Annotated in this window: 57 protein-coding genes, 3 pseudogenes and 1 riboswitch (2 of these 61 cut by a window edge); of the genes and pseudogenes, 30 read left to right on the top strand and 30 right to left on the bottom strand. The window is 62.5% G+C overall.

The window, feature by feature from the left end; all coding sequences use genetic code 11:
- On the bottom strand, positions 1-411 hold the 5' end (the start) of the coding sequence (locus tag B0G81_RS34995; protein ID WP_134141938.1) for a DUF1571 domain-containing protein. The gene continues 666 nt to the left of window position 1, outside the view; 411 of the gene's 1,077 nt are visible here — the first part of the coding sequence; its start codon is at positions 409-411; its stop codon lies beyond the left edge, outside the window.
- A gap of 172 nt (positions 412-583) precedes the next feature.
- Between B0G81_RS34995 and B0G81_RS35000 the strand changes: the two genes are divergently transcribed.
- Positions 584-1,321, top strand: coding sequence for a hypothetical protein (locus tag B0G81_RS35000; protein WP_134141940.1), 738 nt, complete (start codon positions 584-586; stop codon positions 1,319-1,321).
- Between the two features lie 180 nt (positions 1,322-1,501).
- Positions 1,502-1,688, top strand: a riboswitch (yybP-ykoY riboswitch).
- A gap of 5 nt (positions 1,689-1,693) precedes the next feature.
- Positions 1,694-2,284 carry a TMEM165/GDT1 family protein gene (locus tag B0G81_RS35005; RefSeq protein ID WP_106281264.1) on the top strand — a complete coding sequence of 197 codons (591 nt, stop codon included), beginning with the start codon at positions 1,694-1,696 and terminating at the stop codon, positions 2,282-2,284.
- 179 nt (positions 2,285-2,463) lie between these two features.
- Here the strand turns inward: B0G81_RS35005 and B0G81_RS35010 are convergent, their stop codons facing one another.
- The 5 genes and pseudogenes from B0G81_RS35010 to B0G81_RS35030 all read right to left on the bottom strand — a co-directional run bounded on the left by B0G81_RS35010 (position 2,464) and on the right by B0G81_RS35030 (position 5,462).
- Positions 2,464-2,937, bottom strand: coding sequence for a low affinity iron permease family protein (locus tag B0G81_RS35010; protein WP_106281266.1), 474 nt, complete (start codon positions 2,935-2,937; stop codon positions 2,464-2,466).
- 312 nt (positions 2,938-3,249) lie between these two features.
- Complete coding sequence (locus tag B0G81_RS35015) at positions 3,250-3,654, bottom strand: GFA family protein (protein ID WP_134141942.1); 405 nt, start codon at positions 3,652-3,654, stop codon at positions 3,250-3,252.
- Positions 3,655-3,831: 177 nt separating this feature from the next.
- Positions 3,832-4,251: a DUF1810 domain-containing protein gene (locus B0G81_RS35020; protein ID WP_134141944.1), complete on the bottom strand. Its 420-nt coding sequence runs from the start codon at positions 4,249-4,251 to the stop codon at positions 3,832-3,834.
- Positions 4,252-4,357: 106 nt separating this feature from the next.
- Positions 4,358-4,477, bottom strand: a pseudogene (locus tag B0G81_RS35025) (ABC transporter substrate-binding protein); the annotation flags it as partial.
- A gap of 49 nt (positions 4,478-4,526) precedes the next feature.
- Positions 4,527-5,462 (bottom strand): LysR family transcriptional regulator, encoded by a 936-nt coding sequence (locus B0G81_RS35030; RefSeq protein ID WP_134141946.1) that lies wholly within the window; start codon positions 5,460-5,462, stop codon positions 4,527-4,529.
- A 116-nt stretch (positions 5,463-5,578) separates the two neighbouring features.
- On the opposite strand from B0G81_RS35030, the gene B0G81_RS35035 reads away from it, so the two are divergent.
- Positions 5,579-6,436, top strand: a complete 858-nt coding sequence (locus B0G81_RS35035) for an oxidoreductase (protein WP_134141948.1) — start codon at positions 5,579-5,581, stop codon at positions 6,434-6,436.
- 19 nt (positions 6,437-6,455) lie between these two features.
- Here the strand turns inward: B0G81_RS35035 and B0G81_RS35040 are convergent.
- A pseudogene (locus B0G81_RS35040) lies at positions 6,456-7,314 on the bottom strand (LysR family transcriptional regulator).
- A 104-nt stretch (positions 7,315-7,418) separates the two neighbouring features.
- Here B0G81_RS35040 and B0G81_RS35045 point away from each other — a divergent pair.
- Positions 7,419-8,720 (top strand): aspartate aminotransferase family protein, encoded by a 1,302-nt coding sequence (locus tag B0G81_RS35045; RefSeq protein ID WP_134141950.1) that lies wholly within the window; start codon positions 7,419-7,421, stop codon positions 8,718-8,720.
- Between the two features lie 188 nt (positions 8,721-8,908).
- Here the strand turns inward: B0G81_RS35045 and B0G81_RS35050 are convergent, their stop codons facing one another.
- The 4 genes from B0G81_RS35050 to B0G81_RS35065 all read right to left on the bottom strand — a co-directional run bounded on the left by B0G81_RS35050 (position 8,909) and on the right by B0G81_RS35065 (position 11,095).
- A complete protein-coding gene (locus B0G81_RS35050; RefSeq protein ID WP_116117000.1) occupies positions 8,909-9,379 on the bottom strand; it encodes a universal stress protein in 471 nt (156 codons plus the stop codon).
- Positions 9,380-9,596: 217 nt separating this feature from the next.
- On the bottom strand, positions 9,597-9,806 hold the full coding sequence (locus B0G81_RS35055; protein ID WP_106281282.1) for a hypothetical protein: 210 nt from the start codon (positions 9,804-9,806) through the stop codon (positions 9,597-9,599).
- A gap of 62 nt (positions 9,807-9,868) precedes the next feature.
- On the bottom strand, positions 9,869-10,162 hold the full coding sequence (locus B0G81_RS35060) for a GYD domain-containing protein (RefSeq protein ID WP_106281284.1): 294 nt from the start codon (positions 10,160-10,162) through the stop codon (positions 9,869-9,871).
- 210 nt (positions 10,163-10,372) lie between these two features.
- Complete coding sequence (locus tag B0G81_RS35065; protein WP_243856692.1) at positions 10,373-11,095, bottom strand: septal ring lytic transglycosylase RlpA family protein; 723 nt, start codon at positions 11,093-11,095, stop codon at positions 10,373-10,375.
- Positions 11,096-11,254: 159 nt separating this feature from the next.
- Between B0G81_RS35065 and B0G81_RS35070 the strand changes: the two genes are divergently transcribed.
- The 4 genes from B0G81_RS35070 to B0G81_RS35085 all read left to right on the top strand — a co-directional run bounded on the left by B0G81_RS35070 (position 11,255) and on the right by B0G81_RS35085 (position 14,368).
- Entirely contained in the window at positions 11,255-12,217 is a 963-nt protein-coding gene (locus B0G81_RS35070) for an AraC family transcriptional regulator (RefSeq protein ID WP_134141952.1), read from the top strand.
- Positions 12,218-12,502: 285 nt separating this feature from the next.
- Positions 12,503-13,045 (top strand): peroxidase-related enzyme, encoded by a 543-nt coding sequence (locus tag B0G81_RS35075; protein WP_134141954.1) that lies wholly within the window; start codon positions 12,503-12,505, stop codon positions 13,043-13,045.
- A gap of 40 nt (positions 13,046-13,085) precedes the next feature.
- Positions 13,086-13,919 (top strand): isocitrate lyase/phosphoenolpyruvate mutase family protein, encoded by an 834-nt coding sequence (locus B0G81_RS35080; protein WP_134141958.1) that lies wholly within the window; start codon positions 13,086-13,088, stop codon positions 13,917-13,919.
- Positions 13,920-13,960: 41 nt separating this feature from the next.
- Positions 13,961-14,368 carry a RidA family protein gene (locus B0G81_RS35085; protein WP_134141963.1) on the top strand — a complete coding sequence of 136 codons (408 nt, stop codon included), beginning with the start codon at positions 13,961-13,963 and terminating at the stop codon, positions 14,366-14,368.
- Between the two features lie 121 nt (positions 14,369-14,489).
- Here the strand turns inward: B0G81_RS35085 and B0G81_RS35090 are convergent, their stop codons facing one another.
- Positions 14,490-15,452, bottom strand: a complete 963-nt coding sequence (locus B0G81_RS35090) for a Tim44-like domain-containing protein (RefSeq protein WP_134141968.1) — start codon at positions 15,450-15,452, stop codon at positions 14,490-14,492.
- Between the two features lie 87 nt (positions 15,453-15,539).
- Positions 15,540-16,031, bottom strand: coding sequence for a CBS domain-containing protein (locus B0G81_RS35095; RefSeq protein WP_134141973.1), 492 nt, complete (start codon positions 16,029-16,031; stop codon positions 15,540-15,542).
- 148 nt (positions 16,032-16,179) lie between these two features.
- On the opposite strand from B0G81_RS35095, the gene nhaR reads away from it, so the two are divergent.
- From nhaR to B0G81_RS35135, 8 genes are all read left to right on the top strand, one after another.
- Positions 16,180-17,076, top strand: coding sequence for a transcriptional activator NhaR (gene nhaR / locus B0G81_RS35100; RefSeq protein WP_106281298.1), 897 nt, complete (start codon positions 16,180-16,182; stop codon positions 17,074-17,076).
- 65 nt (positions 17,077-17,141) lie between these two features.
- Positions 17,142-17,543 carry a hypothetical protein gene (locus B0G81_RS35105; protein WP_134141976.1) on the top strand — a complete coding sequence of 134 codons (402 nt, stop codon included), beginning with the start codon at positions 17,142-17,144 and terminating at the stop codon, positions 17,541-17,543.
- Between the two features lie 593 nt (positions 17,544-18,136).
- The gene (locus B0G81_RS35110) at positions 18,137-20,455 is read left to right on the top strand and encodes a sigma-54 dependent transcriptional regulator (RefSeq protein ID WP_134141978.1); all 2,319 of its coding nucleotides are present in this window, start codon (positions 18,137-18,139) and stop codon (positions 20,453-20,455) included.
- On the top strand, positions 20,445-21,662 hold the full coding sequence (locus tag B0G81_RS35115) for a DUF917 domain-containing protein (RefSeq protein ID WP_134141980.1): 1,218 nt from the start codon (positions 20,445-20,447) through the stop codon (positions 21,660-21,662). Before B0G81_RS35110 ends, B0G81_RS35115 begins: the two co-directional genes overlap by 11 nt.
- Complete coding sequence (locus tag B0G81_RS35120) at positions 21,659-22,396, top strand: aspartate/glutamate racemase family protein (RefSeq protein ID WP_134141982.1); 738 nt, start codon at positions 21,659-21,661, stop codon at positions 22,394-22,396. The genes B0G81_RS35115 and B0G81_RS35120 overlap by 4 nt, the downstream gene beginning before the upstream one ends.
- A gap of 869 nt (positions 22,397-23,265) precedes the next feature.
- Positions 23,266-23,454 (top strand): hypothetical protein, encoded by a 189-nt coding sequence (locus B0G81_RS35125; RefSeq protein ID WP_106281306.1) that lies wholly within the window; start codon positions 23,266-23,268, stop codon positions 23,452-23,454.
- Between the two features lie 447 nt (positions 23,455-23,901).
- Positions 23,902-26,163, top strand: coding sequence for a catalase/peroxidase HPI (gene katG / locus B0G81_RS35130; protein ID WP_134141986.1), 2,262 nt, complete (start codon positions 23,902-23,904; stop codon positions 26,161-26,163).
- 249 nt (positions 26,164-26,412) lie between these two features.
- The gene (locus B0G81_RS35135; RefSeq protein WP_134141991.1) at positions 26,413-27,105 is read left to right on the top strand and encodes an NnrU family protein; all 693 of its coding nucleotides are present in this window, start codon (positions 26,413-26,415) and stop codon (positions 27,103-27,105) included.
- 36 nt (positions 27,106-27,141) lie between these two features.
- Here the strand turns inward: B0G81_RS35135 and B0G81_RS35140 are convergent, their stop codons facing one another.
- Positions 27,142-27,453 carry a hypothetical protein gene (locus tag B0G81_RS35140; protein ID WP_134141995.1) on the bottom strand — a complete coding sequence of 104 codons (312 nt, stop codon included), beginning with the start codon at positions 27,451-27,453 and terminating at the stop codon, positions 27,142-27,144.
- Between the two features lie 209 nt (positions 27,454-27,662).
- On the opposite strand from B0G81_RS35140, the gene B0G81_RS35145 reads away from it, so the two are divergent.
- Together B0G81_RS35145 and B0G81_RS35150 are read left to right on the top strand one after the other, a co-directional pair.
- Positions 27,663-27,902: a hypothetical protein gene (locus B0G81_RS35145; protein WP_116117015.1), complete on the top strand. Its 240-nt coding sequence runs from the start codon at positions 27,663-27,665 to the stop codon at positions 27,900-27,902.
- Positions 27,903-28,069: 167 nt separating this feature from the next.
- The gene (locus B0G81_RS35150; protein WP_243856694.1) at positions 28,070-28,537 is read left to right on the top strand and encodes an NUDIX domain-containing protein; all 468 of its coding nucleotides are present in this window, start codon (positions 28,070-28,072) and stop codon (positions 28,535-28,537) included.
- Between the two features lie 72 nt (positions 28,538-28,609).
- Here B0G81_RS35150 and B0G81_RS35155 read toward each other — a convergent pair whose 3' ends face one another.
- The 4 genes from B0G81_RS35155 to B0G81_RS35170 form a co-directional block, all read right to left on the bottom strand.
- On the bottom strand, positions 28,610-29,065 hold the full coding sequence (locus B0G81_RS35155) for a hypothetical protein (RefSeq protein ID WP_134143299.1): 456 nt from the start codon (positions 29,063-29,065) through the stop codon (positions 28,610-28,612).
- A gap of 335 nt (positions 29,066-29,400) precedes the next feature.
- On the bottom strand, positions 29,401-30,885 hold the full coding sequence (locus tag B0G81_RS35160; RefSeq protein WP_243856695.1) for a CHASE2 domain-containing protein: 1,485 nt from the start codon (positions 30,883-30,885) through the stop codon (positions 29,401-29,403).
- Positions 30,886-30,922: 37 nt separating this feature from the next.
- Entirely contained in the window at positions 30,923-31,486 is a 564-nt protein-coding gene (locus B0G81_RS35165; RefSeq protein WP_134141999.1) for an OmpA family protein, read from the bottom strand.
- A gap of 47 nt (positions 31,487-31,533) precedes the next feature.
- Positions 31,534-32,172 carry a FecR domain-containing protein gene (locus B0G81_RS35170; protein WP_243856697.1) on the bottom strand — a complete coding sequence of 213 codons (639 nt, stop codon included), beginning with the start codon at positions 32,170-32,172 and terminating at the stop codon, positions 31,534-31,536.
- Between the two features lie 149 nt (positions 32,173-32,321).
- On the opposite strand from B0G81_RS35170, the gene B0G81_RS35175 reads away from it, so the two are divergent.
- Positions 32,322-33,779, top strand: a complete 1,458-nt coding sequence (locus tag B0G81_RS35175; RefSeq protein WP_106281321.1) for a cytosine permease — start codon at positions 32,322-32,324, stop codon at positions 33,777-33,779.
- Positions 33,780-33,896: 117 nt separating this feature from the next.
- On the opposite strand, the gene B0G81_RS35180 is transcribed toward B0G81_RS35175, so the two are convergent.
- Together B0G81_RS35180 and B0G81_RS35185 are read right to left on the bottom strand one after the other, a co-directional pair.
- The gene (locus B0G81_RS35180; protein ID WP_116117021.1) at positions 33,897-35,267 is read right to left on the bottom strand and encodes an MFS transporter; all 1,371 of its coding nucleotides are present in this window, start codon (positions 35,265-35,267) and stop codon (positions 33,897-33,899) included.
- Between the two features lie 52 nt (positions 35,268-35,319).
- Complete coding sequence (locus tag B0G81_RS35185) at positions 35,320-36,570, bottom strand: amidohydrolase family protein (protein WP_134142001.1); 1,251 nt, start codon at positions 36,568-36,570, stop codon at positions 35,320-35,322.
- Between the two features lie 342 nt (positions 36,571-36,912).
- Here B0G81_RS35185 and B0G81_RS35190 point away from each other — a divergent pair, with 342 nt between their 5' ends.
- Genes B0G81_RS35190 through B0G81_RS35195 form a run of 3 tightly spaced genes read left to right on the top strand, consistent with a single transcriptional unit; the run spans position 36,913 to position 37,743 of the window.
- Positions 36,913-37,119 (top strand): hypothetical protein, encoded by a 207-nt coding sequence (locus tag B0G81_RS35190; RefSeq protein ID WP_106281325.1) that lies wholly within the window; start codon positions 36,913-36,915, stop codon positions 37,117-37,119.
- A gap of 40 nt (positions 37,120-37,159) precedes the next feature.
- Positions 37,160-37,318 carry a hypothetical protein gene (locus B0G81_RS43935; protein WP_158608150.1) on the top strand — a complete coding sequence of 53 codons (159 nt, stop codon included), beginning with the start codon at positions 37,160-37,162 and terminating at the stop codon, positions 37,316-37,318.
- Positions 37,319-37,335: 17 nt separating this feature from the next.
- Positions 37,336-37,743, top strand: a complete 408-nt coding sequence (locus B0G81_RS35195; protein WP_106281327.1) for a DUF2784 domain-containing protein — start codon at positions 37,336-37,338, stop codon at positions 37,741-37,743.
- Positions 37,744-37,777: 34 nt separating this feature from the next.
- Here the strand turns inward: B0G81_RS35195 and B0G81_RS35200 are convergent, their stop codons facing one another.
- Positions 37,778-38,281, bottom strand: a complete 504-nt coding sequence (locus tag B0G81_RS35200) for a DUF3455 domain-containing protein (RefSeq protein WP_134142003.1) — start codon at positions 38,279-38,281, stop codon at positions 37,778-37,780.
- Between the two features lie 387 nt (positions 38,282-38,668).
- Between B0G81_RS35200 and B0G81_RS35205 the strand changes: the two genes are divergently transcribed.
- Complete coding sequence (locus B0G81_RS35205) at positions 38,669-39,118, top strand: ester cyclase (protein WP_106281331.1); 450 nt, start codon at positions 38,669-38,671, stop codon at positions 39,116-39,118.
- 134 nt (positions 39,119-39,252) lie between these two features.
- Here the strand turns inward: B0G81_RS35205 and B0G81_RS35210 are convergent, their stop codons facing one another.
- The 6 genes from B0G81_RS35210 to B0G81_RS35235 form a co-directional block, all read right to left on the bottom strand.
- Positions 39,253-39,933, bottom strand: a complete 681-nt coding sequence (locus B0G81_RS35210; protein ID WP_134142005.1) for a hypothetical protein — start codon at positions 39,931-39,933, stop codon at positions 39,253-39,255.
- The gene (locus B0G81_RS35215) at positions 39,930-41,336 is read right to left on the bottom strand and encodes a selenium-binding protein SBP56-related protein (RefSeq protein ID WP_134142007.1); all 1,407 of its coding nucleotides are present in this window, start codon (positions 41,334-41,336) and stop codon (positions 39,930-39,932) included. Before B0G81_RS35215 ends, B0G81_RS35210 begins: the two co-directional genes overlap by 4 nt.
- A gap of 308 nt (positions 41,337-41,644) precedes the next feature.
- Positions 41,645-42,523: an ABC transporter permease gene (locus tag B0G81_RS35220; protein WP_134142009.1), complete on the bottom strand. Its 879-nt coding sequence runs from the start codon at positions 42,521-42,523 to the stop codon at positions 41,645-41,647.
- Entirely contained in the window at positions 42,520-43,350 is an 831-nt protein-coding gene (locus tag B0G81_RS35225) for an ABC transporter ATP-binding protein (protein ID WP_134142011.1), read from the bottom strand. The genes B0G81_RS35220 and B0G81_RS35225 overlap by 4 nt, the downstream gene beginning before the upstream one ends.
- 70 nt (positions 43,351-43,420) lie before the next feature.
- Positions 43,421-44,473, bottom strand: coding sequence for an ABC transporter substrate-binding protein (locus B0G81_RS35230; RefSeq protein ID WP_134142013.1), 1,053 nt, complete (start codon positions 44,471-44,473; stop codon positions 43,421-43,423).
- A gap of 47 nt (positions 44,474-44,520) precedes the next feature.
- Positions 44,521-44,901, bottom strand: a complete 381-nt coding sequence (locus B0G81_RS35235) for a TauD/TfdA family dioxygenase (protein ID WP_243856698.1) — start codon at positions 44,899-44,901, stop codon at positions 44,521-44,523.
- Between B0G81_RS35235 and B0G81_RS35240 the strand changes: the two are divergent.
- Together B0G81_RS35240 and B0G81_RS35245 are read left to right on the top strand one after the other, a co-directional pair.
- A pseudogene (locus B0G81_RS35240) lies at positions 44,827-45,012 on the top strand (TauD/TfdA family dioxygenase); the annotation flags it as partial. The gene B0G81_RS35235 and the pseudogene B0G81_RS35240 overlap by 75 nt on opposite strands.
- 102 nt (positions 45,013-45,114) lie before the next feature.
- Positions 45,115-46,668, top strand: coding sequence for a phospholipase D family protein (locus B0G81_RS35245; protein WP_134142015.1), 1,554 nt, complete (start codon positions 45,115-45,117; stop codon positions 46,666-46,668).
- 81 nt (positions 46,669-46,749) lie between these two features.
- On the opposite strand, the gene B0G81_RS35250 is transcribed toward B0G81_RS35245, so the two are convergent.
- The 3 genes from B0G81_RS35250 to B0G81_RS35260 form a co-directional block, all read right to left on the bottom strand.
- Positions 46,750-47,580, bottom strand: a complete 831-nt coding sequence (locus tag B0G81_RS35250; RefSeq protein WP_134142017.1) for a polysaccharide deacetylase family protein — start codon at positions 47,578-47,580, stop codon at positions 46,750-46,752.
- Entirely contained in the window at positions 47,577-48,692 is a 1,116-nt protein-coding gene (locus tag B0G81_RS35255; RefSeq protein WP_134142020.1) for a glycosyltransferase family 4 protein, read from the bottom strand. Before B0G81_RS35255 ends, B0G81_RS35250 begins: the two co-directional genes overlap by 4 nt.
- A 413-nt stretch (positions 48,693-49,105) precedes the next feature.
- Positions 49,106-49,723: a DJ-1/PfpI family protein gene (locus B0G81_RS35260; protein WP_134142022.1), complete on the bottom strand. Its 618-nt coding sequence runs from the start codon at positions 49,721-49,723 to the stop codon at positions 49,106-49,108.
- A gap of 163 nt (positions 49,724-49,886) precedes the next feature.
- On the opposite strand from B0G81_RS35260, the gene B0G81_RS35265 reads away from it, so the two are divergent.
- The 5 genes from B0G81_RS35265 to B0G81_RS35285 form a co-directional block, all read left to right on the top strand.
- The gene (locus B0G81_RS35265; RefSeq protein ID WP_134142024.1) at positions 49,887-51,221 is read left to right on the top strand and encodes a PLP-dependent aminotransferase family protein; all 1,335 of its coding nucleotides are present in this window, start codon (positions 49,887-49,889) and stop codon (positions 51,219-51,221) included.
- Positions 51,222-51,497: 276 nt separating this feature from the next.
- Positions 51,498-52,667, top strand: coding sequence for a porin (locus tag B0G81_RS35270; protein ID WP_134143301.1), 1,170 nt, complete (start codon positions 51,498-51,500; stop codon positions 52,665-52,667).
- Positions 52,668-53,040: 373 nt separating this feature from the next.
- Positions 53,041-54,060, top strand: a complete 1,020-nt coding sequence (locus B0G81_RS35275) for a LacI family DNA-binding transcriptional regulator (protein WP_181196542.1) — start codon at positions 53,041-53,043, stop codon at positions 54,058-54,060.
- 114 nt (positions 54,061-54,174) lie between these two features.
- On the top strand, positions 54,175-55,506 hold the full coding sequence (locus B0G81_RS35280) for an extracellular solute-binding protein (RefSeq protein WP_134142026.1): 1,332 nt from the start codon (positions 54,175-54,177) through the stop codon (positions 55,504-55,506).
- A gap of 66 nt (positions 55,507-55,572) precedes the next feature.
- Positions 55,573-55,722, top strand: partial view of a sugar ABC transporter permease gene (locus B0G81_RS35285; protein ID WP_106281371.1) — the start only. The gene runs 807 nt beyond the window's last position; 150 of the gene's 957 nt are visible here — the first part of the coding sequence; its start codon is at positions 55,573-55,575; its stop codon lies beyond the right edge, outside the window.

Consider the following 55,722-nt stretch of genomic DNA (forward strand, 5'->3'; position numbering starts at 1 on the left):
GTCCATCAAGGCAAGGATCTGATCGTCGGTCAAAGTCAGTATCGAGTGGTTTTCGATCCGCGTGCGTAGCGACGCCGCCTGTTCGCGAGCCGGGAGACAGCGGAACTCGTCGATGTCCGCATTCACGGTATGCGACGCGCCGGCATCCACACATCCCGCCGATGTGGCGGACGAAGCCGGCGCCGTCGGGCTGGCCGGTTGCGCAAACGCGCCCGTCGCGACAGCCAGGCAGGTCAATGCGAGCACGTACAGCAACAGCCGCGCGATTGCGGGGCATCTTGCAGCAGGCAGAATGCGCCCGCGTACCGGATGATCGGAAATGCCAGATCCGCAAAACGTCATGGTTCGATCCGTGCTGATTGACCGGCGGTTGAAGGGTTGCCCGAGCATGTTGCATGCGTCGATCGCCATGGGCCGCCCCGCCCTGATGCCGGACTCGAATGACCCGGCGTCGATAACCTGAATAAACGGCTCGCGGCGTCGCGCTATTCCAATCGTGTGACGTAAAGGGTTGCGCGAAAGATGGAATAGGCGGCGGCGCCGGATCGTTTAGACAGCATGTCCGAATCAATGGCAGACATCAATGAACATTCGACAGCAGCAAATCGTTCGGCCTGTCGGCGCAGCGCTGCTGACGGCATCCGTCGCGTGGCTCGCGGGTTGTGGAGGCGGAGGTGGTGGCAGCGGCGCCTCGATGGTTTCGATCGGCGGCACGGCGGCAACGGGTAAAGCGCTGGCGAACGCGACGATCAAGATCGACTGCGCGCGAGGCTCGATGTCGGTTGCAGCGGATGCGAACGGCAACTTTCACGCGACGCTCGGCGCCGTGATGCCATGCATGATCGCCGCGACTTCAGGCGTGACGATGCTGCATTCCGTTGCGTTCGCCGGCGGCACATACAACGTCACGCCGGAGACGGATCTGCTGGTGTCGTATCTGGCGGCGCAACTCGGCACGAATGAAAGCGGGCTGACAGCCGGCTTCCCAGTGAACTCACAGTTCCAACAGGTGCTGGCGAACCAGACCGACGTCCTGACTGCGCAGGCCGCGGTCGTTCAGAATCTGCGGCAGACGTACGGTGTGACGCTATCCACGCCCAATTTCCTGACCACCGCCTTCACTGCCGGTCAACCGGGCGAGGACAGCGATCTCGAAGCACTCCTCGCGCGCGGCGTCATCGACGCGAATGGCGAACCGGACACCGCCGCCGTCGCATTGATGACGTCGGCGGGCGCGGCACATCCGTTAATGACAGCGCCGAATAGCGGCACGGGCGGAGCCGGAGTCGGCGGCCTCGGAAGCATGGGCGGCATGATGTGAGATGCCGCTCGGCCGGGTAGTCATACTCAAGTCTCCGTTTAGCGCGTTGACCTTGCGCGAATTCAGACTTTTCGAGTCCGCCGATCTCGACGATACGCGCGAGCGCATCTCCGGTGTGATTTTCATGCAGCAATCGGAAAGTTGACGATTTGCCTTACTCGACCGAGACACTGTAGAATCGCCCCTCTCATTGGGGAGTAGCCGCCTCGACCGCAATGCTCGAGGGTGCCCGTCAACATACTTGGTGGTCGACAGACCGCCATGGCGCGCACAGCACTATGCCTGGCAAGACCGGTGACTCGCATTCCGACCTGACCGGGTCGCCGGAATGCGTGTCATCGCGTACTGACTGCGCGGCCCGGCCCACAACCTATGCAATCGTTCCTCGTTTCGACCAGCGTGGTCGGTCTAGCCGAAATCGGCGACAAGACCCAACTGTTGTCTTTGGTGCTGGCAGCCAGATATCGCAAACCCATTCCGATCATTCTCGGCGTCTTTGTCGCAACCCTCATCAATCATGCCGCGTCCGGCGCATTGGGCGCATGGCTTGCCAGCGTTCTGAGTCCCTCGATCCTGAACTGGGCAGTCGTCGCATCGTTTGCCGTCATGGCCGTCTGGATTCTGATTCCCGACAAACTCGACGGTGCCGAGGCGGTGTCGACCACGCATCCGATGGGCGTGTTCAGCACCACGGCGCTAACGTTCTTTCTCGCTGAAATGGGTGATAAGACGCAGGTTGTCACGATCGCTCTGGCCGCTCGATTTCACGAATTCTTCGGGGTGGTCGCCGGCACCACGCTGGGCATGATGCTGGCCAACGTGCCCGTCATCTACCTGGGTCATAAGTTCGCTGACCGCCTGCCGACCAAAGCGGTCCACATTCTGGCGGCCATCATCTTCGTCGTCCTGGGCGGCTTTGCTCTCAGGACGGCGCTGTATCCGCACGAGCACCCGCTGTTCTAGTTCGAAGGGTGGTTGATATGCGTGCGGCGCGCGTGCGACAAAGCGCGAGGGAGGCATCGCCGAAGTATCTCGGCGTGGCGTTTGCCTTCGAAAAAAACGGCGCCGCACGGTTCCGAACTTGGTAATGGCAAGCGTGCTTGTATCGGGCGATGGGTAGACAGTCAGTGCGTGGGTCGCACTCAGCGGCCCTTGTTCTGAGCATCGCCAGCGGACTGAGTCGACAAACGTAGGTAAGCTGCCGCAAGTCTTCGGATTTCTTCCTCGGACGCGTCCTCGATACCGATCAGATTGTTGTTCGCTGCCCGATGCGAGGACAGCAGTTCATTCAGCTTCAGATGCAACGCGACGCTGTCCTTGTTCTGGCTCTGCTGAATCAGAAATACCATCAGAAAGGTGATGATGGTGGTGCCGGTGTTGATGACCAGTTGCCATCCGTCCGAGTAGTGGAAGATGGGCCCTGTCACGACCCAGGCGACCACTGTCAGCACGGCAAGGCAGAACGCCGCGGGTGAGCCGGCCCATCGCGTGACGAGGCTTGCAAAACGGTCGAACACGCGCGTTAAGGGATGACGGCCGGCATAGGCGGGGCTCGACGTGTCTGGAACGGTGTCGAGTTCGTCAGTGGGCGAAGGCGCGCCAGGTTGTGTAGTCATGAGCGGCTCCAGAAGGTTGGCGTGTCTTCCCCCTCCGCAAACTTCATGCCGCTTTTGGTTGAATCGTTTGCGGCGATAGAGATGCCCGTCGGCATTAATCGCCTGGTTTCATCTGCACCCATGCGGATCGCGCTTTGGCAACCGACCTTGTAGTTCTTACCCGGCGACAGCAACTCGCAAATGCCCATAACGGCGGGATTACTTGACGCCTAATCAAAGCGAGCACACTGAGTTAGACACCCGCCGACGCCGACGACCGTAGCGTCCACGCCGCAAAACTATCACTCTGCCCTTATCGCTTTCGTGCGAGCGTCATGCTCTGCCTTCGCTATATTCGGCACGCACCCCCGCGGGCAGCCAAGGCTCTTTGTGGCAACACCAAAGCTCATAGCTCGGCTCATACAGGCCCACACGGTCAAAGGCTCCAAGCGGAAGATCCAGCTCGTCGCTGTCGTTGCTTTCCATGAAAGCGACTGACCCGCATGTCGCGCAGAAATGCCTTCGCGCCCCGGGCGAACTTTGCCATGCCTGCGTAGAACCGGACAACTCCACAGCGCCTCGCTCGAACATGGCGTATCCGCCAAACACGTTGCCATGTATTCGCCGACATGTCATGCAGTGACATATCGACACTCGCCGGGGGCGCGCCGTGACGCGAAACCGCACCGCGCCGCACGCACATCCGCCGGTTTGTTCGACTGATTCACTCTGCCTCATCACTACGCCCTCCTTCGGAGTCCGAGTGCCGCGCGCCATCCTTTACTTGTCGCTCTTCTCTGCTTCGGAATCTTCGCGCCCGATGTGCGCGCCTGGTTTGGACGTGCGGCTGAACGGTTTTCAATCGAGCAAACGATATGCCAGTCGCCGCTAGACCCGCCGCCTGGCAACCGCCTGCTAGACGCGCTCTAACGTCAGCGGATCGGGTTGGCCGTGGAAATATTTCCTGAGTGCTTCAGCAAAAGGTTCTTTGTCGATCGCCGCATGGTCGAACAGTGTCATCGACGAGTGAAACTTCAGGTAATCCGGATACCCGAAAATGTCCTCTATCGAACGGCCTTCGACAAGGTTGACGTACTGCGTCGTTTGCCTCAGGCGTTCACCCAGAACTGGATGGCGCAAGTAAGCATCGGCCTCGGCCAACGACGAAATCGCGAACCTTTGCGCCGTCGCACTCGTTCCAAGCCCCTCGATCTGTGGAAATACAAACCACATCCAATGGCTTCGCTTGCGCCCGTCGCGCAGTTCGGCACAGACCTGTGCATAGAGCGGATCCTGTGCGTCGATAAAGCGCTGAAGCTTGAAAGGGTCGTCCATTTCGCTCTCCGTTCACACTGAGTAGAACCCACGTGTCAATGTCGACGTCGCCAAGCTGCTGCTCGATTGAAACGCCCGCCACCGCCGCGCGTGGTCGCCGCGTTCACTAGCCATAAACGTCGAAGTCAAAATACTTCTTCGCAATCCCGTCGTCCGTGCCGTCCGCGCGCGTGTCGGCGATCACCTTGCCGATTTTATCCTTCGGATCGATGTCCTCGTTGCGCAAAACCGATTTCGGCGCCCCTGATCGCTCGCGTCGACACCGAAGCGCACGGTCAGCGGAGCGCGTGCAGTTCGGACGGCTCGAAATAGAAATTCGTGTTCCCCGCAAGGCGCGCGACCATGAAGTCGATAAATGTCCTCACTCGCAACGGCTGTTCGGTCCGATGGCGATAGTAGATATAGACCGCCTCGCGCTGCGTGACGTGTTGGGCCAGCAACGGAACCAGTTGGCCGTTTCTGATCGGCGCGGTGGCTGAAAAGCTGCCGAGCTGACCAATGGCGGATCCGGCGATCACGGCAGCCGTTTCGGCGTCGGTGTCGTTGACGCACAAAGTCGTTGCCATGTCGCGATAAACGATTTCATCCCCGATCAGGAATTCCCACGGGGCCTGCTTGCCTGTATTCGCGCGCCGGTATCCCGTGCAGCGGTGACCGTCGAGTTCGTCGATCGTGCGCGGCGCGCCATGGCGCTCAATATAAGCGGGTGACGCGCAGACGATCAACTGGATCGGCAAGAGCCGGCGCGCGATGCTGCCGCCGGACGGCGGAGACCCGCCACGAAAGCCCACATCGGCACGTTCGCCGATGAGGTCGGTGAAGCGGTCGTCGAATTGCACATCGAGCTGGACGTTTGGATGCAGTTCGGCGAATTCCAGAAAGTAAGGCCACAGCACTACGTGCCCCATTGCCCGTGGCGCGCTCACGCGCAGCGGCCCCGCAATCTCCGCTTTTGAGCGGCGCGCGTCGTCGAGTGCGGACGACAGGACCGCCAGCGCGGGCGTCACCGTGTCGAACAGGCCTTGCCCCTCCTCGGTGAGACTCAGCTTGCGCGTGGTCCGATGAAAGAGCCGCACGCCGAGCTCCTTCTCCAGTTGCATCACAGCGTGGCTCGCGGCCTGCGGGGAGATGCCCTGGTCCACGGCCGCCTTGCGCAGGCTGCCGAGCGTCGCCGCCCGGGTGAATATGGTGATCGCGCGAACTTCGTTCACCGGAGACCCCATTCGCAAATTAAAGTTGATTATCAGTCTAGCAATCTACGCCTAGTTCGTGCGAATCGATGCTCCTATGATCCGTTCACACCCACCCCGAACGCAGGAGAAACATCATGGTCGAGCTTACGAACAACAGCTTCAAGCGTGTCTGGTTCATCACGGGCGCGTCGCGCGGCTTCGGCGCGCTGATCGCCGAAGCGGCACTGGCTGACGGCAATGCGGTGGTTGCCGCCGGCCGCAATGTCGCGGCGATCGTCAAGCGCCTCGGCGACTCGCCGGCGCTGCTGCCCGTGGCGCTGGACGTCACGGACCAGGCGCAGGCGAAAGCCGCGGTTCAAACCGCGCTCGACACATTCGGCCGCATCGACGTTCTGATCAACAACGCGGGATTCGGCCTGCTCGGCGCGATCGAGGAGTCCACCGACGCGGACGTGCGCCGCATGTACGACACCAACGTGTTCGGGTTGCTGAGCGTCACGCGTGCCGTGCTGCCGGTGATGCGCTCGCAGCGCGCCGGGCACGTCGTCAATATGTCGTCGGTCGGCGGCTATCGGTCCGCCGCGGGCTTCGGTGCGTACTGTTCGACGAAGTTCGCGGTCGAAGGCCTGACCGAAGCGCTGTACGCCGAATTGAAACCGCTCGGCATTCACGCGACGGTCGTCGAACCGGGTTACTTCCGGACTGACTTTCTCGATGCGTCATCGCTCGTCGTCGCGCGCGAGGTCATTGCGGACTACGACGCGACATCGGGCCATGTGCGCCGCCTCGCAGCCGACATGAATCACAACCAGCCGGGCAATCCCGCGAAGCTCGCCGCGGCGATGCTCGAACTGGTCGATGCGCAAACGCCGCCACTGCGTCTGCCGCTCGGCACCGACACGCTGAAGGCCATCGCCGAGAAGAATGCTTATGTCGAGCAGGAAACTGCGACTTGGAAAGCGCTGGCGTCATCGACTGACTTCGGCGCTTGATGCCTGAAGGTCAGATCGATCACAGCAACGGCAGCGTCAGCCGGATGTGCTCCGCGAATGCCGTGACCAGATGGGCCGGACGCTTGCGCTCGAACTTCAGCGTAATGCCTATGGTGGGCAAAGGCGGCAGCGCGGGGTCGCCACTGAGTATGGAGAGATCCGGAGCGACGGCAGTCTGCGTGATGACGGCGACGGGCCTGCCCGGAGCGCACCAGCGCCGTGAGCCCGGCAAGACTGCTGCTCGCATACGCGATGCGGTACGCCCGGCCCGCGCGTTGCAGCGCTTCGCAGGCCGCCACATGGTCGAGCGTGTCCGGATCGGAAAGCGCCAGCGGCAACGGGTCGAAGCCCGCGCAATCCAGTCCCGGATAGCCGACCCAGACGAGCGGCACACGGCGAATGATGTCGTCGCTCGGGGCGCCTTCCGGCAACGAGATCATGGCAAGGTCCAGCGCACGCATCTCCAGTTGCTCGAGCAAGCGCGGCGTCGGTGCGCAAATCACCTCGACCAGTGCATGCGGATGCCGGCTCGAAAACTGACGCAGCAAATGCGGCAGGAAAACGGCGGCGTAGTCGTCCGGGCAACCGAAGCGGATCGTGCCCGACAGCCCCTTGCCGGACAGATCGGCCATCGCCTCGTCATGCAGCCGCAGAATGCGTTGGGCGTGGATCAGCAGGCGTTCGCCTGGATTCGTCAGCACGACCCCACGACCTGTGCGCTGGAACAACGGCTGATCGACGATTTCTTCGAGGCGCTTCATCTGCTGACTCAGCGCCGACTGGGTCCGGCCGATCCGGTTCGCCGCGCGACTGAGCGCCCGAACTTCGGCGACGACGGTAAAAGAACGCAGCAGATCGATTTCGAGTGAAAGGCTCAAGGTATTAGGCCCGCTTCTATCTTCGATAAGAACTATTCGATTCTATGAGACCAGAGCGCCATCTAGACTGCAAGTTATTCCCGCTAGCCGTCAAGGAGAAGCAAGTGTCGCGAAACAATGATGCAGATTTCTGGCGCAACGCCAAACAACACCTGATCCGCTATGGCGGCACCTTCGAGCCGATGATCATCGAGCGCGCCCAGGGCAGTTTCGTCTATGACGCGGACGGCCGCGCGATTCTGGATTTCACCTCCGGCCAGATGAGCGCGGTGTTGGGGCACAGTCATCCGGAAATCGTCTCGGTCATCAACGAATACGCGGGCAAGCTCGACCATCTCTTCAGCGGCATGCTGTCGCGGCCGGTGGTGGACCTCGCGACTCGCCTCGCCGACATCACGCCTGACGGACTCGACCGCGCGCTGTTGCTCAGTACGGGCGCGGAGTCGAACGAGGCCGCCATTCGCATGGCGAAGCTGGTCACGGGCAAATATGAAATCGTCGGGTTCGCGCAGTCATGGCACGGCATGACAGGAGCAGCGGCATCCGCCACGTACAGCGCCGGTCGCAAGGGCGTCGGTCCGGCCGCTGTCGGCTCGTTCGCGATCCCCGCACCGTTCCTGTACCGGCCGCGTTTCGAGCGCCATGGCGAATACGATTATCTGGCGGAACTGGACTATGCGTTCGATCTGATCGATCGTCAGTCCAGTGGCAATCTGGCCGCCTTCATCGCCGAGCCGATCCTCAGTTCCGGCGGGATCATCGAACTGCCGGAAGGCTACATGGCTGCGCTCAAGCGCAAGTGTGAAGAGCGCGGCATGCTGCTGATCCTCGATGAAGCGCAAACGGGCGTCGGCCGCACGGGCACGATGTTCGCCTGTCAACGCGATGGCGTCACGCCTGACATTCTCACGCTATCGAAGACACTGGGCGCCGGTCTGCCGCTCGCGGCCGTCGTGACATCCGCGCAGATCGAGGAGCGCGCCCATGAGTTGGGTTACCTGTTCTATACGACGCACGTATCCGATCCTCTTCCTGCCGCCGTCGGTTTGCGGGTGCTGGATGTGGTCGAGCGCGAGGGGCTGGTTGCGCGTGCGAATCTGATGGGCGCGCGACTCAAACGCGGCCTGCTGGATCTGATGGAACGCTTCGACTGCATCGGCGATATTCGCGGCCGGGGACTGTTGCTGGGAATGGAAATCGTCAAGGACCGCCGCACGAAGGAGCCGGCGGATGGGCTTGGTGCGAAGATCACGCGCGAGTGCATGAACCTGGGGCTGAGCATGAACATCGTGCAGTTGCCCGGCATGGGCGGCGTGTTCCGGATCGCCCCTCCGTTGACCGTTCACGAGGATGAGATCGACCTCGGCCTGGACCTGCTAGGGCGGGCAATCGAGCGTTCGCTGTAGGTCAGCGCCTTCTGGATCCGGTCGGATCCGGGCTCGAGGTCGCGGCCACCTCGTAGTAACGGCGGTCGGCTAAACCGCCGCTTCCCGATAGTTGCTGAACTTCGACATCTGCCCGATCCCCGGATTGAAGCAGTTGCAATTCACTCGCACCCTTCCGAGCCGACGCTCACACGCATCCGCCAGTCTGACTATCGCGGCGGATGCGCACCGCCCGGCGCCGGTTGCCGCACGACGAGAACCGGGATCGAACTGTGCGTCAGGACCTTCTGGGTTTCGCTGCCGAGCAAGAACGCCCTCATCCCGCTTCGACCGTGCGACGCCATGACAATGAGATCGCAGTTCTGTTGCGTCGCAACGCTGATAATCGCTTCGTAGGGATGGGCGCGACCTTCAGAAACCGTATTGCACACCACGCCGACCTGCGCGGCTGCTTTTTTCACAACGCTGAGGTAATCCTCCGCGCGCTGTCGCGCGGTCTGAATGATGCGATCCTCGTTGTCGGCAATCATCTCCGTGCCATACGCGAGGACATGAAACTCCGGAATGACGTGGAGGCCCGTGACCGTGGCTCCGCTTTCCGCGGCGAGCGTTACCGTCATCTGAATGGCGGCCTCGGAAAGCGGCGAGCCGTCGGTCGGCACCAGCAGATGCTTGAACATATGTTTCTCCCCCGCGACCCGGTTCAGCTCGCGTCGAAATCCTGCCCGGCGCCTCTGCCACCTGAACCCGGCGAACCTGAATCAGAGGCGCCTTCTTAAGTATAGTCACCTCGCTTGCAGGCACTGCGTATCGCCCAAAATGAATCTGGCCACCACGTCATGAAGGTTCAATGCTCAGTCCGAACATCGGAATCCATGTGACTCCCCGCCCGCCTCGTTAGCGGTCTTCCGTCAGCCCTTTCAGATAGGCTTCGCCGGCATCCTGCGCGGCAGCGCGCATGGCGAACGTGTCGTCGGACACCATCGACCGTTTGACCTTTTGCGCTGCGAAGTCGACGAGCGTAATCACCCAGACAAACTCGCCGCCCTGCTCGGCCGTTTGAACGAACGCGCGTACGTCTTCGCTGTCGTTTGCTTTTGTGCTCATTGTGATCTCCTGAGAAAGAGTCGCGGAAAGAGAACGGCTCACGGGCCGTATGACTGACTGTCTTATGGAAGTTTGCCGATAATCGCGCTGCATTCGTCCTTCGTGAAAGCGCGCAGTGTTTGCGTGCGGACATTGCCTGCCGATCCCAGCGCGTAGCCGAATGCCGCGAAGCTTTGCTCGTCCGGTGCGTCGATGACCGTGACGATGTCGTATTTGCCCACGGTCCAGTAGATCTCCTTCATTTCACAGCCGAAGGTCCTGGCCAACTCCGCCGCCTGACCTGCACGCTGCGGACTGTTTTTGATGTTGCGTATGCCCTGATCGGTGAATTGTGCAAGAACCACATAGGTCGCCATGACGATTCTCCTTACCAATAGCTCAATACCTCGAATTGCGTTGTCTACGCGCAAGCTCGACCGCGAACGCGGCTGCGATCGTGTTGCCCGAAGGCGTTCTGCGCGTAACCTGATTCTATGCAATGGAATCGCGTGCCACTGTCTGTTTGACTCGATAGGCGCGTGGCGCGGCAGACTCGTCCGTTCTCGCCTCGGCTATGAGCCGCCCGTTCAGCGCAAAGAATGACCGGCCTGCGCGTCGGTCGGCGCTCCGCCGCGCTGGGCATCCTGCATACCCGCGCCCGGCTTCACCGTACCGTCGGCCTGTGGAACTTCCACCGGCTTGACCTCGACGGGGACGACGCCGTCCTTTTTCAGCCCGAGCTTATCCGCGGTCTTGGGTGACAGGTCGACGATCCGATCCCTGACATAGGGGCCGCGATCCCGAATCTCGACCACCTCGCTGTTGCCGTTTTTCAAATTCGTGACCCGGGCCTTGGTGCCGAGCGGGAGCGTCTTGCTCGCGGCGGCATTCGATTGCGGATTCATCGGCGTACCGTCGGCCATTTCTTTTTTGTAAAACTCCCGGCCGTAGTACGAGGCTTCGCCCTTGCGCGACTTGCCGGAGCGATCGAGATGGCGTGGGGCTGTCGACGAGCTCGCCGGGCGGGTATCGGTGGATGCCGCCGGTTGCGCCGGAAGCGCCGTGCTCAGGAAGCACGACAAAACCACTAACAGAAGTGTCTGCAGCGTGAATCGTCGAGCACGTGGCAAACGAATGTGAACGTCATCGCCGGGGAGCGGGCGCGCGGTTGTATGAAGATTGTTTTCCAATTTCCACTCCTTTCCGGCTTGTCGATACAGCGGGAAAATCGTCCAACGAGCGATCCGTAAATTGCCGGTGTATTCGGGCTGCCAAGTATGCGTCTCGCGCCAGGATGTGGGCGTGCGCATAGTCCGATCCGAAGTTAGTACGTCAACCGCACGGACCGTCTCGCGACTCCAGGCGCAGCCGCGCCGCCTTCGGCACACAATTGCGTCCAAGGGAAACCTGCGACAATCGTCGTCCACGCTAAAACATCTGTTGATTGCCCTACTTCCCGCGGATGCCTTATGCCTGTTTCGCAAGCAATTTCGCCGCCACGTCTATCACCCGACAATCTGAACGAGCTGATTACCCTGCTCGACATTCAGGTACTCGGGCTCTCGGAGTGCGTCGTTAGCCAGGGCTTCATGCTGGAACTGGATGGCCACGACGCGCCCGGCATCCACTACATCCTGTCGGGCGAAGGGCGGCTGCACATCGCGGGCGCCGGGACCGTGCCGCTCACACCTCATACGTTGCTGATCGTGCCGGCGGGCCACTCACTGAAGCTCGAAGTGCCGACGAAACAGGCGGGTATCGCACCGACCGTCGTGCCGGGGCGCGAGCACAAACAGGTCGTCGATTCGATCAGCCGTTTCCGCGCAGGCAATGTCGAACCGATGACCGTCATGATCTGCGGCTATTTCAGGGCGTCCTTCGGTGCGTCGATCAATCTGTTCGGGACCCTCTCGACGCCGATCGTGGAGCAGTTCGAAGCTTCCGACCGGCTCGACGTGTATCTGCGCACGGCGTTCGATGAACTCGTCGCGCAGGAGATCGGCGCCGGCGCGATGTCGGGCGCGCTGCTCAAGCAGGTGATCGTCGCGCTCGTGCGTCGGTCGTTGAAATCCAGCGCGCTCTGGATGGAGCGATTCGCGCTGCTCGGCGATCCGCAAATCGCCCGGGCCTTCGCCGACATGGTGGCCCGCCCGGGCGCGCCGCACACCGTCGCCAGTCTCGCCGAAGCGGCGATTCTCAGCCGCTCGGCATTCATGGCGCGCTTTTCCGCGGCGCTCGGCCAATCGCCGATGCAGGTGCTGCGCGACATCCGCATGCGCCAGGCGGCGGCGCAATTGCGGGCCGGCGACCTGTCGCTGGATCAGGTGGCGCGCCATGCGGGTTATGCGAGCCGCGGCGCGTTCGCGCGCGCGTTTCGCGAGGTGTTCGATACCGGCCCCGCGGAATACCGCGACGGAGCCGCCGACGGCTGATCGCCGGGACTCGCCGCGGCGTCTGCGGACCTTGCCCACCAGACTCGCACGCTCCTGCGCCGTGACCGGCGCCTTGCACCGGCACGTCGGCGCCAATACAAGGCGCCGGTTTCGTCATTAAAGCTATCCACGCCGGCACCTGCATCCGCGGACTTTTGCGTCTGTTCTCAGGATTTTTCGTTCGAGCTGCACGCCTAGAATTTTCATCAATGCAGCCGAGAACGCACACCGATATTCCGATGCAGACGCACCCTTGTCCCGATCAGCAGAAACAGGAGCACGACCATGACCCGTATCGCCCTCCCCGCCACCGACGCTCTCCCGGCCGCTTCGCAACCGGTCATCGAAGCAGTGACGAAGCAACTGAAGATGACGCCAAACCTTTTTCGCATCATGGCGCTGAGTCCCAATGCGCTGAACGGTTGGGCTAACCTGCAAGGCGCGCTTGCGAAGACGCTCGATGCAAAACTGCGCGACGGCATTGCCCTCGCCGTGTCCCAGGTCAACGGCTGCCAGTACTGCCTGTCGGCGCATAGCTACGTTGCGAGCAACATGGCTCATATCGGCGACGACGAGATTCGCCTGAATCGGCTCGGCAAATCGAATACGCCCAAAACCGCCGCGGCTGTCGCGTTCGCGAGGACGCTGATGGAAACACGCGGCAAGGTCAGCGAAGACGATCTGCACGCCGTGCGCGAAGCCGGCTTCAGCGACGCGAACGTTGTCGAAATCATCGCGCTCGCCGCGCAATTCATGCTGACGAACTTCGTCAACAACGTCTTCGATACCGAGGTCGATTTTCCGGTCGTCGAAACGGAAGTCGCGTAACGGCAGCGCGCTGCCACGTCCTCAGACAAGGAGATCGATCATGTCCCGAGTCCATGCAACCATGGCTGAAAAACGCGCGGCGTTTCGCGCGTTGCACCAGGACGGATGCTTCGTGTTGCCAAATCCGTGGGACGTCGGCAGCGCGCGTTATCTTGCGTCGGTCGGCTTCAAGGCGATTGCCACGACCAGCTCGGGCTTCGCATGGTCGGCTGGCCGGCCTGACAACGGCGTATCGCGCACCACGATTCTCGCGCACCTTCGCGAGATGGTCGGGGCGACAGATCTGCCGGTCAACGCCGACTTCGAAAACGGCTTCGGCGACAATCCCGCCGAGGTGGCGCATAGCGTGCGGATGGCGGTCGATACCGGCATCGCCGGACTGTCGATTGAAGACTCGACGGGCGATCCGAAGTCGCCGCTGTTTCCGCTCGAAGTCGCTGTGGAACGCCTCGCTGCGGCAAGAGGCGCGATCGACGAAACAGGCGGTGATACGCTGCTCGTCGGACGTGCTGAGAATTTCTTTGTCGGCGTGCCCGATCTCGAAGACGTGGTGGCGCGCTTGCGAGCCTATGCGCAAGCGGGCGCCGACTGTCTGTACGCGCCGGGTATCCAGACGCGCGAGCAGATCGAAGCGGTGCTCGCCGCGGTCAGCCCGAAACCCGTCAACCTGTTGATCGGCGGACCCTCGGCGTTGACGCTCGACGAGCTGGCGAGGCTCGGCGTGCGCCGCGTGAGCGTGGGCGGCGCACTGGCGCGCGCGGCGTGGGGCGGGCTGGTGACCAGCGTTCAGTCGCTGGCGGACGGGCGCTTCGATCGCTTGCCGAAGGAGCCGTCAGGCGCGTGGTTGAACAGTATGTTTCAGGACGTCGCTTAGCGTCTTTTTCATCGAATCACCCTTTTCGCATGGAGTGAACCATGAGCCGTGAAATCATTCGCGTCGAACCGCTTTCGAGCTGGCTCGAACGCTGGAATGCGCCGACTTCCGCCGTCACCCGGCACGGCGATACCCTCTACGTTTCCGGGTTTCCACCGTTCGATTCTCACACCGGCGAAGTGATGGACGCGCCGATCGAACTGCAGACCGAACGCGTATTGGAACAACTGAAGCTATGCGTGGAGACGGCGGGTTCATCGCTCGATCAGGTGCTCAAATGCAACGTGTATTGCACGTCGGTTGAAGCGTTTCCGGCCGTCAATGCGATCTATGCGCGGTTCTTCGGCGCGAACCCGCCCGCGAGGATTTTCGTCAATGTGCCGGCGTGGCCCGGGCGCTTCGACATCGAGATCGATTGCGTCGCGGCAATCGATAGCAGCCGCAGCTGAGTGTCCGGATGATGCCCGTCGCAGGCTCGCTCGTCGCCGTTCTTCGCCACGCCACGAGGCGTGGAATGCATGAGCGGCAAAAAGCCGGCGCTTCTTCGCGCCGGCCTCAACCTTGCCGTTATCAGCCGATCTGCTGGATACCGGCCAGCCGCCACGCCTGATCACCTTGCGGCTGCTTGACGAGGTTCCAGATTTCCTGGAACGGCTGCGCGGTCTGTGCATCGTCTTCCCGGATCTGACCGTAAAAGCGCACGCTGACCAGCGTTCCATCCGGACTGCTTTCAGTGCTGAGCACCTCGGCTTCGAGTTGCGGCACTTCCGTATGGCTCGGCTCGCGGCCGCGCGCTTCCAGATCCTGCTTGAGACGCGCGAACATCTCCGGCGTCGTCAACTCGAACAGATCGCCCTGCTCGTTCTGGTCCCATGCACCCTGGAGCCGCATGAACATCGTCTTTGCCGAGACGAGAAACGCCGCCTGATCCGGACCAGGCGAAAGCTCGGGTGCCTGCACGGTGTCCGCTGCTCCGGCCGCACCCATCGCGGCACGCGGCCAGCCCCGGAAATTCGTTTCAGGCCGCGCTTGACCCATCTGATTCAGAATTGGCGAGCCGCCAGTTTGCTGCCGGTTCGCGGCGCCGTGTCCATAAGCGAGATCCGGACGACGCCGATTGGCGATAAAGCGGAACAGCATGACGCCCGCGAGGATCACCGCGCCGATCAGCAATGCATTGGACATCAATTGCGCGAGTCCCTCGCCAAGGCCAAACGATGACAGCAACGCCGCGATGCCGAGTCCGGCCGCGAGCCCGGCGAGCGGGCCCATCCAGCGATTACCCGCCGCAGCCGCCGGGGCCTGGGCGCTCTGCTGTGCCGGTTGAGCCTGCTGGCTGCGTTGTGCCGGCCCGGACGGCGACGCCGATTGCGATTGACGGCCGATGCTTTGGCTGCCGCCCACGCGCTTCGCTTCGGCATCGTTCGAAGCGATGGCGCCCAGAGCAAGGAGCCCTGCGAGACCGAGCGCCGCCGTCCCGCGCGTCACTGCGCCGGCCGCACGTCGAAGTTGATTGATGATCTGCGTGTACATATAAAGCCTCTTTGATAAGTCAGGGGACTGCGCGTTTCGCGCGCTCTTTTCCGTCGCGCCGAATGCATTACGAACAGTAATATTTTTTCAGGTGGCAAAACCGGCCGGCGAGTGCGTTTGTAAGCCGCGATGGCCGACCTGAACGCTGTTGCCATGGATGTAGTGCTCCAGCTGCCGGATCGTGTCCTCCTGCTCCGCAATCAGGTTCTTGATCAGGTCGCCGATCGACACCATGCCGATCACCTGCCCTTGCGTAATGACAGGCAAGTAGCGGATCCGGTATTCCGTCATGAGGGCCATGCATTCCTCGGTGGTCTGCTCCGGGCCGACATAGCGCACGGTCGTCGACATGATGTCGCGCACCGGCGTATTCCTTGACGAACGGTGCATCAGCGCGATCTTGCGCGCGTAATCGCGCTCCGTGACGATGCCGGCCACGCGCCCGTTGTTAACGACGATGAGCGCGCCCACCCGGCGGTGAGCCATGATCGCGACCGCGTCGTAGACCGAAGTGGACGCCTGGGTCGACCAGACTGTCTGGGACGTTTTTGAACGCAGAAACTGTGCAACCGATGCCATCTGCCACCTCCGTCAACTATCGTGAGCCGCCCCGCACGAACCCTTGGGCGAGACCTCAATCTACCTGAACGTGAGATAACGTAAAATGCGTATTTTTTATACAAACACTTCGAGAAAATCGTAGTGTTGTGTAATCTGTGGAGCAACTGTGAACTTCAAGCATCTGCATTACTTCTGGGTTGCGGCGCATGCGGGCGGCATCGTTCGAGCGGGCGAGCAGTTGCACATCTCGCCGCAAACGCTGAGCGGCCAGATCAAACTGCTCGAAGAAGCGCTGGATAAGAAGCTGTTCAGGAAAAGCGGCCGCACGCTCGAACTGACCGACGCGGGCCGTCTGGCGCTCGATTACGCCGACGAAATATTCTCGCTGGGCTCGGAGCTCGAAAGCGCCGTGCGGCGCGAGAACGAAGCGGGCCCGCAAACGCGGTTTCGCGTCGGCATTGCGGATTCGGTGCCGAAGGCGATCGCGTACCGGCTGCTGGAACCCGCGCTGAGCGCGTCCGTATCGCTGCGCATGATCTGCCACGAGGGCAAGCAGCATGCGCTGCTCGCGCAACTGGCCCTGCACCGCCTCGACCTGATTATCGCGGATGCCCCGATCCCCGCCGACGTCAATATCAAGGCGTTCAATCACCGCCTCGGCCGTTCCACGCTCAGTTGCTTCGGCACGGAGGCGCTGATTGCGAGCGGCAAGAAACGCTTCCCGCTGTCGCTTGGTCAATTGCCGGTGCTGCTGCCCGGCACGGAATCGGCGGTGCGCCGCAAGCTCGATCACTGGCTGGCGTCTCATGCCATTTCGCCGCGCATCGTCGGCGAGTTCGACGACGGGGCGATGACCATAGCGTTTGCCCGCGAGGGCCGCGGCTTGCTGTTCGCGCCAACCGTGCTGGAAAGTCAGCTACAGGCCGAGCACAAACTCACGACGGTCGGGCAGATCAATTCCATCGTCGAGGAATTCTTTGCGATCTCCATCGAGCGCCGGATCAGCCATCCGGCGGTCGCGATGATTCTGGACGCGGCACGCAGCGAGCTGTTCAACGTCTAGCGGAGCATGCTCGCGGAGATGCCATTACAATCCAGCACTTCGATCCGACAAGCTTGATTCGCGCCATGAAATATCTCTTCGCATCGACCCTCGCGGCGCTCATCGCGGCCGTAAGCACGGCTGCAACCGCGCAGACTTCCGGGAGCAGCGACACACCCAGACTGCAGTGTGCGATCGGGTATGTCACCGGCATCGGCGGGTCGGCGCAGAGCTTTCGCGACTATCTCGCGACACCGGACAGAGACCGCTATCGCTTCCTCGCGGACAACCCGATTCAATGCAAGGTTTCCGACGAGGGTCGTGCGTCCGGCTGTACCGGCCTCACGAGCCTGCGGCATGAAAAGGTCAGCGTGTACGACGATATCGACAATGAGACGATGTCCGTCGTCGCGCGGGTGGAACTCGAACACGGTACGTATCCGGTGATCATCTCCGTGCGAAGACAGGACGTGAAGTGCGAGGAGTGAATGCGCTCACGCCCCGATCGCAGTGAATCAGTTTCGATGCTGCGCGAGAAATTCTGAAAATCCCAGCAAGCCCTGTTTCGAGCACGTAGCGGTTGTTGGCGTACCCGAGGCGCATATAGCATAGCCTTCCATCAGGATCTGCGCGGCGCGGCAGCGTGAGCGGCACGAACACTTTGATTCAAGAAGCGTGACGGGGAAGCCGTTATCCGGGTAACGCATCGGCAACCGCCAGGCGCGTTTTTGCCGTCCCCAAGATACCCATTCGTGCCTTGCCCTTATACGCCATCTACTCCGCCTCCCGCCGAACGCGCGGCAGCGCCGCAAGCTTTCATTTCCCTCCACCCGGACAGCGCTGCACGGCGCGCAACACAATGCGATCAAATCCGCCAATGCGCCGTGGCGACGATTAATTTGGCAAAGGGCAAGATCGGCGACAAGCCGTCATACTCTGTCTCTTCTTGCAGCGGACGGTCCCGACAACGCATCCGGAAGACTTCACCGGCAACGCGCTCGAAGCATGACCGTCCGCTCCGTCGTCTCGACGGCAATTTCCGCGTAGCGCCACACGCGGTTCAAGTGGAGCGTCCTTTGCAATGAGTTACACCCCTGTCGTTCCGTTCGCCCACGACAAGGCTGATTCGGGCGCCTTCGTGGGCGGCGCCCCGGCGTTTCGCCAACTGGTCCGGATGATCGATCGGGTTGCCCCGACCGATCACCCTTTGCTCATCTTCGGCCCGACGGGTTCGGGCAAGGAACTGGTCGCGCGCCGGGTGCATGCGCACAGCCAGCGCCAGGATCAACCGTTCGTCGACGTCAACTGCGGCGCGATCCCCGAGAACCTCGTCGAAGCCGAACTGTTCGGGCATGTGAAAGGCGCGTTCACCGGCGCGGCCGAAAACCGCCCGGGACTTTTTCAGCAGGTCGGCAAGGGCACGCTGCTGCTCGATGAAATCGGCGAACTGCCGCTCGCGCTGCAACCGAAACTGTTGCGCGTGCTTGAAACGCGGACCTTCCGTCCGATCGGCTCATCCACCAGTCTGAATTTTGCGGGGCGCGTCGTCGCCGCGACCCATCGCGACCTGCGCGAACTCGCGCGCGAAGGGCTATTTCGCGAAGACCTGTTCTACCGGCTCGCGGTGTTCGTGCTCGCGGTCCCCGGACTCGAGCAGCGCATCGAGGACATCCCCGCGCTGGTCACTCACTTCGCAGCGCAGCACACGCGCCGTCTCGAGTTCTCGCCGGCTGCCGTCCGGCGGCTCTGCCAGCATTCGTGGCCGGGCCATATCCGGCAATTGCGCAACCTGATCAGCCAGTTGAGCGTGCTCGCCGAAAACACGCTGATCGATGTCGACTCGCTCGAGCCGTTTCTCGCCAATGAAACCAGCGGGCCGGTGTCGCGCGCGAGTCTCGCCGACATGCTGTTGCAACTCGACGGCCGCGACAAGCTCGCCGCCGCCGAAGACCTTCTGATCGACCGCGCGCTCGAGCGGACCAGCGGCAACAAGAGCGCGGCCGCCACCCTGCTCGGCGTCGGGCGCAAGACCATCGAGCGGCGTTTGAAGTCGCGCGAGGAACACCACAGGGAAGCGCGCAAGTGTCTCGAACACGCGAGCGCGCTGATCGAGGAGTCGAAGTTCGCGGAAGCGATCCCACTGCTGCGCCGTTGCCTCGACCTGCTGCAGACGCCTCATGAACAGGAGGCCGTGCGCCGTTTGCAGTTCGACGCCTACCGCTTGCTCGGCATGAGCTTGCGCAGCGTGCACGGCTGGCTCTATGCGGAGGCCACCGCCTGCTACGCCGCCGCGCTGACGATCGGCGAAGGCGTCTGCGAGCCCGCCGAAATCGCCGCGATCCAGTTCGGCATCTGGACCACCCAGCTGACGACGCTTCAGCTGAAGCAGGCGCGCGGCACCGCGCAGAACATGCTGGAGCGCGCGCAGAACGGCGGCGACCGGGTTTCGCTCGACGAAGCCCACGTCGCGATGACCAACACCCTCTTCTGGCTCGGCGACAGCGAGGAAGCGTTGGCCTGTCTCGCGCGCGGCAACCTGCTCGGCGTGGGACGCAACGACACCCGTACCGGCTCGCAAGGGATCGATCTCGCCAGCCTCGCGTTGACTTTCGAAGGACTGGCCGCGTATCAGATCGGCGCATTCGGCCAGGCGCGGCGCGCCATGGAGATGTTGATCCTGCGCGCGTCCGAGCCGGGCGCGCACGCGCTCGCGCATGCCGTCAACCTGCAGGGCGCCGCGTGGCTCGCCTGCCTGTTCGACGACGTGGACCGGCTCGGCCATCTCGCGAGCGAACTCGAATCGGTGTCGATCGCGAACGGCTTCGCGTTTTATCGCGGCGTCGGCCAGGTGCTGCGCGCCTGCCACCTCAGTGCGCTCGGCCATTCCGACGAAGCGGAGACCGTGATGCTCGACGGCTACGACAACCACGTCGTGTGCAATGGCGGTGCGCTGTTCTATTCCTTCAAGACGTGGCAGCACGGTGAACTGCTGCTGCGCGCCGGCCGCGCGAAGATCTGCGAGGCGATTCTCGCCACCGCGATCGACGAGACTCTCGCCCGCCAGGAGCGCGTCTATCTGGGCGAACTGCTGGTGACCCGAGCGCGCGCGCAGTGGGCGCTCGGTGACGTGAACGCGGCCGAACTCGGTCTGCGCACCGCGCTGTCCACCGCGCTCGCGTTCGGTTCGGTGCCCGCGCGCGTGGACGCCGCGCGCTATCTCGCCGATCTGCTGCGCTCCACCGGCCGCAGCGCCGAAGCCATCGACACACTCGAGCGCGGCTTGCGCTCGCTGACCACGGATCCGACCAGTCGCGTCACCAACGCCGCGAGCCTGCTTGCCGAACTTCAGCTGGACGCTTCTCTCAACCTCGACAGTAAAGGAATCGCAAATGGCATATGAACTACGCCGGGAAGATCTGGAACCGCTGCTATTGGGAGCAGCGTTCTTCGGCAGCGGCGGCGGCGGCACTATCGAATCCGCGCGGCATCTCGCCGAGCATTTCGTAACCGGCGACTATTACCCCACCGACACGGTCAAGGTCGTGTCGGTCGACGAGGCCACCGAGGGTGCGGCCGTCATGGTCGCCTACCTCGGCGCGCCTGAAGCGATCAACTCCGCGACGTATCCGCTCGGCCCCGTGACGGCCGTGCAGAACGTCCAGGCCCGGCTCGCCTCGCAATCGACCAAGCTCGCCTACGTCATGCCGCCGGAAAGCGGCGCGCTGGGCTTCACCGTGGCGGCGCTGGTGGCGGCCAAACTCGGCCTCGCGGTGATCGACGCCGATGGCGCCGGCCGCGCCGTGCCCTCGCTGCCGATGCTGACCTTCGCGGCCGCCGAGATCGATCCGCGACCGGCGTTTCTCGTGAGCCAGGGCGGCCTGTGCGTCGAACTCGACGTGACGCCGCGCAACAGCAACCAGGGCGGCCCGACGCATCAGCGCGACGTCTCGGCGATCGTCGAGCAGATGATGCGCCCGGTCGTCGCCGATCCCGAGTTCGGCCAGTTCGGCGGCCTCGCGATGTGGGTGATGAAGCCGGCCGAGATCCGCCGCGCCACGTCGATTCATGGCACCTTGACGCGCGCGCTGGAACTCGGACGCGCGTTGCAGGCCGGCCGCATCGGCAGCGCCCAGCAGATGATCGGCTATCTCGCCGAGCATTGCGGACTCGCCGCGCGCGCCATCTCGGAGCCCGGCGAACTCGTTTCGGCCGAGGTGGATACGAGTGGCGGCTTCGACGTCGGCAAGGTGCATATTCAGGCCGGCCAGCGGACCTATACGGTGCTGTATCAGAACGAGTCGCTGCTCGCGTGGGACAGCGCCAGTCCGCAGCCGATCGTGTTGTCGCCGGACAGCGTGGCGTATTTCGTCGGCGGCGAAGGTCAGGCGATCTTCAGCAACGGCGATCTGCTTCAGCAAGACGGTTCGTTGAACCCGGCGATCGGCAAGCGCCCGGTGACGCTGATCGCCTGGCGTGCCGAAGCCGAGTTGCGCAAGCCCGGCCTGATTCTCGACAGCTTCATGCAGTTGCTGAACACGCTCGGCTATCTTGGGCCGTATGTGCCGCTTGAAACGCTTCACACCGCACGCAAGGGAGAGGCAGCATGAGCACGCCTTCGAACTCGCCTATCCGCATCTGCGTGCTCGTGCCCGTCGCCACGTCGGCGTACAACGACCGCATCATGAAGGCCATCGCGCCGGTCTTGCCGTCGGACGTGCAGGTCGAGATCCGCAATATCACCACCGGACATCCCGATATCGAAAACCGTACGAACTGGCTGCAGAACGGCATGCCGGTGGTCGAACTCGCGCAGGCGATCGCCAACGACGGCTTCGACGGCATCTGGCTGACCGACTTCGACATGTGCGGCGTCGAGGCCGCGCGCGAAGTGATCGATATTCCGATCATCGGCGGCTTTCCCGCTGCGGCCTTCACCGCGCTCGCGCTCAGCCAGCGCTTCTCGATCATCACGATCCTGCAAAGCACGCTGGCGATGCAGCGCGGTCATCCGCAGACCTACGGCATCCAGGACAACTTCGCGTCGATCCACGCGATTGATTGCCCGGTCTCGCAGCTCGACAACGTCGACGTGGTGGTCGTTCGCACCTTCGAGGCGGCACTGAAGGCGATCAAGGACGACGGCGCGCAAACCATTCTGCTCGGCTGCACAGGTTTCGTGGACGTCGCGAGCCGCGTGTCCACGCTGCTTACCGAGGCGCTCGGCGCGTATGTGCCGGTGATCGATCCGAATCAGGCCGGCTTCAGCTTCCTCGTGTCGCTGGTGCGCATGAAGGTACGTCCCAGCCGGTTGACTTACAGCAAGGTCAGTCTGCAGTCGTAAGGCGCGCGCTTTTATCGTGGTAACCATCCGGAGCGGAATGCTTGCCGCTCCGGATTCTCCCGCATTCCCCTCCCTGCCTCCTCGCTCCCATCGCTTTCGTCCCGCCTGGACGAAAGCGCCCGCGCGTCATGCTCGATACGGTCAAATGGACGATATCGTCCAATTTTGAGGTCGTTCATGGACGAGACTGACCACTTGCGCGTCTGAAACTTGCCGGCACTGCCGCCTGGCGCCGGATAGGCGCTTGGCACGGTCATTGCTTAAATGGTGGGACTACGAGCCGCCTGGAAATGCAACCTGGGCGGGCGGCTTGCGGAACATGCAGCAAATCCGTCAGACAAGTCGGGGGACCCTGAGAGACCAACCAGATCACGCGCTGCAAAGCGTTCGACTCACCGACGTCCGGTGACATGCGGATTGCCGCTGAATCGCCGACGTAGCCGAACCTTGGCCCTTCTGTTTTTACCGAGGCCGGTCGGTTAGTGATCCGAACTGGTTGCCGCGCCGATCGAGTCCAACGACGCCGTGTCGTTGGCAACAGACCGAGAGAGGGCTGTGCTGTTGTTGTAGCTGTGAATGTCGTGTGTCGACGCATCGCGACCGAATGCTTCCATAGAGAGGATCGTTGCGATGCGTCACCGCGAAATGGCGGACTCCGTCTGGCTATGCACCAGGCGAGACGCCACGGGGTGCGGCCGTCGTTGCCTTCCTTTGCGGGAACAAGCAGCGGCGGCTTGCTCTTCTTATCGGGCCGCGTCACGCACGGCGCATTCGCCCAACCAGAATCTGCTTTTTGCAACCCTACGCGCCGTCAGATTGTTAGCGACGGCGTGAGCGGACCACACTAGCCATTCACGGGGATTCAAACAATGCACCACCACATTTTCGAGCGCGAGCTGGTTCATCTGGAACGCGTCATTGCCAGCGCGTCACGAGAACCGTTCCCGCCCACCTACTGGCGCGATCGCGTCGAACATCTGAAAAACTGTCCGCACGCGCCGCTGTTCAGCTATCGCGTTGCCCGCCTGACCCGTCTCGTCGCCGCACTGAACGGCTAAGCGCCGCCTTCGATGCCTGGTGGCGGACCTGCTCTGTCCGCCCCCTAACCCCTTCCCCTCCATCGTGATGCCGCCCGCTTTGTCCGCCCCAACCGATGGGGCCGGACAGCACGCGCTATGGCACCGAAAGCACGCCGTATTTCATAGGCGTGTACTATCGCCGGCATTGCCTTAATCTCATTCTATTGGTGGTGAGTCTCACCTATATTTTGAGTTGCAGCAGCAGGCACGGCGACGCGAACTATCCTCGTCCAAAGCATGCGACGACATGCGCAACGGATGGAGACCCTATGCGTCATGTAATCGCAGCGGTACACCCAGTACACTCACGAGAGCCCACCGGGTAATGTTCCGGCTGCTTGTCGGCGCGAGATCGTGCAATGCGCCATAGGAGACAGACGCCGCGACAGAACAAACGGTGGGTACGTCCTCACAAGGAGATAGCGCATGTCAAGCGAAGCAAAGTGCCCGTTCAACCATGCCGCCGGCGGCGGCACGACGAACCGTGACTGGTGGCCCAAACAACTGCGGCTGGACCTGCTGAGCCAGCACTCCAGCAAGTCGGACCCGCTGGACGAAAGCTTCAATTACGCCGAGGCTTTCAAAAGCCTCGATCTGGCCGCGGTAAAGAAGGACCTCGCCGCGCTAATGACCGATTCGCAGGACTGGTGGCCGGCCGACTTCGGCCACTACGGTCCGCTCTTCATCCGCATGGCCTGGCACAGTGCCGGCACGTACCGCATCGGCGACGGCCGCGGTGGCGCCGGGCGCGGCCAGCAGCGTTTCGCGCCGCTCAACAGCTGGCCGGACAACGTCAGCCTCGACAAAGCGCGCCGCCTGCTCTGGCCGATCAAGCAAAAGTACGGTCAGAAGATTTCCTGGGCCGATCTGCTGATCCTGACCGGCAATGTCGCGCTTGAAACCATGGGTTTCAAGACCTTCGGCTTCGGCGGCGGTCGCCCGGACACGTGGGAGCCGGATCAGGACGTCTACTGGGGCAACGAAAAGACCTGGCTGGGCGGCGACGTCCGCTATGGCAAGGGCGCCGCGGGCAATGAAGACGACGGTGGCGTGATCGTCGCCGACGTCGAAAAACACGGCGAAGAAGTCAGCCGCGACGACAACGGACGCAACCTGGAAAATCCGCTGGGCGCCGTGCAAATGGGCCTGATTTACGTCAACCCGGAAGGCCCGGACGGCAATCCGGATCCGCTTGCCGCCGCGCACGACATCCGCGAAACCTTTGGCCGCATGGCCATGAACGACGAGGAAACCGTCGCGCTGATCGCCGGCGGCCACACCTTCGGCAAGACGCACGGCGCCGGTCCGGCCGACAACGTCGGTCCCGAACCGGAGAGCGCGGATCTCGAGAACCAGGGGCTTGGCTGGAAGAACAGTTACGGTTCCGGCAAGGGCGCCGACACGATCACCAGCGGGCTGGAAGTCACCTGGACCACCACGCCGACGAAGTGGAGCAACAACTTCTTCGAGAACCTGTTCAAGTACGAGTGGGAGCTGACCAAGAGCCCGGCCGGCGCCAACCAGTGGGTTGCCAAGGGTGCCGACGAGACGATCCCGCATGCTCACGATCCCTCGAAGAAGCAGCGGCCGACGATGCTCACCACCGACCTCGCGCTGCGCCTCGACCCGGCCTACGAGAAGATTTCGCGGCGCTTCCTGGAAAATCCCGACCAGCTCGCCGATGCCTTCGCCCGCGCATGGTTCAAACTGACGCACCGCGACATGGGACCGCGCGCCCGCTATCTCGGACCGGAAGTGCCCGCGGAAGAACTGATCTGGCAGGACCCGATTCCGGCAGTCGACCATCCGCTCGTCGACGAACAGGACATCGCCTCGCTCAAGCAGAAGATTCTCGCGTCGGGGCTGCCGGTGTCGCAACTGGTGTCGACGGCGTGGGCGTCGGCGTCCACATTCCGCGGCTCGGACAAGCGCGGCGGCGCGAATGGTGCGCGTATTCGCCTCGCCCCGCAGAAAGACTGGGCCGTCAACCAGCCCGAGCAGTTGGCCAAGGTACTGAAGACCCTCGAAGGTATCCAGAGCGAGTTCAACGGCGCGCAGTCCGGCGGCAAGAAGGTGTCGCTCGCCGATCTGATCGTGCTAGCCGGCAATGCCGGCATCGAGCAGGCGGCAAAGAACGCCGGCCATCCGGTGACGGTGCCGTTTGCGCCGGGGCGCATGGACGCCTCGCAAGACCAGACCGACGTGGAATCCGTCGGCGCGCTCGAACCCCTCGCCGATGGTTTCCGCAATTATGTGAAGGAGAATATCAAGGTCCCGGCCGAGGCATTGCTGATCGACAAAGCGCAATTGTTGACGCTGACCGCGCCGGAAATGACGGTGCTGATCGGCGGCTTGCGCGCGCTGAACGTCGGGACCGGCCAGAATCCGCAAGGCACCTTCACCGACAAGCCGGAAACGCTGACCAACGACTTCTTCCGCAACCTGCTCGACATGGGCACGGAATGGAAACCGGTCTCGCCGGCGCGCACCGTCTTCGAGGGACGCGACGCCAAAACCGGCGCTGTGAAGTGGACCGGTAGCCGCGTCGATCTGGTGTTCGGTTCGCATGCCCAGTTGCGGGCGCTGTCCGAGGTCTATGCCAGCGAGGACGGCAAGGAGAAATTCGTCCGCGACTTTGTCGCCGCATGGGTCAAGGTGATGAACCTCGACCGCTTCGACCTCGCCTGAACGGGCGGCGCGCTTCCGTCAGGGTTGCTACCCTGACGGAACGCGGCCCCATCGGGTGAAAATAAACTGCCAGGTTACGGTGCGAGTTCCGATGTATGTATCGGAGCCGCACCGTTTGTTTTTGCGCGGCGCAATGCTGGAGTGTGCGAGAGTGACGGACGGGCGAAGCCCTGTTTCAAGGTCGGGAGCCCAAGCACCGCGCCGTCGACCATGACGGCGCCGCGGTCAACCACTTGAGGAGCCGTGTCAATGGGAAGCATCAGCGCAGTTGCGGCAGCGGCAATCGCCTTTCTGGGCAGTCACTTTCTCCTGTCTCATCCATTGCGCAGGCCATTGGTCGGCGCGATCGGCGAAACGCCGTTCCTGGGTGTCTATTCGCTGGTCGCGTTCGTGACGCTCGGCTGGCTGATCGTGGCTTACATCAAGGCGCCTCTCTCCGCGCCGCTATGGCCGGTAGGAGACGGGCTCTGGGCGATTGCGACCGTGGTCATGCTGATCGCGTCGATCCTGCTGATGGGTTCCCTGATACGCAATCCCGCGCTGCCCACCGGCGGCCGGCCCAGTCCGTTTCCCGACGCCGCGCGCGGCGTGTTCGCGGTAACGCGCCACCCGATGATGTGGTCGATCGCGCTGTGGGGGCTGTGCCATATCGCCGTGTTTCCGGTGGCCAAGAACGTCATCCTTGCAGCGGCCATGGTGGTTCTCGCGCTGGTCGGCGCTGCGCTGCAGGACCGGAAGAAGGAGCGGCTCCAACCCGAACTCTGGCGCGCATGGGAATCGCAGACCAGCTACCTGCCGTTCGCGGCGGTCGCCGCCGGCCGCGCGCGGCTGGGCGGGTTCGGCATGCATGCGCTGCTAGGCGGCCTGGTCGTCTGGCTTGCGGCGACCTGGGCTCATATCCCGCTCACCGGCTGGGCCGCGGGCATCTGGCGCTGGCTGTAGACGCAGTTTCGGCAGTGGCGCGGCTAACGCCGCGCTTCATGCCATTGCATGTCGACTCGGTGCGAACGGCTCTCTGCTCGTCGACCTGAAGTCGGCTGCCTGAAGTGCAACGGTATTGGAACCGCAGACCGAACGCTTCTCGCCGGCCCGGGCCAGGATGCGCGTCAGATGCGAATAGAAATGCTGCAGTTGTTTCGCGTCCGAAGCGTGGGGTTCGAGGTCGAACACATCTTCGAGCGCGCGGCGCGACACATGGAAACGTTGAAGTCCGTGGACGATGCGAATCTGAAAGACAACGCCGTCACTATTGTGCGGCACCGCTGCCCAAATGAGCGAATCGCTACTCATGGAGCCCCCGTAGATCATGTCGGATCAATAATTCGTCAATTCATGTTCGCATATCTCGGCGAGCGGCGAATCTTTTCAAAATTATGACGCTTCACGATTCGACGTTTTTACCACGGTCGGCATATTGCAGTGCAGCAAATACCTGTAGACTGAGGGTGGGGCAACTGCAATCGTGCACCCATGGTCGCACTATGACGGGAGAATGCGCCATGACGACTTCTCAGTCTTCACACACTCCAACCGTCCCCGTGTTGCATGTCTTCGAGCAAGCCGGAGGCTGGCATTGGGGCATCACGGTTCCGCGCGCGAAGGGAAGCGGATTCAAACTGATCGCCTTCAGCGAAACAACCTTCGCGGTCGAGGACGCCGCTCGCACGGACGGAAGCCAGGCGTTGGAAAGCCTCGCGGATAGCAGCGCGCGCGACCGGATCACTACCGACATCGCGTGAGTTCATTGGCCTTCGATCGAAGGCGCCACAATATTGTCACACTTAAAAACGACGATCGATGATCGCACCGTCCCTGGCCGGACGGGCGGCATGGCGCGCAGATTGTGTCGCCGTCCCGACGATAGTGCCCGCTGTGTGGCCCGCATCGCCCGAACCAGGCATGCGACATGCTCGACGCAACGCGGCACAAAAACATGAGAGACACTGTGAAGCAACGAGCGACTGTTGTCTGCCAGCTTGGCAGGCGAATCCTCCTGGTCAGCCGGGAAGGCACGCGTTGGTCGCTGCCCGGCGGCAAGCCCGAGACAGGGGAAGATCTTCGTGAAACCGCAATGCGCGAATTGATGGAGGAAACTCGCCTTCATGCGAGGGACATGCGGTATCTGTTCGGCTTCACGGGCATTCACACGTGTCACCACGTATTTGTCGCGACCCTTGCCGATGGCGACCAGCCCGTGCCCAGCAACGAAATTACGCGTTGTACCTGGGCGAAGGTCGCGGACGTGGGCACGCTGTCGGTCAGTACTTCGACAAAGGGGATCGTCGAAGTGCTGACCATGACGTCCAACAGTGCATCGAGACTGCCCGGCGACTATAGCCACGCAGCCGATCTCGCAGTCCACTTCTCTCGCTGATCGAACCGTCTGCGCGCAGCATATAGCGACCCGCAGGGCCGGCGCTTGCAACGAGCCGGCGCTCGCCGAAGCCTACGACTTCGCAGGGCGCCCAGTCTTGACCTGCTCCACTGCGGACACGGCCGCGAGAAGACGCTTCAGCGCCGCGGATTCGAGCAGAACCAGTCCGGCACGCAGAATTTCGCCCTTCTTCACGGACACGCCGGCTTCCAGGCACTTCTGTTTCAGTGCAGCAATCTTGTCGTAATCCGATTTCGGCATGGTGAAGCTGTCGCGCACGACTTTCTCTTTTTTCGCGCGCTTTTCTTTGACCGCCACGGCTGCTTTGACAGGCGCCGCTGCGTCGGCGGCAACCTTCTTTTCCTTCGACACTTTCTTCGCGCTCGCGCTCTTCTTTTTCACCGCGACGGTCGCGGTGGGTTCGGCAACCTTGCCCTCGGTTTCGGGCGTGGTTTCGGGGGCGGTGTCGGCACCCTTCGGGAAGTGAAAAGTCTTCTTCGTTGCTTTCTTCAGGCTCGGTGCGCTCATAAAAATATCCCTATAAAAATTAACGGTATAAACAGTATATACGGTTATTGACGGCAAAAGTTCCATGCACGGAACATGGATCGATTACGCGCTCACTTAGCGCAGCAATACGAACTTCGATTCGTTGCACCGCAGCGTAGCGACCCGGATTCGCCACGCGTGCGCAACGTGAATTTCGCCTGCCTTGGGTTAGTGCGTGTCGTCACCCAGCCGCCACGATTCGATGGAATAATGACGTTTCGTGCTCGCCTGGATGACTCGTAGAATTGCAGCCGGATGTGCTGCAACCCGACCTCATTCAGGGGGGCGCGCTTCGACTGCAATCAGAGTCTCTCTCAAGCTTCCGGCGCTTTGCCGGTGCGATCGCCGCCTTCCTCACGCCCCTGCGCGGGCGCGGTCTCCGTTCTGACTGGTTCGTCGGCATGAAGCAATGCGGGCGTAAGAAAGCTGCCCATGACGGCGGACAGAATAATGAAAATCGAGGCCGCGTCGACCAGCAGCCCGAAGCGGATAAAAATCAGAAAGCAGCACAACACGTTCAGCAGGTGCAGCAGCAAGCCCAGCACGGTGGATCCCTTCGGGACGGTCCGCATGAACACCGCGAAGCGCGACTGACGCCGCGGCACATACCAGATGATCAGCAGCCCGAACGTCATGATGAAGGCGCTTTCCGCCCATTTCAGCCAGGTGGGCCGGCGCAGGAACCGTCCCTCGACAATCGTCTCGATCACTTGCGCCTGAATCTCGATACCCGGCACCAGTTCGCGCAGCGCGGTCGTGCGCATGTCGGTCAAGCCGGCGCCTGTCAGGCCGACGAGCACCAGCTTGTTGCGGATCCGGTCGGGGTCGACCTTCCCCTGCAGGACGTCGCGTGCCGACACGTAGCGGCCGAGCGTCGAGCGAATGGACGCGAAATGCAGCCAGATGTCGCCGCCGGGCTGCGTGGGCACCTGCACGTCCGCGACGCCCACCGCTTGCACGCCCGACGAATCGGCAAAGACGTCGATCGCGGATGATCCGGTGGCAAGACGCAGCATTTCCATCGGCAGGCTGGGGACGAGCTTGTCCCGCAAACCCATGACGAGCGGAATATGCCGCACCACGCCCTGCTCGAGCGCGACGCTCAACATCGCCTGTCCGTGAGCCGCCGCCTGCAATTCCGGCAGGCTGGCGAGTACATAGTCGTAGCGTTGCACCGAGTCGAGCGGGTCGGCGCCATGCACGAGGATCGGCGCACTGCGCATGTCGGTGCGGGCCGCAAACCCGGCATGATCGAGCGGCGCGGCACCCAGTATGGTCGGCGCTGCGCGCAACGAGCGCGCGAGAATGGCTTCGTGGCTCGGCAGCGCCCGCAAGCCGGCGGCCAGCGCCGCTGCCGATTTGGGCAGATCGGCGGCCACCTTGTCGGGCGAGGTCTGATCCGGCTCGGGCATGTAAATGTCGAGGCCGATTGCTAGCGGTTTCAGTGCGTCGATCGCATCGACTAGCGTCGCGAGTCGGTCTCTCGGCCACGGCCATTGACCGACGCTCGCCAGTGTTTCCTCGTCGATCTCCACGATGGTCACGGGCTGCGCAGCCGGAACCCGCGGATAGTGACGCTGATACTGGTCGAACAGAATTTGCCGGGCGGTTTTGAAAGAGTCGGGCAGCGTCTCGTCGATCGTGTCGACGAAAGCCGGGCGCGGTATGTCGCTCGGCCATTCGCTGGTGAGATTGAGCAGGCTCAGGCCAAACAACAATGCCAGTGCCACCGGGCGCCCCTGGGCCGACCTCAGCAGATGCCTGGTCCGCGCGACCCATGGGGCGAAATAGCGTTTCATCGACGGCACGACCATTGAACACGCGGTCTGGCGCGGGTCATTGGATGGTGATGACCGCGCGCCGGTTCATGCGATGGGGCATCCCATCCGCCGTGGGGACCAGCGGCTCGCGCTTGCCACGGGCCGCGGTCTCGATCCGTTGGGCGGGAATGCCTTGCTTGATCAGGAAGGCGGCAACCGTCTGCGCCCGCTGCATGGACAGTCTGTCATTGAATTCCTGCGAGCCTGCCAGGTCGGTGTGACCAACCACCACGAGTTGAGGCGCGGGCCAGGTCGCGAGGACGGTTTTCAGTTTCTGCACGGTGGCGGCCGACTCAGGGGCCAATTCGGTGGCGGAGTCGAACAGAAAATAGATCGTGAATGTCATGGGCCGCGGCGGCCGGGCCGCGAGCAGTTCGCCGTAGCGTGCCTGCACGGTGGACTGGCTATCCACCGTTGTCTCGATGCTGCCGCCCTTCGTGACGTCGACGCCCGCGTAAGCCTTGTCGATGGTCTGCTCTCCGGTGGCGCTATGGACCACCACCGCGCCGACCTTGCCGTCGGGATCCGGCAATAGAATAATTTTGTCCGGAGTACTACACGCAGCCAGCGAAGCGAGCATGACGCATGCCGCTGCCCACGCCAGCCCGTAACGTCGAATTGCGGCCTTCAACGCGCGCCCTCCCCTTTACCGCCGACTTCGATGATGAACTCGGTGCCGCGCACGCCGAGCGTGGTAGTCGGCGTGCTGAACCGGACGGCATCCGGATTCGCTTTCGCCAGCTTGCCGGAAATCACGGCGAGGGAACCGCGTTTAACGGAAGCGTCGAGCACGCCGCCATGGGTCGTGGTATTGAAGGCGAATTGATTGAGGTCGAGAATGGTATCGGCGCCGGCCGAGAGCTGGGTGGTGTCGCGCAACGTGATGCCGACGGAGGATTGCGGACCGGTCACGATCCGATCCTTGCCATACACCTCGCTGCCGATCGCCGCGCCCGAACTTGCGCCGGACCGCTCGATCTGCACCGTGCCCTTGACCGTCTTGACGACGCCGGCGGCATCGTCGGCCAGGGCATCCGGGATAGACAGGCATCCGCAGATAAGGAACAACGCGTAGTGAGCGGCCTGGAGACGCATCGATGGCACCTGATGGCGTAAACGTGCATTGCGCGCGACAGCGCGACTCCCTGATGTCGGCGCAGACTTCTCTGCGCCATCGATCAGACTAGCGCCGGGTCCGGGCCCGCTCTGTGCGCTTCCGCGCATATCGTCGCGGGACAGGCGCTGGCAGCCAGTTTGCGTCCGCATGCCCCTCGCTTTAGGGTTAACCCATTCAGCCCTGCGCAGCAAACTGCATACAGTTCTGGCATACGAGCCTGCTTCAGACGCGGGGGTAGTGCCGCCCGGGGACTTCCGGCGGCGTTTCCTCAGTTCCACGAACTCAAAGGAGATGACAAATGGAAATCCGCGACCCTTCGCCCGGCCTCTACAACGAAGATCTCGCCCCTTCGAGGGTGCGCAACTGGGGAGCCTTCAGCATTTTCAACGTCTGGACCTCGGACGTGCACAGCCTCTGGGGCTACTACCTCGCCGCCAGCCTGTTCCTGCTGTGCGGCACGTTCACGAACTTCGTGCTGGCGATCGGGATCGGCTCGCTGGTGATCTATGCGTTGATGAACCTGATCGGCTACGCCGGCGAGAAGACCGGCGTGCCTTACCCGGTACTGGCGCGTGCTTCATTCGGCGTGTGGGGCGCCAATCTCGCGGCGCTGGTGCGCGCCGTGGTGGCCTGCTTCTGGTACGGCGCGCAGACGGCCGCGGCGGCGGGCGCGCTGGTCGCGCTGCTCATCCGCAACGACAGCCTGATGGCGTTCTACAAGGGCACGCACTTCCTCGGCCACTCGGCGCTGGAGGTGATCTGCTACGTGGTCATCTGGGCGCTGCAGCTGCTCATCATCCAGAAGGGCATGGAGACAGTGCGCAAGTTCCAGGACTGGGCGGGCCCGGCGGTGTGGGTCGCGATGCTGATTCTGGCGATCGGGCTGTGCGTGAAGGCCGGCGGCTTCTCGTTCTCGCACGGCATTCCGATGGACGTGCTGCTCGATAAAACCAGAGACGCCGGTGTCAGCGGCGATCCCGGCTCGTTCTGGGCGCTGATGGCGGTGGGCGCGACCTGGATCACCTACTTCGCGGCGCTGTACCTGAACTTCTGCGACTTCTCGCGCTACGCGAAGAATCGCGACGCCGTGAAGAAAGGCAATCTGTGGGGCCTGCCGGTCAATCTGATCGCGTTCTCGCTGGTCGCCGGCATCACCACCATCGCCGCCTTCAAGGTGTATGGCGAGGTGCTGCTGCACCCCGAGCAGATCTCCGCCAAATTCGATAGCTGGGTACTGGCGTTCATCGCCGCGCTGACCTTCGCGGTCGCCACGCTGGGCATCAACGTGGTCGCCAATTTCGTCTCGGCCGCGTTCGACATCTCCAACGTGTTCCCCAGGCAGATCAGTTTCAAGAAAGGCGGCTACATTGCCGCGGCCATCGCGCTGGTGCTCTACCCGTTCGCGCCGTGGGAAGGCAACGCCGCGCACTTCGTCAACGCGATCGGCGCGACGATGGGCCCTTTGCTGGGAATCATTCTGGTCGACTACTATCTGGTGGCCAAGGGCAACATCAACGTGGCGGCGCTGTATCAGGAGCACGGCGAGTACCGTTATGAAGGCGGCTGGAACGTCAACGCGCTGATCGCGGCGGCGATCGGCAGCGTGTTTTCGACCTTTCTGCCGAACTTCACTACGCTGCTGCCGGTCTGGTGGAATACCTACGGCTGGTTCTTCGGCGTGCTGATCGGCGGCGGCACGTATCTGATCATGGCAACGCTGCGGCCGCGCACGGCGGTCGCGCCGACCCGCGCTTGAGGGTGCATCACGGGGCTGGACGCGGTGCCGCGCGTTCAGCCCTTCGTGATTCAAGCATTTGCGCGCGCTCCATCGCACAGGTGGACTGGTCGTCGCGATAACCGCGCCTGCTTTTCCTCACGGATTGATCTGCCCTGCTGCAATGTCTTCCAGCGATCTTCCGCGCGTCGGCACGCCCATGAGCAGCACCGCCAGCGCGCCGATCAGCAGCACCAGCGTCGTCGCCCCGAACACACCGGCGAAACCCAGACGCGGATAGACGTATCCGACGAGGATAGGCGCGGCGATCGCACCCAGCCGGCCAATCGACGAAGCGAGCCCGGTGCCCGTCGCGCGCACGTCGGTGGGAAACACTTCCGGGGTATAGGCATAAACGCCGGCATAGGTGCCGTTCATGAAGAACGAAAGCAGGATGCCCGACACCATAATGCCTGTATCCGTACCCGTCAACGCAAGCCCGAGCGCCGAGATGCCGCCCAAGATCATGTACGACGCAATCGTTGCCTGCCGGCCGATCTTCTCGTTGAGCCACGCGCCCGAAAAGTATCCAGGGATCTGCGCGATGTAAATCACGAGCGAATACGAGAAGCTCCGCGTGATCGTCATTCCGTTCTGAACGAGCAAACCGGGAATCCACGTGAAAAACGCGTAGTAGCTGAACGTGATGGATAGCCACATCAGCCAGGTCATGGCCGTGATGCGCGCGAGCTTCGCTGCCCATAACGCCTTGACGTTGGCGATGATCGAGGCTCGTCCGGCCGCGAGCGGAACGGCTTCCTCGCGCACGGCAGGCAGTGGCTCCAACCGCACGCCGGCCTTCGTCACCTCCGCTTCCATGCGCGACACGATCGCATCGGCTTCCGCATGCCGGTCGCGTGCCTCGAGCCAGCGCGGCGACTCGGGCAACGCGCGGCGCCACCAGAGCAACATCACGATGGGCAGCGCCGTGATGACCATGACCGCGCGCCATGCGTTGGGTGCGAGCGGGATCACCAGATAGCCGAGCAGTGCAGCCGCCACGAAGCCAAACGAGAAAAATCCCGCGAGGCTGCCGGTGAAGCTGCCGCGATACCGCCGCGCCACGAACTCCGAGAGGAACGGCGCGACAATCGCGCTTTCCGCTCCCGTCCCCAGCCCGGCGACAATGCGCGTCGCCAGAAAAAAGCCCCAGTCGTTCGCGAGCGCGCTGGCAAGCGAGGCGACACAGTAGATCACGAGCGCATACATCATGACCTTGCGTCGGCCGATGATGTCGCCGAGCATGCCCGCGAGCATCGCGCCGAAGAAATAGCCCATGAACGTACCGCTTCCCAGCACGCCGGTCTGCACGCTAGTCAAGCCCCACTGCGTGCGCAGCACCGGCAGCAGGAACGCGAGCACGGCGGCATCCATCGCGTCGAAGGTGTAGCCGAGGCCGCCCATCAGCAATAAACGGCGGTGAAAACCTGAAAACGGCAATCGCTCGATACGGGCGGCAATCATCGACATGGGGCAAGCTCCGATCAGGACACGGGGGCGGCGCGCACGCGCGCGGGTACGGTCAGGCGCTTTCGAGTTCGTTGACGAAGATCCGGCCGTCCTTCATGACGAGCGGAATATGCTCGCCCTGACCTAACAGGCAATCGACGGACTTCAAAGGATTGCCGTCGACCACCAGCAGATCGGCATGCGCGCCCGGCATGATTCTGCCGAGCTTGTCCTGCATGCCGAGCACTTCCGCGCCGACGAGCGTCGCGCTCGCGATCACCTCGGCCGGCGACATGACGTCGGCCAGAATCCGGAACTCATCGCTTTGCAGCCGCTGCGCCTCGCCGAGCAGGTCCGTGCCGAAGCCCAGCTTCACGCCGGCTCGCTTCATGATTTCGATCGAGTGCAGACCCGCGCCATGCACGTCCGCGACCTTCGCAATGCTGGCCGGCGGCAGTCCGTATTTCTCGCCTTCGCTGGCGAGCGCGTCGTAAGTGACGAGAGTGGGCACGACATACGCGCCGTGCTCCGCGACGAGGCGTGCGGTCTCCTCGTCGATCAGATTGCCGTGTTCGATCGTGCGCACACCGCACCGCACGGCGCGCGCGATCGCCGCGGACGTATAGGCGTGCGCCAGCACATACGTGCCGCGTCCCTCTGCTTCGGCGACGATGGCGCGGATCTCGTCTTCCGAGTAACCGAATGCGCCGACGGGATCTGTAGGTGAAGCCACCCCGCCCGACGCCATGATCTTGATCTGGTCCGCGCCCATCTGCAGTTCCTCGCGCACGGCGCGGCGCACTTCATCGACGCCGTCCGCCACGCGGCCGAGCGCGCCCACCCGCACGCAGCATCCGCAGGGGGCATCGGGCGGCATGTAGTCGGAGCGGGCCCGCGGATCGGCGTGACCGCCCGTCTGGCTCAACGCGCGGCCGGAGACGAAAAGGCGCGGACCTTCGATGAGCCCCGACTCGACCGCCTGCTTGAATGGATAGCCCGCCCCGCCCGCGTCGCGTACGGTGGTGAAACCGCGCCGCAGCATCGCGCGCATGATCGGCACGGCGCGCAGCGTGACGAGCACATTGGGCAGCGTCGCCACGCGCGGCAAGTTGAATTCGATTGCAACGACATGCACATGCAGATCGATCAGACCCGGCATGATCGTTTTGCCTTTGACGTCGATCACATGCGCGCTGCTGCTTTTGATCGGCTTGTCGGACACTTCGCGCACGAAGCCATCCTCGATGAGAATTTCAAAGCCTTCCAACAGATCAGGACGGGTGGGATCGAGAAGCGCGCCGTTACGTAGGACGAAGGTGGTCAACTGATGTCTCCTTCAGGTTTCGATCGCGGCGCGCGGCATACGGCCTCGCTTCGAGTAGAGAGGCTGGTGTATGGAAGCGCTGCCAGGCTATTCGTCAGGACAGATGTCGCACGCATTAAGTATGCGCTGACGAACCCATGACGCAAAGCGGATCGAAAAAAGCCTTTCCCACATGTTGATCTTTCGCTGGCCTGAGCATTAAGATGAGCACCTCGGCGCGCGACATGCCGTGCAGATGCACAATGACATCGCGCAGCCGACACCCCGAATTGATCCTGCTCGCAACACGAGGTCAACGGATCAGGTTCCCAGCCAGGCAGCAAGCTCAGCCAGGAGACAACGATGCTCAGTCCACACGAATTCGCGACCCTTATGTTGCTCAAGGATGCACCGGATCTGCTGAGTCTGGACGGTGCCGATCTGGAAGCGCTTCTGGAGCGCCAACTCGTCACGCTGGAAGACCTCGCTTCCGGGCAGCAACGCCCGCTCATTACCGCTGACGGACAGATATTTCTGAAGGCCGCCGCTCGTATCCCGAACGACGAATGACACGTATCGCTTGATCAGTTTCACAGTCAAGGAGTGTTGCATGGCCGAATCAGCGGCGGGAATCGTCGTGGGTCTATGCGGGTTGGGCGTCGCCATGCTACTGGTCGCCGGACATTATTGGCGCGAGATGAGCAGGCGCCGCCAACTCAGGCGAATGGACCATCGCGACTGCTGGGAAGTGATGCGGCACCGGCGCTGAAGACGCGCTAGCCGATCATGATCGGGCTGGCCGATGCGGTGCTTGTCGTGCACGCGCTGCTGGCGTTGTTCATCGTGTGCGGGTTCGTCGCGATCTGGCTGGGCTCGGCCCTTGGCTGGAAGTGGGTACGCCAGCGGCTTTTCCGGCTCGTTCATCTGTCAGCGATCGTTATCGTCGCCACGCTGTCGCTGCTGGGTATCGCTTGCCCGTTGACGACGCTCGAGGACTGGCTGCGTACGGGTTCGCTGGATGGGCAAGGAATCGCGCAAGGCTTCATCCAGCGTTGGGTGAGTCGCCTGCTCTACTACGATTTGCCGGGCTGGGTGTTCACGCTTCTATACGTCGCTTTCGGTCTGGTGGTGTTGCTGACCTGGCGGCTGATTCCTCCTGCGAACTCAGCCCGCTCGAAAACAACGCGCCAATGATCCGCCTCGCGCACACGATATCCGTCGCCGCTTGCTACTTGAAAAAAGTATAAGTGGCGATGTAAGGCGAACTGCCCGTCGCATGTTCGACGGTGCATGGCGCGGTCGGCGCAACGCCGCCTGCGGTCATCGTGCGTTGCACGTAACGCACGTCGCTCAACATGCCTTTCGCGCCCGTGGAACGTGCTTCCAGCAACAGCTGGGGCACGCCGTTCGGCGCTTCGCTCGGCATCTGCGCGAGAACACGACCCACGATCCGGCTGCCGTCGCGGGCTTCCCACGAGGGTCCCGCCAAATGCTCGATCACCGCGTTCCCGGCCGTGTCGAACAAGGTTGCGCGCGGACTGCGGAACACCCAGCCGAGCGCGTGATTCGCATCGTATTCGCACGAGTAAATCTGCACGCCGGATGCGGTCGTGCTCAGGAGCGCGCGCCCATCGGGTGGGTCGATCGGCGCGGCGCCGGCCGACGTGGCGACCACGGCCGACAGCCATATAACGCTGATCGAATGGCGGGTTCTGCGTGACAAACGAATCATGGCGATGCTCCTTCTGACTCGAAACGGTGAAAGCCTGTGACTGGCTCGCCTCTCTTCAAACACTCGGCGTGACGTCGACGGGAACCGCCGGCGGTTCAGGCGGCGCAGGTTTCGGCTGAGCTCGAAACGCGCGTTGACGAACCTGTCGTTGTGCAGGCGACCGGTTCATCCGGGCTGCCGATACAACGCTTCACCATGGCGATCTATTCCACGCCGCTTTGAAATCTGTTCGCGCGGCCATCGGCGAAACGCGCGCTCGGCAACCGAGTTCGACGCGAGTATTGCAGCAAGAAACGGAAGGCGGCCGACTGCCCGCGCCCATATTGTTCATCACAGAGGGCAGCGATGGCGTTCCCTCGTTCAACCACATTCAATGAGGAATTCACCATGTCCAGGGAAGATGACAACAAGGCCGTAGTGGGCCGCTGGTTTACCGACTTCTGGGGCAAGACCTGCAACCTCGACATCGTCGACGAACTCGCCGCGCCCGACATGCTTCTTCAATACTCACTGCACGAACCGCGCCGTGGCCGCGAGGACATCAAGGCTTTCATGAGCGGCTTTCGCGAAGCATTCCCGGACCTCAACTTCTGGGGCGCCGCCGATCTCATCGCCGAGGGGGACTATGTCGTCGGCCGTTGGGAAGGTGGCGGCACACATACGGGTCCGGCGTTCCGCGACTTCCTCATCGGATCGTTGCCTGCAGCGACTGGCCGGACCATGCGCTTTACCGGCACGACCGTGTTACGGCTCAAAGACGGCATGATCGTCGAAGAAATCGGACTCGACGACGGCGTCACCGCCCTGCGGCAACTCGGGCTCATCAAACCGGCGTGATCGACGACGCGGTGCTTCTGGTATCGCTCAACGTCGCCATATGCACCTGACGATACAACGGGCCGGTACGCGCCGGCCCGTTGTGTTGGAAGTTAGACAAAGGGTCTGCCAGCAGAAACCCACACACGGGCCGCTCACACCTCGCCGACTACCGCCGCGTTGAGCACCAGCGAGAGCGCGCCAACCAGAACAAGACTCAACGCCCACACCGCATCCAGATTGAACCAGCTCCGCGATACGAACTTCAACCCGAGGTAACGATAGACCAGCCAGGCCAGAAAACCACCGGCAACCATCATCGCGCAGGCATGGACACCTGAGACGAGCAGCGCCATGCCGAGATTCGCTTCGATCAGCGTTTGCGCGGCTCGGTGCCCTTGATCCATTTGATAAGCGCTACACAGTCCGAGGTAGATCGGTACGAGCATCAGTCCGGCGCCGTGCGCAATGGCAACGGCGAACGACCACAGCGTGAGCCGTGACGGCGGAATTCGCACGAGGACACGCGGATGGCGTCGCCGGATCAGCAGAAACACGCCGAAGCCGATCACGAGCAGACTGGCGCCGACCTGTATCGCGCGTTGCCAGGCGAGCAGGACGGTCAGCATGGCGAACGGCAGCATCACCAGTAACACGGCCAGCACGTGCCCGACCGCGAGATAGACGAGCGCGCCGAACAACGCCCGTGCGCGCCGCTCCATCAGACCGCTCGACACGGCGAGTGGCCATCCCATTGCCGGGTTGATCCCGTGATAGAGACCGCTCGCCAGTATGGCCAGCCACAAGCCGGTCTGCGACCAGCCTCCCCCAATCAAACGCCCACCGACGGGTAACAGAACGAATCGGTCGAACAGTCTCCACCTTCGAGCCGGATCTGATGAGCGCGGTAGCCCTCCGGAAACGTCACCCAATAGTCGTCGGCCAACGCGAGGCCGCCGCCGGGTTCGGCTCGCGCCATGACCTGCGCCGCCGGCACGCCGTCCGGGTAGAACTGGTTGTCCCACGTCGAATAGAGCGAGTTGGTCCAGTAGACACGCTTGCCGTCGCGGCTGATCTCCACCATCTGCGGACCGCCCGCGAAGTTCTTGCCGTTCGTATGAGGCGTGCGCCGTGCGATCCCGCCGATATGAACTGATCCGGTGAGCTTCGGCTTGCGGGGTTCCGTCACGTCGTACTGGCGCATCTCGCCGGTGCCCCAGCAGGCGACGTAGAGGAATTTGTCGTCGATGGAAAGGTCGATGTCCGTGACGAGCGGCGGCACCGCACCGAAACCCTGCAGCAACGGCGGCAACTGTTCGGTGGCGGCGGGCTCGGGCGGAATGGTGGCGGTCTTCTCGATATGAAACTCGCCACCTTCGCGCCACCAGGTCCAGATCGAGCCTTCCAGATTCGTCGTATCGACCACCACGCCGATAAAACCGTACTCGCGGCTCGGATCGTGCGCGGGCCGCACTTCGAGCGCCATCTGATGGTTCGCGCCGAGATCGAGCGTCTGCACGTTGCGCCGGCCCCGCAGATCCCAGAAGTGGATCCGGTGCCCGTATTTGTTCGACAGCAGATCTTCGGGGACGATGCCGTTCTCGAACTGCGGCGGCAATGCCCATTCGCTCGACACCATATAGTCGCGCGGCAGGTTCCACCAGAAATCGTAGTGCTTCTCCTGCGAGCCGCGATCGATCTCCCAGCGGCCCAGCACCTCGAACGTTTCGCAGTCCATGATGAAGATGCCCGGTGGCCCGTCGGTGCCATCTTCCCCTGCACCGCCCAGCGTGCTGACGTAAATCCCTTCCGGCCCGCAGTGAACGGTATGCGGACGCGAGTAGCCGGTTTTGCGGAAAATCTCCTCGGGCTCGATGATCTTGTGAATCTTCGCCTGGGTCGGATGCGGATGGGTATCGACGATGTAGATGCGTGATGAACGCATACCCGGAATGATCAGATAGCGCCGTTCGAGGAACGCGTGGCCAGTCAGCGGCGAAAGCGACGACGAGCAGGCATTCCAGCCGAAATGATGGAACTCGTCCCCCTTATACGGCACCGGCACGGTGTGAACCACCTGGCTGTAGGTGGGCGAGCCGGGTTTCACGTCGATCACGGCGAGCGAGTCGGGCTGCGAGAAGTCGGGGCTGAGAAGCACCGTGTACGCGTATTCTTCCGCGGGCGCATCCATTGCGAGTTTCGGTGACGCATGAAAGGTGGGATCTGGGCGCATACCCATGGCGAGCTCTCCTTGTCTAACCGGTTCGGGGTCAGGGCGTTCGTGTATTCACCGTCACCGACGGGCCGCACGCCTCGTTACGAAACATCGTGCTCAATGAGATGCACGGCCCGTTGGCGGCGGACCGTGCGCAGCTTTAGGTTTGTAGTCCACGGCGGCAGCGCGAGCAACCGGGAGTTTTCGTCAACTTGCTTTGTGCGGCGCAGCGTGCGAGCTATGCAAGCGCCCTGCCGCACTATCGTACTCGTCAACGCGATGCGCCGCCGCTCGTCCCGTACGGCGTGCGCGTATGGCGCGCTGACGAGCCTTCAGTGCTGCACGCCCCAGCGCCGCACGGTTACGCGTTCGAGCGTATCGAACGCCAGGTGTTCGATCAGCAAGCCGATCACGATCACCGCGGCGAGGCCCGCGAAAACGCGGTCCGTATACAGCTCGTTGCGATTCTGGAAGATGTACCAGCCGAGGCCCCCGCTGCCTGAACTCGCGCCGAACACGAGTTCGGCGGCAATCAGGGTGCGCCAGGCAAACGCCCAACCCACCCGCAAGCCCGCCAGAATCGCCGGCAACGCCGCCGGCACCAGAATCAGCAGCACATGGCGCAGGCCGGTGAGCCCATAGTTGCGACCCGTCATGCGCAGCGTCGCCGGCACCGACTGAAAACCGGAATAGGTGTTCAGTGCGAGCGGCCAGAGTACCGAATGAACCAGCACGAACAGCAGGCTGCCGGTGCCGAGGCCGAACCACAGCAACGCGAGCGGCAACAGCGCGATGGACGGCAACGGGTTGAACATCGCCGTCAGCATCGACAGAACATCGCGGCCTAGGCGCGTCGACACCGCGAGCGACGTCAGCAAGAAGGCGAGCGCCGCGCCGAGCAGATAGCCGCGCAGCAGCACGGACATCGACACGGCGGTTTTTTGCAGCAGTTCGCCGGACCACACGCCTTGTACGAACGCACTGAACGTCGCGCCGAAGGTGGGCAGCAGCAGATCGTTGTCGATCGCGCGCGCGGCGATTTCCCAGATGCCGATCAACACCAGCGCAATCAGCGTCTTGCGCAACCAGCTCTGCGCGAAAATGCGCTTGCCGAGCGGCAGCGGCGCTTCGAGCACGAGTTCGCCGAGCGGTTCGAGCGGACGCTCGTACTCGTCGCGAACCGGCGGCAGCAAAGTGGCGGGAGAACTCATTGCCCAGCCTCCGTCTCTTCGAACAACAGGTGATGAATACGCGCGACGCTGCGCTGAAAATCGCTGCGTCCGAAACTGTCCTGCGAATATTGATGACTGTTGAGCTCGGCGCGCACACGCCCCGGATGCGGCGACAGCAACAGGATGCGATTGCCGACCACCAGCGCTTCTTCGATCGAATGCGTGACGAACAGCAGGGTGAAGTTCACTTCCTCCCACAGACGCAGCAGTTCTTCCTGCATCTTGCGGCGAGTCAGCGCGTCGAGCGCGGCGAAGGGTTCGTCCATCAGCAGCACGCGCGGTTGCATCGCCAGCGCGCGTGCAATCGCGACGCGCTGCTTCATGCCGCCCGACAACGTATGCGGATAAGCATTGGCAAACGACGCCAGCCCGACCTTCTCCAGATAGTGCAGCGCCCGCTCGTTGGCCTCGGCGCGCGAGAGCTTCTTCGCGACACGCAGCGGAAAGGCCACGTTCTGCAGCACGGTCTTCCACGGCGGCAACTGGTCGAACTCCTGGAACACGACAATGCGATCGGCGCCGGGGCCGCGCACAATCTGGCCGTCGAGCGAGATGCTGCCGGACATCGGTTCGATAAAGCCGGCCACCGCCTTGAGCAAGGTCGACTTGCCGCACCCGGACGGTCCCAGCAGCACGAAACGGTCGCCGCCGTAGACGTCGAAACTCACGTCGTGGGTCGCGCGCACAATCCGCTCACGCGTGCGGTATTCGAGGTTGACGTTTTCGACCGCGAGCAGTTTTTCGCTGGTCGCCCGCGCGGCTGCTTCAGTCTGCTGCGGAAACAGCACGGTAGGATTGGCCACCATCAGATCGCTCCCTGTAAGCCGACCACTCGGGCCGTTAAATGTCCGGCGATGCTCGCGTATGCCTTCATGATCAGCTTCCGGTGGCGGTCGCCGGGTCGTCGAAGAAATAATCCTTCCAGGACTTCGGTTCGTTCCTGATCACGCCGACGCGATGCATGAACTGCGCGAGCCCGAACGTGTTCTGCGGCGCGACCTTGAATTGCACCTGCGGATCCTTGATGACCTTCAGCAGCAGATTGCGGTCGATCTTCGACTGATTCGTGCGGATGTAGATATCGGCCGCGGCATCGGGATTCGCTGTGATAAAGCGCGCTGCGTCGGCCAGTGCGTCGACGAATGCGCGATACGTTTTCGGATTGTTGTCGCGGAATTTTTCCGTTGCGTACAGGACGGTGGCCGAACTCGGGCCGCCCAGCACATCGTAGGAATTCAGCACGATGTGCGCCTTCGGATTGCCCGCGAGTTCCTGCTCCTGGAACGGCGGGTTGCCGAAGTGGCCGGTGATTTCCGTGCCGCCCGCGATGATCGCCGCAGCCGCGTCCGGATGCGGCAAAGCCTGGGTGAACTTGTCGAGACGGTTGTAATCCTTGTCGCCCCAACGTTTCGCCGCCGCGTATTGCAGCACGCGCGATTGCACCGACACGTTGACGGCCGGCACCGCAATGCGGTCTTTCTCGGTGAAGTCGGCAATCGTCTTGACGTTGGGATTATTGCTGATCAGGTAATACGGCAGATTGCCGAGCGACGCCACACCCTTCACGTTCTGCTTGCCATGCGTGCGATCCCAGATGGTCAGCAAGGGGCCGACGCCCGCGCCGGCGATATCAACCGCGCCGGAAAGCAGCGCGTCGTTGACGGCGGCGCCGCCCGAGAGCTTCACCCAGTCGACCTTGATATCGAGTCCCTGCTTGCGCCCTTCCTTCTCGACGAACTGTTGATCGCGCGCCACGTTCAGCAGCAGATAGACGATGCCGAACTGCTCGGCCACGCGGATCTGCCCTTCGGCATGCGCGGGCACGGCTGCGCCGAGGCCGGCCACCGCCGTCGACAAAGTCAGCAACGTCGCGGTTAAACGGTGAGCGAAAGACGACCGCGCAGCGGTCGGGCGAAACATGGCGAGCATCGGAACTCCGGTCAGCGTGTGATGGTAATAAGCGGGTGACGTTGCCGTTAAAACGGCACGTCGCCTTCAATCGTCGTGCGATACAGTTTGCGGCGCAGATGATCCGGCGTGCCGGCCGCGAGATGCATCAACGAGCGGTTGTCCCAGAACACCATGTCGTGTTCGGCCCATTGATGCCGGTACAAATGTTCTGGCCGCACGCTATGCGCGAAGAGTTCATCGAGTAATTGCTTGCTCTCGTCTTCGGGCAAACCGATCACGCGGGTCGTGAAATGCTCGCTGACAAAGAGCGCCTTGCGCCCGGTCTCCGGATGCGTGCGCACGATCGGATGCACCACCGGCTTGACCTGCGCGTCGCGTTCTGGGGCAATCGGGCGACGGCACATCTTGCGCCCACGGATATTTTCGACCTCGAGTTCGACCGGCAACTGTATCGCACGACGCTCGTCGGCGACGTGCCGGTTGGCCCGGACGGCGTGCAATCGGTGGCGATCGAAGGCTCACCGGTCAGTGCCGACGCAGCGGTCGCGCTGAACTGAGACTGTGCTTGTGTCGAGGCGGCCGCGCGGTCCGTGCGCCGCGCTCGACGTGCCCCACGCTTGCGGCTATCTTACGGATACGCACGATCGAAGGGCACAACCATGGCGACGTTCCGCGGTCTCGTTGCAGTCTTGCTGATCACGCTGCTGTCCGCCTGCGCGAGCTTGCCGCCGCAAACAGGCCGTACCACGACGCACGCACTGACCGACACGGACAGCACGCGTCTCGCCACCGCCTTCATCCCGCAGGAGCGCGAGCATCCCGACGACAGCGCGTTCCATCTGCTGCCCAATGGCGTCGACGCCCTGCTCGCCCGCGTCGTGCTGGCTGAGACAGCCGAGCGCACGCTCGACCTGCAGTACTACATCTGGCACGACGATCTGACCGGCCGCCACCTCGCCAACGCGGTGCTCAAGGCCGCCGATCGCGGGGTCAGGGTTCGCGTTCTGCTGGACGATCTGGGCACGGGCGCCGACGACAAAGTGCTGCTCGCCATCAGCTCACACCCCAACATCGAAGTACGGCTCTTCAATCCGATCGCCAGCCGGAGCTTCAAGAAGCTGGGTACCGTGCTCGAATTCAGCCGGGTCAATCGGCGCATGCACAACAAAGCGCTGATCGCGGACAACCAGGCCGCGATTCTCGGCGGCCGCAATATCGGCGATGAATACTTCGGCGCATCCAGCGAGGTCGACTTCGGCGACCTCGACGTGCTGACCTTCGGGCCCGTGGTCCATAAGGTCTCGAATGCCTTCGACGAATTCTGGAACTCGGATGCCGCGTACCCGATCGCCAGCCTGACCGGACATGCGGCCGAGCCGGACGCGCTGCCGGCCTATCGCGCGAAGCTCACGGCGTTCGTCGCCGCCGAGCACGATTCGGCCTACGTCACGCAGGTGAGAGCACGCCTGCGCGACACGCTGCAAGCGCGCGACACCGACTTCTCCTGGGGCAAGGCGACGCTTCTCTACGACGATCCTGCCAAGATCACCCGTTCGCCGGACGACCCGCAGGGACATCTGCTATCGCAATTCAATGCATTGAGTATCGAGCCGGCGAAGGAAGTGCTGATCATCTCGCCGTACTTCGTGCCCGGCAAAAAGGGCGTGGCATGGATGCGCGCGCAGACGCGGCGCGGCGTGCGCGTCACGGTGCTGACGAATTCGCTCGCCGCCACCGACGTCGCCGCGGTTCACGCCGGATATCAGCGGTATCGCAAGGATCTGCTCGACGCCGGCGTGCATCTGTATGAATTGAAGCCTGCGCCGGATGAGGACGCCGGCGAGAAGAAGAAATCGATTCTGGGTTCGTCGAAAGCCTCGCTGCATGCGAAGACCTATGTGTTCGACAGGACCAGCATCTTCATCGGCTCGATGAATCTCGACCCTCGGTCGATCACGCTCAATACGGAAATCGGCGTGTACTGCGAAAGCGCCCCACTCGCCGCGCAAGTCGCGGACGGCGTCGAGCCGAAGCTGGATCAGCTTGCATGGCGGCTCGAAACCCGCACGAATGCGAACGGCACGAGCCGGATCGTCTGGATCGACACCGCGCCGGATGGCAAGGCCAGCGAACTCGACGAGCCCGGTGTGTCGCGCATGAAGCGCGTCGGCATCTGGTTTCTGGGTTTGTTGCCGATCGAGTCGCAACTGTGAAGAGGCCGCCCGGCATGGGGCGTCATAGCAACAGCGGGCCCAGGGAAAGAATCCTGCGGCGCAGAGCAAGACTCCAGCGCGTTACCGTTTGATCTTCAGATACGCGCGGCTGATCGCGGGCCGCGTATGCACCCACAACCGCGAGGCCAGCCACGAAGCCGGCCTGTCACGCACTTCGAGGCGAGTGATCGAGCGCGCCGCGCCATCGTCGCGTCCCGAATAGTTCGAACCCGCCTCGCACGTGTAAAAGTACCGGAAGCCGGCCGCAGCCGCGATGCGCCGATAGTCCTCGTCGTGGTATCCCTGCGGCCAGCACAGATGATCCGACACGGCGCCCAGTTTTTGCTCGAGCGTGGCACGTGCGCTGGCGAGATCGCGTGTCAGTCCGGCGCACTTTTCCTCTGCATTGGCGGACACCCGATCCCACCGCACGTGGCTATGCGTATGGCTGTGAAATTCGAACGTGCCGGCTTCACGCATCGCATCGATCTCCGACCAGCGGAGAATCGCGTGATCGGGTTCACCGTTTTCGATCGCCACCTCGCCCTCGCGATGATTGAGCAAAGCCGGCAGCGCGCCGCCCGAGCGCGCGTGCGCACGCACCGGCCCTTCGCCGATCCAGCTCGTCACCAGAAAGCACAACGCGGTCAATCCGTGAGCCTCGAGAATCGGATGCGCGTGCACCCAGTTGTCGAGATAGCCGTCGTCGAAGGTCAGCACGACGGCCTTCTTCGGCAAGGGCTCGCCCGCCAGATAGGCCGACAGCTGCGCGCTGCCGATGGTCGTATAGCCCGCGCCGGCCAGATACGCCATTTGCGCGGCAAAGTGTTCCGGCGAGACGGTGATCATGCCCGGCGAGGTGCTGATGTGGTGATACATCAGCACGGGCACCGCGCGCGCGAACTTCGTCATGCCGCCGCCCGCCCTTCACCGTAGTAAGCGCGCCCGGCATAGATGCCGCGCATGTAGCAATCGATGGTCTCGTTCGCCATGGCGTCCACCGTGAAGCGGCTGTCGGTCTTCAGACGCGCGGCGAGTCCCAGGCGCGCGCGCAGCGGCGCATCGTCGATCAGACGCGCGAGCGCGCCGCGCAGCGAATCGACGTCATGCGCCGGCACGAGCAGGCCATTCACGCCGTCGTCGATCAACTCGGGCACGCCGTCCACGCGCGTGCCGATCACCGGCAAACCCACCGCCATCGCTTCGATAAACGATTGACCAAGCGCTTCCTGATGCGTCGGCAAAACGAATAGATCGCAGCCGCGCAGCACGTTGGTCACGTCGGTGCGAAAGCCGAGCAAGTGAATGCGATGCGCGAGGCCCATGCCGTCGACAATCGCCTTGATTTTCTCGAACCACACGCCGTCCCCCGCCATCACGACGTGCAGATTGGAGCGCTCGGCCAGCATCGGCGCGACGGCTGCGATCAGATCCTCGTGGCCCTTCTTCTCGCGCACGATCGCCACCATGCCGGCGACCACCGCGTCGGCGTCCAGTCCGAGCTCATCGCGCAAGGTGGAGCGGCTCGCCGCTTCCGGCTTCAGGATGCCGTCGTAAATCGTCTCCACGCGGTCTTCCTGCACGCCCGCGGAGATCAGATAGTTCCGCACGTGATGACTGACCGCCACCACGCGATGGGGAATCCAGTTGTACGTGGCAAGCGACGTGATCGGCAACGCCAGATGCCTCGTGCGCACGATGAACGGTGTCCTCGCGAGCCGCCCGGCCATGCCGGCGACGAGGCTGTCATGGCCGCTGTGCGTATTCAGCACATCAAAGCGGCGACGCGCGAGCAGCGCGCGGATCGTGAGCATGGAGCGCAGATCGGCGCCGGCCCGCATACGCGCGTGATGCACGGCGAAGCCATCGGCACGCGCGCGCATGCCAAGACGCGCGTCTTCCGGACACACCAACTCGACGTGATGACCCAACGCCCGCAACGCGATCATCTCCTTGAGCGTGCGAACTTCCTGCCCTCCCCACCCCCGCGACGACTCGCTGTGGAGAACACTTAATGCTTTCATGCGCTGCTGACCTTCCGGACTCTTCCTGCGAACGACGAGCCGGTTTGTAATCGTTGGTAATATTTAGCCCGGACTGCTGCCAACCTGGGGGAAACGCTGTGTTTATGGGAGAAAGCGAATTAGAAGTTGCGCCGACCCGCTACGGATGACGTCCGTAGTAAACGAACTGGCATGACTTCTCGTTGACACGTAACTTTCAAGTTGTGGCTGGAGTATTTCGGTAGCTGCCGTTTTTGTAAATAGCCAAACATACCGATGCGGGCGGGTTGAATCGGCGCAAACGTTGTCGTGGAACGCGTGTTGGTTTTTGTGCAGTCCGCAGGCGGGGCGCCGCGGTCTGCAACGCGATTTAAATGGCGGGTTTCATACGAGGAATATTCAGGGGGAGCGCGTAGGCGGCTTACCTCGTTCGCTCATGCCGTCTTCAGGTTCGCTTCGAGGAACGGCGTGATATGCCCCATCGCGCGAGACACGTAGTCCTCTTTCTCCCCGACGGGCGCGACGTAATGCAGAGCGCTCGCCGCTGCATCGATACCCTCCAGCCGGGCAATGACCCAGGCAGCGAGATAAACCGCGGCCAGACACCCTCCGGCCGTCGCGATGTTTCCGCTGACGAAAATGGGCTGATTCAACACGGCGATACCGGCTTCCTGAACCCATGGTTTGGTCGTGAGATCGGTGCATGCCGACACGCCGGCGAGCAGCCCCAACTTCGCAAGAACCAGCGTGCCTGAACATTGCGCGCCCAGCAGCTGTCTGGATGGATCGAGCTGCAACTGCGCCATCAGCGCGGTATCGGCGACGACTTCGCGCGTGCGCACGCCGCTGCCCACGATCACCGCATCGGCACTGCATGCCTCTTGCAGCGTCGCCTGCGCTTCGATGACCAGGCCATTCATCGACTTGACTCGCGCGGTGGGACAGGCGATCGACACCCGCCAGCCCGGTTTCTTGACGCGATTGAGCACGTTGAGTGCGATGAGCGAGTCGAGTTCGTTGAAGCCTTCAAAGGTAAGAATGGCAATGTGCATGATGTCGTCCGTGAGCCGAGGGGCGCGTACTGTTCGTCGCCGTTTCATGAGGCTACGCCAATGAAAGCCGGCCAGTCCCACGACGGCGCAAACAGAGTTGCGATGTGCCATCCTATGACCGAGAATCAATACAATCAAATAATTGTCATGGATACATTCGCGTATGTCGACGCCCCGCTACAAATTGCTGGTCGACAGAATGGCGAGCGACATTCGCAGCGGACGCCTCGCGCCCGGCACGCGCCTGCCGACTCACCGCCAGCTCGCCTCGCGAGAGGGACTCGCGCTCGTCACCGCGTCGCGCGTATACGCCGAACTGGACGCGATGGGATTGGTCAGCGGCGAAACCGGCCGCGGCACTTTCGTACGGGAAATAGCCTTGCCTGCGCGCCTGGGCATCGACCAGCATGCCGGCGACGCGGGCCTGGCGGACCTCAATTTCAACAATCCCTCGCTCCCCGGCCAGGCCGAACTGCTCAGAAGCGCGTTGCGCCAGCTCGCGTCCTCCGGCGACCTGGATGCGCTGCTCCGTTATCAGCCACACGGCGGCCGGACGCATGAACGCGAGATTGTCGCGCGTCACCTGTTGTGCCGGGGACTCGCCGTCGAAGGCGCTCAGGTCGTGATCGTAAACGGCGCGCAGCATGGTTTGACCGCAGCCGCTCTGGCGCTCCTGAAGCCCGGCGACGTGGTCGCGGTCGACGCATTGACCTACCCGGGGTTCAAGGTCCTCGCCGAAACGATCCGGCTCGAACTGGCGCCGATTCCGGTTTCGGAGTCGGGCACCGACCTGAACGCGCTCGAACGCTTGTGTCGAAGCAGAAAAGTGCGCGCCATCTACACGATGCCGACACTCCATAACCCGCTAGGCTGGGTCATGAATGCGCAGCGTCGGCACGAACTGGTGTCGATTGCCCGCAAGCACGGGCTGCTCATTATCGAGGACGCCGCGTATGCCTTCCTCGCGGACAACCCGCCGCCCCCGTTGGCGGCGCTTGCCCCTGAAACGACGGTGTACGTCTCGGGTCTGTCGAAAAGCATCGCGACCGGCCTGCGTGTCGGATTCGTCGCCGCGCCCGATCGCTGGGTCGCACCTATCGAGCGTGCTATTCGGGCCACCACCTGGAACACGGCCGCCGTGATGACCGGCATTGCCTGCGGCTGGCTGGACGACGGCACCGTCACACGTCTGGAGACAGAGAAGCGTCGCGATGCGGCGGTCCGCCAAACGATGGCCGCCGAGGTTCTCGCCGGACTGCGGCGCGTTTGCCATCCCGCGTCCTACTTCGTCTGGCTTCCTCTCGCGGAAGAGGTTCGCGCCGACGTGGTGGCGATGGCGCTCGTGCGCGACGGAATCTCTGTCTCGACGGCTGAGCCTTTCTCGACTTCGGAGCATGTACCCCACGCGATTCGCGTGGCGCTGGGCTCGGTTGATTTGCCCATACTCCGCGAGTCGCTGGAAAAGATTAAAAGTGTGATTGCCTCTTACACGTATTGACGCGGCGACCGGCCATCGTCGTGCTTTCGACGCGGTGGGATACCCGCGAGCCCACGCCGTCGCTTCAATACAACGGCGATGCGTGCCGGATTGGGCGGGAGCAATAGCAACGCGCCTTTTGCAGTAAGGGTTCGTCAAAATTATTTCGGATTTATGACGAATTGGCTCGGCGAAACGCACCGGTCAATCAAGCTTTGAAATGACATCATGCAGTTTCCTGCCTTTCATCCTCGTGCCCTGCTTTCTGTCTCGCCCCCCGCCCATTGGAGTGAAGTCATGAAACGAATCCCTGTCGCCCTCGCCGTATCCGCTGCATTCGCTGCTTCGGCTGCCCATGCGCAAAGTTCGGTCACCCTGTACGGCCTCATCGACGCTGGTCTGATGTATACGAACAACGTCAAGACCTCCGCCACCGCGCACGGCAGCCTTGTTCAGGCGACCAGCGGCAACATTAATGGCAGTCGCTTCGGCATGCGCGGTGCTGAGGACCTCGGCGGTGGCCTGAAGGCCATTTTCGTGCTGGAAAACGGCTTCAACGTTCAAAACGGCAAGCTTGGCCAGAATGGCCGGATGTTTGGCCGACAGGCGTTTGTGGGCCTGAGCAGCGAGTTCGGTACGGTGACGCTGGGCCGTCAATATGACTCGCTGGTGGACTTCGTTGCACCGCTGTCGGGCACCGCCGGCACGTTCGGCGACACAGGCTTCGCGCACCCGTTCGATAACGACAACCTGAACCACACGCTACGGATGAGCAACGCGGTCAAGTACACGAGCAGCAACTATGCAGGCCTGAAGTTCGGCGGCCTCTATGCCTTCTCGAACAGTACCGACTTCACGCTGAACCGTGCATACAGTGCGGGGGCGAGCTTCGATTATGGTCCGTTCAAAATGGCTGCCGGCTACCTGCAAATCAATGGCAATGGCGCCGTCCCCCAGGCGAACGCCAGCGGTGCGGTTGACCTCGGCGAACCGGCGTCGACGACGGGTGGCTTCAGGTTCGGGGCAGACGTCCAGCGCACGTTCGGCGCGGGTCTGAGCTACACCTTCGGACCGGCAGTCGTCGGATTCGTGTATACGAACAGCCATTATCAGGGCACGCAGTCCTTTAACCTCAACAACGGTTCGCAGCACTTCGACAACTACGAGTTGAACGCCAAGTACACGCTTACACCAGCGGTTACGCTAGGCATCACCGACACGTATACCGATGCTCATCTGTCGGGCGCGTTCAATGCCACGGGAACGAAGTACGGTTCAGATCCGAAGTGGAACCAGGTCAATCTCCAGGCTGTCTACGCGCTTTCCAAACGCACAGATGTCTACGCCGAAGGCATGTATCAGCATGCGATCGGCCAGAACGTTGTGGCCTTCATCAATACGGCCGGTGGTGCGTCGTCCACGGCGAACCAGGTGGTCGGTACGGTGGGGATGCGCACGCGCTTCTAGTGTTCCGATCCGCTGATTCGCGAACGAAGTCTATGAAGCTTTTCGAGGATTGAATTGGCGGCAATCTCGCGCCGGTCGCCGAAGTCGGTTGAGCCAGACCAAACTACGCTCGACAACCCATGGTCGCGGCACCGGCGCGAAGCTCGACGAAACCACCGGTGTGCCGTTGCTCCATGGGAGGCAGTTGACCAGAAGTTTCTTGTGCAACGCACCGTCCACTGATTTAGGCAATTCATGCGTTCACTCATGTGAGCCGAAACGCGGTTCACCAATACCATCAAGAATGATGCGTTTATTGCCGCAAAAAAACTTGCATTTCTCTCCGGAAAAACTACCTTAACGAAAAGCTTCTGGGCTGGCACCGGAGAGCCACATGCCGGCAACACGTATGATGATTGCGCGTCGTGCGGGCGTTAGCGTCGCCACGGTCGATCGTGTGTTGCGCGACGACCAGGCTGTGCGTCCGGAAACGGCGGAGCGCGTCCATCTCGCGCTGGCAGCCCTGCGCGACGAACGCGCAAGCCGCGGCCGCCCTGCGAAGATCAATACGTATCGCGTAGCCTTCGTACTCCCTCAGGTCAATTCGCGTTTCCTCGACCACGTCGAGCGCAATATCGCGCTGTCCGCCAGCTTCTTTCGCGAGCACCGCATCATTCCGTCGTTCTACCGCTGCGATTTCACGACGCATCGCGACACCATTGCTTTCGCTGAGCAGGTGATCGACTACGACGCACTCGTGCTTGTGCCGCTCGACTACCCAGCGGTCGAACGCCTCGTTGAGGATATGAGCGATGCGGGCGTGCCCGTTGTCACGGTGTTCTCCGATCTGCCCGCCAGTCGCCGCGTTGCGTATGTCGGCGTCGATAACCGGATTGCCGGACGCACCGCGGGACTTCTGATGGGCCGCTTTCTCGGCGCGCGGCTCGGCACGGTGGCGATTCTATCGGCCTCGTCGCGCCTGCACGATCAACTGGAGCGACGCACCGGCTTATCGCAGGTGCTGGAAGAAGACTTTCGCAATCTGCGCTGGATTGCCGAACCGGACTTCGCCGAAGATGACGACGGCGCAGGTCTTGCCGTGCAGGGGCTCCTTGCGCGTTACCCGGATCTGGTCGGGGTTTATGTGACGGGCGGCGGCATCTCAGGCATCGCAACGGCGTTGCAGGAATCCGGCGACAAGGCGCGCCTGGTACTGATCGGGCATGAATGCACCGCGGAGACTCGCGCGCAACTCTCCGAGCGCGCGATCGACGTGATCCTCGATCAGGATGTGCGCGGCATCGTTCATTGGGCAGGCCTCGCCGCCATCAATTTTTTTAACGACGTGCGTGGCGCGCTCGCCATCCCGACGCCGGAAACCCGGATTTATCTTCGTGAGAATGCGCATGCCTGAAGCTCGCGACACACGGATTCGCGTCTGAGTCCGCTGGAGCCGAAACACAGCACCCGGCGCATGGGCGCTGTTCCACAGCAGGTTGGAGACCCGAGAAAGACAAGGAGAAGACAAATGTTACGTCTTACGTCAGCAAGGGTAATGGCGGCGGCCACAGTATCGTTGGGACTCGGCATGGCAACGGGCGCGCAAGCACAGGACAAGCAGTTGACCTTATGTTGGGCGGCATGGGACCCGGCCAACGCACTCGTCGAACTGTCGAAGGATTTCACCAGCAAAACCGGCATCAAGATGAAGTTCGAGTTCGTGCCATGGACAAGTTACGCCGATCGCTTTATCAACGAACTTAATTCGCATGGCAAACTATGTGATCTGATCATTGGGGACAGCCAGTGGATTGGCGGCGCAGCGGTCAACGGGCACTACGTCAAACTCAACGATTTTTTCACGAAGAACAAGATATCAATGAACGACTTCGTACCGGCGACGGTTGTCGGTTATGCGGAGTGGCCGAAGAATACGCCGAACTACTGGGCGTTGCCGGCCATGGCCGATGCGGTCGGCTGGACCTATCGCAAGGACTGGTTTGCGCGCCCTGAGTTGCGCGCCGAGTTCAAGCAGAAATATAAACGCGAACTCGAACCGCCAACCACGCTGGACGAACTCAAGCAAACCGCGGAGTTCTTCCAGGGCCGCAAGATCGACGGCAAGACCGTATACGGTGCCTATATCTTTACGGAGCGCGGTTCCGAAGGCATCACGATGGGGGTGACCAATGCGCTTTACAACTTCGGCTTCGAATATGAAGACCCCAAGAAACCCTATCACCTGGATGGCTTCGTCAACTCGCCGGGCGCGGTCAAGGGGCTGGAGTATTACAAGGCGCTCTACAAGTGCTGCACGGCGCCCGGCATGACCAACGCGTATATGCAGGAAGGACTGGACGCCTTCAAGTCTGGTCAGGTGGCGATGCAGATGAACTGGTTTGCATTCTTCCCAGGACTCTACAAAGACCCGAACGTGGGCGGCGACAAGATCGGCTTCTTCGTGAATCCGCGTGAGACCAAGCAGTTCACGCAGCTCGGCGGACAGGGCATCTCGGTCGTGTCGTACTCGGACCACAAGGAAGACGCACTTGAATACATCAAGTGGTTCGCGCAACCCGATGTACAGAAGAAGTGGTGGCAGTTAGGCGGCTATTCGGCGGCCAAGTCGGTGGTGGATGCGCCCGACTTTCCGAAGAGCGCACCTTTTGCGCCGGCATTCCTCAAGTCGATGTCGATCGTGAAAGACTTCTGGGCTGAACCCGCGTATGCGGAACTGCTGCTCGACATGCAGAAGCGCGTGCATGACTATGTGGTGGCCGACAAGGGCACGGCCAAAGAGGCGCTCGATCTGCTGGTCAAAGACTGGAACAAGGTCTTCAAGGCCGAAGGCAAGAATTAGCGTGTGTCCGGGACTGGACCGGCGCCCCCTGCACGGCTGCCGCCGGTTCACTTAAAGGAGCGAGGCATGTTGGCCAACAAGCCTTTTTCGTCGGCGGGACTGGAGTCGCGGGCGTCGGCGCGTGCGCGCACACGTCTGGCCGGGTTATCGGACAGGACCATTGCGTGGCTGTTCATTCTCCCAACAATCCTGCTGCTGCTCGCGATCAACATCTTT

It is taken from the genome of Paraburkholderia sp. BL6665CI2N2 (assembly GCF_004366535.1).
Lineage (GTDB): Bacteria > Pseudomonadota > Gammaproteobacteria > Burkholderiales > Burkholderiaceae > Paraburkholderia.

Bases quoted from the DNA above. Each gene is read 5' to 3' on its own strand.
- B0G81_RS35000 (WP_134141940.1), top strand. From the start codon at position 584: ATGAACATTCGACAGCAGCAAATCGTTCGGCCTGTCGGCGCAGCGCTG.
- B0G81_RS35005 (WP_106281264.1), top strand. From the start codon at position 1,694: ATGCAATCGTTCCTCGTTTCGACCAGCGTGGTCGGTCTAGCCGAAATC.
- B0G81_RS35010 (WP_106281266.1), bottom strand. From the start codon at position 2,937: ATGACTACACAACCTGGCGCGCCTTCGCCCACTGACGAACTCGACACC.
- B0G81_RS35015 (WP_134141942.1), bottom strand. From the start codon at position 3,654: ATGAGGCAGAGTGAATCAGTCGAACAAACCGGCGGATGTGCGTGCGGC.
- B0G81_RS35020 (WP_134141944.1), bottom strand. From the start codon at position 4,251: ATGGACGACCCTTTCAAGCTTCAGCGCTTTATCGACGCACAGGATCCG.
- B0G81_RS35035 (WP_134141948.1), top strand. From the start codon at position 5,579: ATGGTCGAGCTTACGAACAACAGCTTCAAGCGTGTCTGGTTCATCACG.
- B0G81_RS35050 (WP_116117000.1), bottom strand. From the start codon at position 9,379: ATGTTCAAGCATCTGCTGGTGCCGACCGACGGCTCGCCGCTTTCCGAG.
- B0G81_RS35055 (WP_106281282.1), bottom strand. From the start codon at position 9,806: ATGAGCACAAAAGCAAACGACAGCGAAGACGTACGCGCGTTCGTTCAA.
- B0G81_RS35060 (WP_106281284.1), bottom strand. From the start codon at position 10,162: ATGGCGACCTATGTGGTTCTTGCACAATTCACCGATCAGGGCATACGC.
- B0G81_RS35065 (WP_243856692.1), bottom strand. From the start codon at position 11,095: ATGCGCACGCCCACATCCTGGCGCGAGACGCATACTTGGCAGCCCGAA.
- B0G81_RS35070 (WP_134141952.1), top strand. From the start codon at position 11,255: ATGCCTGTTTCGCAAGCAATTTCGCCGCCACGTCTATCACCCGACAAT.
- B0G81_RS35075 (WP_134141954.1), top strand. From the start codon at position 12,503: ATGACCCGTATCGCCCTCCCCGCCACCGACGCTCTCCCGGCCGCTTCG.
- B0G81_RS35080 (WP_134141958.1), top strand. From the start codon at position 13,086: ATGTCCCGAGTCCATGCAACCATGGCTGAAAAACGCGCGGCGTTTCGC.
- B0G81_RS35085 (WP_134141963.1), top strand. From the start codon at position 13,961: ATGAGCCGTGAAATCATTCGCGTCGAACCGCTTTCGAGCTGGCTCGAA.
- B0G81_RS35090 (WP_134141968.1), bottom strand. From the start codon at position 15,452: ATGTACACGCAGATCATCAATCAACTTCGACGTGCGGCCGGCGCAGTG.
- B0G81_RS35095 (WP_134141973.1), bottom strand. From the start codon at position 16,031: ATGGCATCGGTTGCACAGTTTCTGCGTTCAAAAACGTCCCAGACAGTC.
- B0G81_RS35105 (WP_134141976.1), top strand. From the start codon at position 17,142: ATGAAATATCTCTTCGCATCGACCCTCGCGGCGCTCATCGCGGCCGTA.
- B0G81_RS35110 (WP_134141978.1), top strand. From the start codon at position 18,137: ATGAGTTACACCCCTGTCGTTCCGTTCGCCCACGACAAGGCTGATTCG.
- B0G81_RS35115 (WP_134141980.1), top strand. From the start codon at position 20,445: ATGGCATATGAACTACGCCGGGAAGATCTGGAACCGCTGCTATTGGGA.
- B0G81_RS35120 (WP_134141982.1), top strand. From the start codon at position 21,659: ATGAGCACGCCTTCGAACTCGCCTATCCGCATCTGCGTGCTCGTGCCC.
- B0G81_RS35125 (WP_106281306.1), top strand. From the start codon at position 23,266: ATGCACCACCACATTTTCGAGCGCGAGCTGGTTCATCTGGAACGCGTC.
- katG (WP_134141986.1), top strand. From the start codon at position 23,902: ATGTCAAGCGAAGCAAAGTGCCCGTTCAACCATGCCGCCGGCGGCGGC.
- B0G81_RS35135 (WP_134141991.1), top strand. From the start codon at position 26,413: ATGGGAAGCATCAGCGCAGTTGCGGCAGCGGCAATCGCCTTTCTGGGC.
- B0G81_RS35140 (WP_134141995.1), bottom strand. From the start codon at position 27,453: ATGAGTAGCGATTCGCTCATTTGGGCAGCGGTGCCGCACAATAGTGAC.
- B0G81_RS35145 (WP_116117015.1), top strand. From the start codon at position 27,663: ATGACGACTTCTCAGTCTTCACACACTCCAACCGTCCCCGTGTTGCAT.
- B0G81_RS35150 (WP_243856694.1), top strand. From the start codon at position 28,070: ATGCTCGACGCAACGCGGCACAAAAACATGAGAGACACTGTGAAGCAA.
- B0G81_RS35155 (WP_134143299.1), bottom strand. From the start codon at position 29,065: ATGAGCGCACCGAGCCTGAAGAAAGCAACGAAGAAGACTTTTCACTTC.
- B0G81_RS35160 (WP_243856695.1), bottom strand. From the start codon at position 30,885: ATGAAACGCTATTTCGCCCCATGGGTCGCGCGGACCAGGCATCTGCTG.
- B0G81_RS35165 (WP_134141999.1), bottom strand. From the start codon at position 31,486: ATGCTCGCTTCGCTGGCTGCGTGTAGTACTCCGGACAAAATTATTCTA.
- B0G81_RS35170 (WP_243856697.1), bottom strand. From the start codon at position 32,172: ATGCGGACGCAAACTGGCTGCCAGCGCCTGTCCCGCGACGATATGCGC.
- B0G81_RS35175 (WP_106281321.1), top strand. From the start codon at position 32,322: ATGGAAATCCGCGACCCTTCGCCCGGCCTCTACAACGAAGATCTCGCC.
- B0G81_RS35180 (WP_116117021.1), bottom strand. From the start codon at position 35,267: ATGTCGATGATTGCCGCCCGTATCGAGCGATTGCCGTTTTCAGGTTTT.
- B0G81_RS35190 (WP_106281325.1), top strand. From the start codon at position 36,913: ATGCTCAGTCCACACGAATTCGCGACCCTTATGTTGCTCAAGGATGCA.
- B0G81_RS43935 (WP_158608150.1), top strand. From the start codon at position 37,160: ATGGCCGAATCAGCGGCGGGAATCGTCGTGGGTCTATGCGGGTTGGGC.
- B0G81_RS35195 (WP_106281327.1), top strand. From the start codon at position 37,336: ATGATCGGGCTGGCCGATGCGGTGCTTGTCGTGCACGCGCTGCTGGCG.
- B0G81_RS35200 (WP_134142003.1), bottom strand. From the start codon at position 38,281: ATGATTCGTTTGTCACGCAGAACCCGCCATTCGATCAGCGTTATATGG.
- B0G81_RS35205 (WP_106281331.1), top strand. From the start codon at position 38,669: ATGTCCAGGGAAGATGACAACAAGGCCGTAGTGGGCCGCTGGTTTACC.
- B0G81_RS35215 (WP_134142007.1), bottom strand. From the start codon at position 41,336: ATGGGTATGCGCCCAGATCCCACCTTTCATGCGTCACCGAAACTCGCA.
- B0G81_RS35220 (WP_134142009.1), bottom strand. From the start codon at position 42,523: ATGAGTTCTCCCGCCACTTTGCTGCCGCCGGTTCGCGACGAGTACGAG.
- B0G81_RS35225 (WP_134142011.1), bottom strand. From the start codon at position 43,350: ATGGTGGCCAATCCTACCGTGCTGTTTCCGCAGCAGACTGAAGCAGCC.
- B0G81_RS35230 (WP_134142013.1), bottom strand. From the start codon at position 44,473: ATGCTCGCCATGTTTCGCCCGACCGCTGCGCGGTCGTCTTTCGCTCAC.
- B0G81_RS35245 (WP_134142015.1), top strand. From the start codon at position 45,115: ATGGCGACGTTCCGCGGTCTCGTTGCAGTCTTGCTGATCACGCTGCTG.
- B0G81_RS35250 (WP_134142017.1), bottom strand. From the start codon at position 47,580: ATGACGAAGTTCGCGCGCGCGGTGCCCGTGCTGATGTATCACCACATC.
- B0G81_RS35255 (WP_134142020.1), bottom strand. From the start codon at position 48,692: ATGAAAGCATTAAGTGTTCTCCACAGCGAGTCGTCGCGGGGGTGGGGA.
- B0G81_RS35260 (WP_134142022.1), bottom strand. From the start codon at position 49,723: ATGCACATTGCCATTCTTACCTTTGAAGGCTTCAACGAACTCGACTCG.
- B0G81_RS35265 (WP_134142024.1), top strand. From the start codon at position 49,887: ATGTCGACGCCCCGCTACAAATTGCTGGTCGACAGAATGGCGAGCGAC.
- B0G81_RS35270 (WP_134143301.1), top strand. From the start codon at position 51,498: ATGAAACGAATCCCTGTCGCCCTCGCCGTATCCGCTGCATTCGCTGCT.
- B0G81_RS35275 (WP_181196542.1), top strand. From the start codon at position 53,041: ATGCCGGCAACACGTATGATGATTGCGCGTCGTGCGGGCGTTAGCGTC.
- B0G81_RS35280 (WP_134142026.1), top strand. From the start codon at position 54,175: ATGTTACGTCTTACGTCAGCAAGGGTAATGGCGGCGGCCACAGTATCG.